This window comes from Acidimicrobiia bacterium (assembly GCA_040289475.1).
Classification (GTDB): domain Bacteria; phylum Actinomycetota; class Acidimicrobiia; order ATN3; family PSLF01; genus PSLF01.
This window is the reverse complement of sequence record PSLF01000008.1, coordinates 1-57671: the sequence shown is the minus strand read 5'-3', so window position 1 is coordinate 57671 and position 57671 is coordinate 1. Positions and strand designations below refer to the sequence as shown.

Below are 57671 nucleotides of genomic sequence, written 5' to 3'. Positions count from 1 at the left end.
CTAAGAAGTCCTTCCTTCCGCAACGAAGCGAGTCCCTTGCCTACCATCACCAAAGCGGCCAGACCCGCAAGGGGAACCCCGGTGGCTTTCGATACAAAAGGTACCGTTCGACTGGCCCGGGGATTGGCCTCCAAGACAAACACTTCGCCGTCTTTGACTGCGAATTGCACATTTATCAAGCCTTTCACGCCCAGCGCGAGCGCCAGCTCTGTGACATGCTCTTCTATAACGTCCAAAATGAGGGGTGAGAGTGTCTTAGGCGGAAGGACACAGGCCGAGTCTCCCGAATGGACACCTGCTTCCTCAATGTGCTCCATGACCCCCGCCACTAAGACCTCTTCTCCGTCACAGAGCGCATCGACGTCAACCTCTGTTGCGTCCTCAAGAAATCGGTCGATTAAAACCGGACGCTCTTCCGTTGCATCGGAGTTCTCGATTCGCCGGGAAGCCTTGACAGCCTCCCGAACGTAAGCAACCAGGTCGTCTTCGCGGTAGACGATTTCCATTGCACGCCCACCCAGTACGTAGCTGGGCCTTACTAGGACCGGATATCCGATGCTACGCGCTGCCTCCACTGCTTCTTCTACGGTCGTGACCGCAGCGTTAGGTGGTTGCAGAATTCCCAGCTTTGAACATAGCTCTCCAAAAAGCCGGCGATCCTCGGCAACGTCTATTGCATCTGGGGGAGTGCCCAAGACCGAGACTCCCGCATCTTGGAGTGCTTGAGCTAGTTTGAGCGGAGTCTGTCCTCCCAGCTGAAGTATTACCCCCAAAGGATCCTCTGCCTCTATGACGGAGAGAACATCCTCCAAAGTAAGCGGTTCGAAGTACAGCTTGTCGGCGGTGTCGTAGTCGGTCGAGACCGTCTCGGGATTGCAGTTGATCATCACCGTCTCATACCCGGCTTTCTGTAAGGCGAAGACCGCATGGACGCAGCAGTAGTCGAACTCAATTCCCTGCCCTATCCGATTGGGACCGGCTCCTAGAATCACTACGGTCTTTTTGTCGCTCTTGCAGACCTCGGTCTCATCCTCGTAAGTGCTGTAGTGATAGGGAGTCGAAGCCTCGAACTCAGCAGCACAGGTGTCGACGGTTTTATAGGTCGCTGAGATTCCGCTCTTAGCTCGCAAATCTCGCACATAGCTCTCGCTTCGGCCAAATATGCGTCCTATTTGGATGTCTGAGAAACCGCTCCTTTTTAGTCTTCTCAAAAGAGAAAGAGGCGGATCCGCGCCGGGGCTTGCCTCATTGGCGCACATTTCTGCTTCGCGCCGAAGCTCTATGACGTTTTTCATCTCGTACAAAAACCAGGGATCTATGCCGGTATGGGCGCTTACTTCGCCAACCTCGACTCCCCTGTAGAGAAGCTCCCCGATTCGGAATACCCTATCTGGAGTAGGTCGCACGACCGAGTCGAGAAGCGCCTGGCTATCGATGGAACGGAGCGAGTCTTCTATCGTGTCAAGACCTAGTCCCGCCGCACCGATCTCGAGCGAGCGCAGAGCCTTCTGTAGCGCTTGCGGAAAAGTTCTACCAATTGCCATCACCTCCCCCACCGACATCATCTGAGTACCCAAGGTGTCGTCCACCCCTGGAAATTTTTCAAAGGCCCACCTGGGGATTTTGACCACAACGTAGTCAATCGTAGGCTCAAAAGAGGCCGGGGTCTTTTGGGTGATGTCGTTGGCTATTTCGTCCAGGGTACACCCAACTGCTAGCTGAGCTGCCATCTTCGCGATCGGAAACCCAGTCGCCTTGGAAGCCAGCGCGGAAGAACGCGACACGCGGGGGTTCATTTCGATGACAACCATCCGTCCGCTTTTAGGGTCTACTGCGAACTGAATGTTCGAGCCGCCCGTCTCTACCCCGATACGGCGAATCACTGCCATTGCAGCATCGCGCATTCTCTGGTACTCGACATCGGAGAGCGTCTGAGCCGGAGCGACCGTGATGGAGTCGCCTGTGTGGATTCCCATCGGGTCGAAGTTCTCGATTGAACACACTATTACCACGTTGTCAGCGAGGTCTCTCATCACCTCGAGCTCGAACTCTTTCCATCCGAGTACCGACTCCTCGATCAATACCTGGCCTGCTGGGCTTTGATGGATTGCAGCCCTTGCTGCTCCTTCCAGTTCTTCTGGGGAGCGCACGATCGCCGATCCTCCCCCGCCCAAGATGAAAGAGGGGCGAAGAACAACCGGGTAACCCAAAGACTCGGCGACCGATACGGCATCCTCGGCTGTAGTGACCACTTCTGAACGAGGTACCTCCAGGCCTATCTCTAGCATCGCCGCTTTGAAGGCGTCGCGCGCTTCGGCGGTCTTTATCGCGGAGACTTTTGCTCCGATGAGTTCGACACCATAGCGGTCGAGAACTCCCTCGGAATCAAGCTCTACAGCGAGGTTCAGAGCAGTTTGGCCACCCAGCGTAGGAAGAAGTGCATCCGGTCTCTCGCGACGAATCACCTCAGTGACAGTCTCGAGATCAAGCGGCTCTAGATAGGTTCTGTCCGCAAACCCTGGATCTGTCATGATTGTGGCCGGATTGGAGTTGACCAAAACGACCCGGTACCCGAGACGCCTTAGCACCTTACAGGCTTGGGTACCCGAGTAATCGAACTCGCAAGCCTGCCCTATCACTATCGGCCCCGATCCAATGATCAGAATCGAGTGGATATCACGTCTAGCCGGCATGCAATGCTCTCCTGGTTTTCCGCGCTACCACGGGCGTTGCAGACCTTCGTCGACAAAAGCCTCGGTAGCGTTCCGCCTAATCTCCAGCACCAGCCGCCGCTAGAGCCACAAAGCGCTCGAACAGACCGACTGCATCGTGGGGCCCCGGCGCAGCTTCTGGGTGATACTGAACCGAAAACGCCGGAAGTTCCAGGCATTCGATTCCCTCGATCGTGCCATCGTTCAGATTGAGGTGAGTCACCTCAATCTCGCCAAATGCTTGGCTTCTGAGACGCAACGGTCCCTCCAGCGAGCCCTCTTTCCAGGGAAGCCCTTTCGGTAGACTGCCCCCGAGCGACTCGGAAGATACGGCGAAACCATGATTTTGAGAGGTGATCTCCACACGTCCGGTGGCAAGTACTCGCACCGGATGGTTTCCCCCGTGGTGTCCGAAGGGAAGCTTGAAGGTCTTTGCTCCCAAAGCCAGGCCCAGAAGCTGGTGACCCAAGCAGATCCCAAAAATAGGCACTCTGCCCAAAAGACCCTTTATAGCCTCGATCCCATACGAGACGACCGCCGGATCTCCAGGGCCATTCGAGAGAAACACGCCATGAGGAGAAAGCGAAAGTACCTCCTTGGCCGGCGTGACACCAGGCACCACGGTGACCTTGGCCCCTTGCTTGACAAAGTACTCGATAATTCGCCGTTTGATACCGAAGTCATAAGCCACGATGTGACAGCGGGCCGAGAGCCCGTCTGGCTCGAAACTCTGCGGCTCCTTGCCTATCACTCGCCTGACCAAATCCCGACCCTCGAGCCTTGGCGCTTTTCGCGCCATCTCGACTGCGTCCCCGGGATCGACATCTCCATGGACTATCACCCCCGTCATAGCTCCTTTGTCTCTTATATGCCTGGTCAGCCGGCGAGTATCGACCTCGGTGATCGCCGGGCAACCCGCCTCGATCAAAAACTCTTCGAACGAACGGTGGCTCCGCCAAGAGCTCGCATGCTCGCTGAGAGAGCGCAATACCATGCCCGAGGCGAAAATCGTCCTGCTTTGCGAGTCGCTGTCACAAACCCCGTAGTTGCCTATGTGGGGATAAGTCATAGCCACGATTTGGCCGGAGTAGGAAGGATCGGTGATCACCTCTTGGTAGCCGGTTAGCGAGGTATTGAAAATGACCTCCCCAAAGCAGTCACCTTGCGCCCCAGCATCGGCCCCAGCCGCCTCTCCTTCGAAGATCGCTCCGTCTTCGAGAGCGAGAAGTGCCTTCCGCCGCCTCAATCGCCGCTCCTTTCTTCTTCGAATACCACTTGTCCTCGGTAGATCGTCAAAACCACCCTACCGTTGAATTTCCGTCCCGCATAGGGGCTCGCCTTAGCCTTGGAATAGGAAACAGATGGGTCGTACTCCCAAGTCCTAGACGGATCGAACACAGCTACGTTTGCAGCTGATCCTTCTTGCAAGGGCCCGCCGTGGTCCTCGAGCCCCAAAATCTCAGCTGGTCTGGAGCTCATGAGCCTCACGAGATCTTGTATGGAAAGCACCCCGTTGCAAACTAGCTCGGTGTAAAGAAGGGAGAAAGCGATCTCTATACTGGCGATGCCGGCAGGCGCCTCCTCAAAGGCAAGTTCCTTGAGCTCGGGAGCGTGCGGAGCGTGGTCGGTAGCTACCACATCTACGACCCCTTCCACTAAAGCTTCTCGAGCAGCCTCAAGATCGAACCGCGTGCGCAAAGGGGGGTTGACTTTGTAGACGGGGTCGCATCCGCTCGCAGCCTCCTCGGTAAATACGAGATGGTGCGGGGCGACCTCGGCTGTAACAGAAAGTCCTGATTCCTTGGCACGCTTCAACAAATCAAAGCTGTCCGACGTCGATAAATGCTGAAGGTGAAGACGGCCTCCCACGGCCGCCAAAATGGCCAAGTCTCTAGAGACTATGACGGTCTCGGCCTCTCTCGGTCTGACCGGTAGGCCGAGTCTCGAGGAGATCTCACCTTCGTTGATGCAACCGACACCACGTCGTTCCCGCGCGCCGTAGCCAAATCTAGATTCCTCTTCAAGTGATTGCGAGACCAAATCCTCTCCAACGAGAGAGGGTTCTTCTGGGTGATCAGCGACTATGAATCCCATTCGGGCACTGTTGGTCAATGCGAGCTTGAGGGCAGCCGCAGATCTCACACAGGTTCCATCGTCTGTAAAAAGCCTCACTCCCAATCCAGCGAGGCGCCCCATCTCCGTAAGTCGGTAGCCGCTCCGATGTTTGGTTACGCAAGCAGCCACCTCGACATCGACCAACCTCACCGCGTTCGCTTTCGACCTTACCGAGACAACTATTTCGGGCGAGTCGACTGGCGGATTGGTATTGGGCATTGCGACAACTGCTGTGTACCCGCCCGCTACGGCGGCCCGACAGGCTGTCTCTATAGTCTCGGATCGCTCTTGGCCAGGTTCCCTCAGATGGGTATGCATATCGACGAGACCAGGAAACACCAACATTCCAGACGCATCGATCACTCGAGCTCGGGCATGCCTGATCCCCCTGCCCATCTTTAGTATCCGCCCGTCCTCTATGAGTAGGTCCGCCTGGGTCACGCCGTCCGGTCCAACAACTTCGCATCCCCGAATCAACAAGGTCTCGAAGATCATAGGTGGCTACCTCACGATCCTGCCGGCATCGGATAGCAGCAAAGTTGAGTCAGACCGATTCTCATATACGAGCATCCGCCGGCTCCTCTCTGCTTCCCACGGTTAGCAAATACAAAACCGCCATCCTCACGGCTAACCCAGACGCAACCTGCTCGTTGACGAGGCAATTGTCTAATGCCAGGACATCTGGGTCGACCTCTACCCCCCTATTCACGGGGCCCGGGTGCATGATTACAGCCCCTTCGGGAAGTGCTTTGGCTCGGGCTAGATCCACCCCGAAAAACTGCCTGTACTCTTCCTCCGATCCGATGGCACCACCTGCTCCCCGCTCAAGCTGAAGTCGTAGCAGCATAAGGACATCGGTATTTGGAATTACGTCGTCCAAGGAGTGACTGAACGCACACGGCCATCCCTCGGCGTAACGAGGCAGCAGCGCAGGAGGCCCTACACAAGTAACTTCGAATCCAAAGCGGGAAAACAGCCAGACTGCCGAGCGAGCCACTCTCGAATGCTGTATATCGCCGACTATGGTGACCCTGAGGCGCTCGTTCCCTCCCCAGCGTTTCCGAATCGTGTATAAATCGGTAAGAGCCTGGGTCGGATGCTGATGACAACCGTCTCCCGCATTTACGACTGGAACATCTAAAACCTCGGCTATTCGCTCGGGCGCCCCCGAGCACGGGTGGCGAATCACCAAGCAGTCGGCTCCGATTGCCGTCAGTGTAAGGGCTGTGTCGATCAAACTCTCTCCCTTGGATACAGCCGATCCAGCTGCCGCAAAGGAAATCACGTCGGCGGAGAGTCTCCTTGCCGCCAGCTCGAAGGAGATCCTCGTTCGGGTGGAAGGCTCGAAAAACGCTACGGCTACAGTTACGCCTCTTAGAACCGGCACTACAGGCACCGGTCGAGCTAAAACTTCTTCGAAACTGGCAGCCTCGCGAAGAATGCGCTCAACGAAGCTGGTTTCGATATCTTCTGTGGACAGCAGATCGGAAGGTACCACAGATTTATGAGAAACAGTCACCACACCCCCCTCGTCACCGGACTCGACGACTCTATGTCCTCCGCTCATGGCCTCGTTGTTGGGATTTGGGTAGAGGCACCCGTGGTCCGTACTTGTTGGTCTTGCACCTCGATGTAGACTGCATCCTCTCCGTCTACTTCTTCGAGGTGAACTTTGACGACCTCGCCCAGAGAGGTAGGTAGGTTTTTACCTACGAAATCGGCTCTAATCGGGAGCTCCCGATGGCCCCGATCGATGAGAACCGCAAGCTGGGCTCGTCTAGGCCGCCCGAAGTCCATTAGGGCATCTAGCGCCGCTCGAATTGTCCGACCAGTAAAGATCACGTCGTCAACTAGGACCACGTTTCTACCGGTTAGGTCGAAACCAAGATCGCTCTGCCTCGACGGACGAGGACGCCTCATAGGAAGGTCGTCTCGGTAGAACGTGACATCCAGCTCGCCACAGTCGACACGCGCCCCCTCGAATTCCTCTATCAGACGGGCCAGACGGCGAGCAAGCGGAACCCCGCGGGTAAATACTCCTACAAGAGCAAGAGAATCGGGGAAGTTGCCGGCTTCCACGATTTCATGGGCCATGCGAGCGATAGACCGCCGCATAGAAGCGGCATCTAGTACTTTCTTGCGCGAGCATTCTCGCAACTCACGTCCTTTCTCGCCTCACCGGACGAGCCATTAAAGGAGCAGTCCAAACTCGTAAAGAAGGCCCGAGGAGCCAGGACCACGATACCACCAGTCGAACTCACAATCGAGAATCATACGGATATCCCCAGGTAGCGCAGGTCTGAGACAACTAAAACGCCCCACTTTTTCGAGCACGGCAACTGAGAGCGTGCCGAAAATTGCGGAACACTGCTTCGGTGACAAACATCACATAAAAACCCGAAACCGTCCTTGTTTCCTATTCGTCCAACTGAGGGCCGCATGAGTTGTTCATATGTTTTTGCTCGAATTGTTGGGAGGGCGCGGTGTCCCAATCGATGCTAGATACCTACGAAGGCGACCTAAAGGCATTGGGCGACGACGCGGTTGTTGTAGCTCCGTGCTCCGGGAAGCTGAACCTCGACCCGGCGTTCATTCGTCCCGGAGCCGTCGTCTACCGCGGGGAGGTGGTAGGGCGAATAATCCAACGGCGTGGGTGCCAAACAGTAGTGAGTCGTTTTACCGGTATTGTCGAGAGAACACTTGTAGAGCCGGGTTCGAAAGTGCGCGCTTCCCAGCCGGTGATTTGGCTAAGAAAGATCTAGGTTTAGCTGCAGCTGGCGGGCAGTCGAGACCGGCACCCACTCGCAGATACTCAGGCTTTGCTCATCCCCCAACGGCAACTCTGAACGGAACGAACATCTCGCCTTCGGTGAGAGAACCGTGACTGCCAAGGGGAGGATCCTGCGGCCAATCGGGATCCACCAACACCGAATCACCCCGCATCGCGACAATCACATCTCCTATGCGACTCTGGACATCTGGAGAAGGCACATCTCCGAAAAGGCCCAAAGAGATTGCTCTATCCCGTTTGAACACCAAACCGCTGTCGCCAAAACGCTCCGAGGCTGCCTCGAATAGAGCCTCCTCTGATCCGGGTCGAGCATGCAGATACCGGACTCTGGGCTCCCCGACCACCGCGCGGCACAAATCCTTGACATCTCTGTCCGCTACAATGCGGGACTCCTCTGGGGTTGAAATCATTCCGTGATCCGAGGTAACCAGGATGCCATCACCAGGCTTCAGGGTCGCCAGTATCTTTTCGCACAGCGAGTTGGCCTTGGCAGCAGCGTCAGCCCACCTCTGACTCGTAGGACCCGCAGCGTGTCCTTCTTTGTCGAGCCCGTCCCAGTACACGTACACAAGCTTGCGCCGCCGGTCTTCCAGAAGGCTGCGAACCCGATTGGGAATTTCCGAGGACCGCGAATAGGACGCCCAACTTGCTCCGCGCAACAATAGCGAGGAAAACCCCGAGCCTTCGAACTCGTCCCTTGTGATCACGTAAGCACCTATCTTTGCTGTCCCTATAATTTCGAAAACCGTCCTACATGGCTGGTACTTCTTCGGAGATGGCAAAGCCGGTGCCTTCAAAGGCCTACCGATCCCCGAGAAAGCGAGTTTCGCATCGGCAGCGTCCTGATCATAAGCAAAGCGAATCACATTGAAACTTCGTCCCCTCTCGAGTAGGCGGTAGCCAACGATGCCGTGGATTGCGGGAACTGAGGCGGTGCAAATCGATGTAAGTCCCGTGGCGCTTGTAGAAGGGAAAGTCGAGGTTGCAAAAGTTCCGGCCAGCTCCCATATGTCCGATAGGACATCACGGTGCTCTCTCAACTGAATGGCCCCCAGCCCATCGATTACGAACACGACAAGGCGCCGCAGAGACGGCGGGATGGGAAGCTCGTATGTATCTTCGTCCCAATCTCCAACGCCCATAGCGGCAAGGATCCAGCTTCCGACCTCTGCCAAGGAGCGACTCCCGTAAGCAGGCGGACACAAATCCGCAGGGAAAGCCTCCTTGGTAGAGCCGTCGCCGAGTGCGGGGGGCAGTACAAACATTTCTGACACAGACAGCCGCTGTTCTCCTCGAAGAAGCCTCTGGCGCTCGGCAGCCACCGAGTCGAGAACACCGTTTACGAAACGGGCTGCATCTTCCGTGGAATACTCCTTGGCAAGTTCGACCGCCTCGTCTATGGCTACAGGCGAAGGAGAATCTGTAAAGACGAGCTCGAAGACGCCAATGCGCTGAATTATCAAATCAACGGTGGGCATGGTCTCGGGCTGCCATCCGGAAGCGAACTCCGAGATTATCTCGTCTATCCGCTGTAGACGCTGGGCAACCCCCCTGGCTAAAAAAAGCGCAAAAGGTTCCATCCCGCCTGAAGAGAGGCTCTCCGAAATCACATCCTCGATATCACGCCCCGTGATCTCGGTCTGATAGAGAAGTTGAAGAGCTTGCCGCCTGGCCTTGTGGCGCCTCACCGCGCCGCTAACCCTGTTCCCTAGTCAGGTACTCTCCCGTTCGTGTGTCGACTTTTATGCGGTCCCCCTCCTCTATGAAAAGCGGCACTTGGACGACGAGACCCGTGTGAAGCTTGGCAGGTTTTGTTCCTCCAGAGACCCGGTCGCCTTTTACTCCTGGCTCCGTCTCTACTACTTCCAGGACAACGCTGGGCGGAAGCTCTATTTTGATGAGACGCTCGCCATGAAAGTGGACTAGAACCGACTCTCCCTCTGACAAGAACTCCGAGGCCTTCTCAACCTCAGGCACTTCCAGAGAAAAATTGTGCTGGTCGTATGTGTCGTTGTCCATGAATACCAAGGCGTTCCCATCGCGGTACAAAAACTGCATCTCCTTTTTGTCGATGACGGCCAAGGGGACCTTTTCGTCCGCTCGGAAGGTCTTGTCCAAAACAGCCCCGGTCAGAAGGTTTTTTAGTTTCATCCTGACGAACGCGTGACCCTTTCCGGGCTTTACATGCTGGAATTCGACGATCTCAAATAACCCCTCCGGCAGATCCAGCGCCATTCCGGTTCTGATGTCGTTGGTCGATATCAACTCATTCTCCTCGTATCGCTCACGTGATCCGGTAGCAAGCGGCAGGTGCTCCGTTGCTGTTTGGCTCCCTCTACCGGCCCATAGACATCACAGCCAGATGAGTCCTTTAGGTGAACGTGTTAGCAACGAGTGCCCACCTCTGACCGCCAGGACCATGTCTTCGATCCGGAAACCGCCTAGGCCAGGCAGGTACACACCCGGTTCGACAGTAACGACACAGTTTAGCGGGATGCGATCCGTAGCACCTTTACCGATCCTGGGCCACTCATGGACTTCTAGCCCGAGGCCGTGCCCGGTGGAGTGAACGAACAAATCGCCCATGCCCCCTTTAGCAATTACTCCCCTGGCTGCCGCATCTACGGTTCTCGCAAGACGGTTTGCGGAAACCGCCGCCACTCCAACCTCGTTGGCACGGCGCACCAAAGTGTAAAGCTTGCGGATCTCGGAATCAGGCTTGCCGAGATATACCGTTCGCGTCATGTCGGAGCAGTAGCCGTCGATACGACACCCAAAATCGAGGACTACCAGCTCGTTGTTGCATATCTGCTTATCTTGTGGACGGGCATGAGGAAGGGCGGATCGCACACCAGAGGCGACGATGGGCTCAAAGGAAATGCCGTCGGCCCCTAAAGACTCGAAGTAATCCACAAGGCGCAGAGCAACTTCTCTCTCGGTGACGCCCGGAGTGATCCACCCGAGAAGCTCGGAGAAAGCCGAGTCTGTCAAACGCGCCGCTTGCTTGAGACGCGATATCTCCCACGGGTCCTTTGAAGCCCTCACTTGCTCGATTATCTGAGAAGACGGCTCCAGCTTGTAACCCCTTAACCATTTTCTAAGCTGTATAACAAATCCCCAGCTGGCTGCCTCTGCTTCCAAGAAAACTCTTTTTTCTTCGGCTATTGAGGCTGCCTCTTTTACCGTTTTGGCCAGACCCTCCGCTCCATAAACGAGAATGTGGCCGTCGAACCCAGCTCTCGACAACTCCTCTTCTGACTGAGAGTCGTAGCGTCCGTCGGTCACAAAGACTGCGTCCTTGTGGGTAACCAGCAGCATTGCTGAAGATCCTGTGAATCCTGTTAGATACCTGATGTTGGCTAGTTTGGTAACGAGCAGAGCGGGAATTGCATTGGCCGCCATTTGTCTTCGCACCTTTGCCCAGCGGAACTGGTACTGAGGCGAGGTCGCGCTTTTGTTACGTTGTCGCTTGGGCCTTTTGGAGGGCTTTTTAGGATCGGAGCGGGCCGACACCCTCACGCCGGTCCACCTCCAGAATCTTGCTCCATTTGGCGCTCCGCCTGCTTGTTTGAAGGCCTCGAGCTCCAGTCCGAGTGCTCGGAGGAGTCAGCGCCAGGGGTTTCTGCACCATCTATCGCCGCCAATGCCCGCAGAGCCAGCAAATAAGATGTCACGCCGAATCCAGATATGGTTCCCGTCACATAAGCAGACACAACCGACTTTTGGCGCCAAGCCTCCCTGGAGTATGGGTTGGTGATGTGAACCTCTACGACCCTGCCAGGGGCCTGGGCCAAGGCATCGGCAATGGCGTAGGAGTAGTGGGTGAGGGCTCCGGGATTTATGACGATCCCTGCACTCTCGTCGATTGCGGCGTGAATGGTTTTAATGATCTCCGACTCTGAGTCGGATTGAATACATACAGCCTCGTAGCCTAGAGAAGAAGCCAGCCGTGAAAACGACTCCTCGATCTCTCGTAGGCTCGTCGAGCCGTACACCTTTGGCTCTCTCTTGCCCAACCTTGAAAGGTTGGGGCCATTTATGAGATATACGCGTCGCGAGCCATTCACTGTATTCCTACCCGCGCCAAAGCAATATCGATCTTTGTCGAATCATCGATCATCCGAACAATTGGATTTCCAATCGACTCAAGAAGCACGAAGCGCATCCCCCCGAGATACTTTTTGTCCATAGCCATCGCTTCGAACACCGATTCTTTCGCCACTCTGTGCTCAACTCCTCCGACCGAAACAGGAAGCCCCATCTCTGCGATCCGCCCACGAACCTCAGTCACAACAGAAGGGTCAATACCCAATAAAAGTGCCGAGAGCTCGGCCTCGAAAGCCATCCCGATCGAGATTGCCTCCCCGTGGCTAACTTTGTGCAACGTAACCCTCTCGATTGCGTGTCCCAAGGTGTGACCGAAGTTCAAAATCTCGCGTATTCCAGATTCTCTTTCGTCAGAAGAGACCACGGATGCCTTTACCTCTACGCAAGAACGAACCACCTCAACGGCTTCCTCGTAGCGAAAAATCTCGCGATGGTCGTCAACAAGGCGTGAACGCAGGCTCGCTGCAAGCTCCAGTATCTCCGGCCTAGAAATGAACCCGTACTTGATGACCTCTGCCATTCCAGTCCTAAGCTCTTCGATTGGAAGGGTTTCCAAGGTAGATAGGTCACAGATGACGACGGCAGGCTGATAAAAACTTCCCACGAGGTTTTTCCACCCTTGCAAGTTCACGCCCGTTTTGCCACCTATAGCGGCGTCGACCATTCCCAAGAGTGTCGTGGGAACCTGGAACAATTCAACACCGCGCATGTAGATGGAGGCCAAAAATCCCGCTATGTCGGTCGTGACACCTCCTCCCACGCCCACTACAACATCGCGTCGGTGAAGGCCCGAGTCGGCCATAGCGCTCAAAAGCTCAGAGCACGTACCAATGGTCTTTGACGACTCTCCCTGTTCGAAGACGAAAATGGACACTTCAATGCCAGCGTCTTTGATGCCCCGGCACGCCTCCTCGACCCATCTTTGAGGAACGCCCGTGTCGGTGATGATTGCTGCCCGCTCTGCGTCCACAAGCTCAGAGGCAGCCTTAGCTAGTCGCTCCCGTAGGATTCCGCTTCCTATCAGTACTGGGTAGCTGCGACTAGGTGCTACTATCAAAACTTCAGCTACCGACACTTTTGCTCCCACCACTCCGCTATCGACTTCGCTACCTCTTGTGGACTTCGATTCTCTGTGTCGACTACAAAGTTCGCGAGATCTTCGTACAAATGTTCTCTCGCCGAAAGCAGCTCCGAAAGGCGGGCTTTAAGCTCTTCTTCAGATGAGACTCCCAAAAGTAGAGGACGGCTCTCCACAGCCTTGGTCTCAAAGTTATGCGAGAAAGACTTTTCTGTCTCGGCCCCACCTCCCCTCCAAATTCGGGCAGCGAGCTCTTCTGGAGAAGCTCGCAGATACACACAGTGCCCCCGGTTCGCCAATACTTCCTTGCTCCTCTCGTAAGTCACCACTCCCCCGCCGCATCCCACAACACAGGCCTCTCCTCCCAGCGATTCCAGTGCCTCGGCCTCCAGCCTCCTGAACAGAACCTCTCCGCTATATCTCCACAGCTCGCCAATGGATTGTCCCGTCTTTTCCTCTACGATCTGGTCAAGATCTATCCATTGAAGACCGAGCTGGTTGGCGAGGAGCGGCCCTACCGTCGACTTTCCGGCACCCATCATGCCGATGAGAAACAGATGGCGGTCCCATCGGCGTTGCTGGCTCGTACTACCCCTTCTCAAGGCAAGCTATCCAAGCGACGCTTCAGCCTAGCTTCGTAAGCCCGAATGCGCTCCTGAATCTCGCCTAGGGTGTCGCCCCCGAACTTCTCTAATATCGCGTCAGCCAATACAAAAGAGACCATGGCTTCGCCCACGACCGCTGCTGCCGGGACCGCACAAGTGTCCGTCCTCTGAGTTATGGCTTCGGCTGGCTTTCCAGTCGCAAGATCGATAGTCGCCAACGGACGGGCGAGGCTAGACAGAGGTTTCATGGCACCCCTCACCACAAGAGGCTCTCCCGTCGTCATTCCACCCTCGATTCCGCCCGCTCTGTTAGTTTTTCTTTCGATAAACAGCCCCTCGGAATCTCCCCACACGATCTCGTCGTGAGCTTGCGATCCTCTCGAACGCGCCTGTGCAATTCCCTCCCCGATCTCGACTGCTTTCACGGCGTTGATGCTCATCAACGCTCCTGCGAGCCTACAGTCCAGACGCCTGTCCCAATGCACGTACGATCCGAGCCCTACGGGCAACCCATAAGCGACGACCTCGAAAACGCCTCCGACCGTGTCTCCCTCTTCTCGGGCTGCCTCAATTGCAGCGGCCATGTCCTGGGAAGCCCGGGAGTCCAAGCACCTCAAGGGATCTTTGTCTATCGCTTCGAGATCATCGGGATGTGGAATGTCTACATCGGCCCTGACGCCCCCCACTTCTAAGACGTGGCTTAGTACTCGCACGCCCACTGCTTCTAGAAAAGCCTTGCATATGGCGCCCGCTGCGACTCGAGCTGCAGTCTCCCTTGCCGACGATCGTTCCAACACGTTCCTGGCATCTTCGAATCCGTACTTGATCATTCCGCCCAGATCGGCATGGCCAGGCCTCGGACGGGTCAAAGCCCCCGAAACTTCACCGGGATCGGGACTCATCGTTTCGGCCCACTTCTCGGCAAACTCTGAATTTTCGATTAGCACCGAGAACGGCGATCCAAGAGTCTTCCCGTGCCTGAGGCCCCCTACAATTCGGACTCTGTCCTCTTCAATCGCCATGCGAGGCCCTCTACCGAACCCCAGGCGCCTTCGTGCTAACTCATTAGCCAAATCCTTCGTGCTAAAGGAAATGCCAGCAGGAAGGCCCTCGAGGACCACTACAAGGCCGAAGCCATGGGATTCTCCGGAAGTCAAGAACCTAAGCATGTCAAGTGAAATGGTACCCGTAGGACTAACAACGAGTCGCAGGATACATTGGCGTCCTTCAGGCTCGGGCTCAACCGTTCGGGCTTCGTTCAGCCTGTACCCCGGGGCCGGGAAGTCCGCCAAGAGACCCGAGTGACGGCCGTCTACGAACTTCCCGGCCCCCCGCCCGCTCCGTCAAACTAACGTAGTACCCGCCTCCTGGAGCTGCTGGCGGCTCCGCGATCTCTCCTTAGAGCGAGGATGCCGTAAGCATTCCAGCTGACCGGATAAGAGGGGTGCTTGCTTACTTGAGCACCGACTGTCCGGTACACAAGGTGAATGGAGAGTCACCCTGCAGAAACGAGGCACAATTCCCAGCGATTCGCGTGAGCTTATAGTTACCAGCAAATGTCTCACCAACTCCCACAGTAAATGTCTGCCCGGAGACCTGAACAACTGCCTGAGTTCCACCCACTATCTCCTTGAGAGTCACCGACGATCCCGAGCCAGAAGGCTGCTGAGTACCAGAAGTGCTTCCGCCCTGTGGAGCGGGCGACGGCGTCGAGGACGTTCCCCCGGTAGTACCCGTAGTACCACTTGCTCCCGTAGTAGTAGTCGCAGGCACGGGACAAGCGAACGTACAGCGGAACGGATTCCTTGAACTGTACTGCTGAAAAGATTCGGCGATGTCTGCTTGAAGCCCTGGATCTAGTGAGGGATATGGACTTGGTGCCGGCCCAGCTGTTCCGGTAATTGTCCCTCCTCCGGGCGCGCCCTGTCCGCCGGGTTGCTGTGGCGTTCTCGGGGCTGCTGGAGGCGTGGTGGGAGTAGCAGTCCGCTTTTCCCCACCACCTCTCAGAAACACAAAGTACACAGCCGCCGCGATCAACAAAACCCCCAATACCATTAGGGCAATTATCATTGGCCTGCGACTTGTCGTGCGGGTCGGGGGCGCGCCCTCCGGCGCCGGGGCTCCTGGTTGCTCCGGAGGCACTCCCTCCGGGGCTAGGCTACCAGGTCCGCCTCCCACACCAAAACCCTCACCTAGAGGTGCGCCCGGTGGTGGCGGAGGCGGGCCATACTGCCCGGGACCACCTGTTGGCACCTGGCCTATAGGTCCAGTAGGTGGCTGTATCGGTCCGGTGGGGATATCTGTACTCATCGCTTACCTAATCCCAATCATCTTCAAGGCCGCCTTTATCTACGGGCCCATAGACTTTGCGCCGCCCGCCCCGCCACCTGTAGGCGATGGACTGGGACCTATTCCAGTTGGCTGAGGCGGAACAGGCTCGCCGGCTCTCGGAACGAAAAGCTGACCAGAGCAGTTCCCGAGCTCGTTCGGCTGCCTACCCTCGGAAAATCCGGGCTGGGGCGGTGTACAACCAGCCTCCGGCGCTCCAGGAATCTGGCCTCGCTGGCTCGGACCCTGCGGCGGGTAAATCAGATTCAGGTCGGCGTCAGATGGAGTCCAAGGAAGACCAGTCTGGGTGGTAAACATTCGGCCCCGAATGCTCACCTGCAACTGCGCGGTCTCAAGTTGAGCGAGAATCTGTAGATTGTCGACTACAAAGGTACGGCGCAGCTTTTCCAGTCGAATCAAGTAGTCGATCATCTGGAAGTAACCGCCCTCTAGATTTAGAGAGATGTTCATCTCTGCCGGCGCCGCTGTAGATGGTGCTTGGGACGGAGTGCTCGTCTTTTGTGGTTGCTCTGGTATCGAGGGGGCGATTGACATCCACTTCATTCCCGCTTGGCGAGCGATCTCATAATTTGCCCAGATGAACTCCGCCAGGTCAGGCGTGTCAGGCACGTTTTGACGGAATTCAACTAATCCAGCCCGCGTACGAGCCTCATTGCGCTGGAGCTCGACCCGTCTAGCAATCGTAGTCTCGAGATTACGCTGTTCTTGCTGTAACTTCGAGAGCTCCTTTTGCTTTTCGGCCCTGTTTGCCCCCAACGGGCTCCTTATCAGAAAGAACCAAGCAAGAATGAGCGTCACCGACACCACTGCAGCCACGATGAATGGAATCACCCTTCGCATTGAGACCTACCTGCTATCTTCTCGGTGTCGGCGGCGGGGCACCAGATGATTGCGCACCGTAGAACGAGTGTCCGCAGACTCCGTATGGTGCTTGAGCGAGGTTTTCGAATCCGCGCTCTGCACAGCGGCCCATCCATCCCATGGCGTATGGGCTGAGGAATGCTTCGAAACTGAACGAAGTTTTCGTAGTAGCGACCTCTCCTCCGCCGGGAAGCTGCTGTTTTTGCTCTGACAGCGTTGCGTCCCGAACCCAGGCATAAGTTAGAGAGGGCATTCCTCGATTGACCCTGTATAGCCAATTACCGACCTCCCTGTGGTTTTTGGCTACAGCCTGAATCGTGACCTTGCCAATAACCTTGCGGGTCGGTGAAGGACTCGATGGTGGCAGCACATTACCTGGTGGGGCTGCCCCGGGTGAGGTCTGCTGACCTCCTGGGCTGGGCTGTTGGCTCTGGCCCTGGGCGGGAACGTTCTGCTGAGTCCCTGCCTCTCCCGTGAAGCTGTTCAAATACACGCCGTCGGGCATTGCCGATGCAATCTCTTGAAGGACCTTCGCCCATGAAACTTCGTTCGTCCAGGCTGCCTGAACCAAGGAGCGCTGCGTCTCGAACTCGGTCTGAAGCCCCTCGAGGTACTCCAGCTCAGCTGCGCGAGCCTTTAGACGATTGTTTTCTGCCTGCTGTGCCTCCACTTTATTAGCCAGTCGCTTGCTCTGCGCAGCCTGCAAAATGGTGAGTACCACAAGGATTGCTACTACACCAGCGATGATCGCTAGGGCTATGTACCAATTCCGCCTGACGAGGCGTGATTCGGCTATCTCGGGAGGTACTAGGTTTATTCCACCCCTGAACCTGTACATCTCAGACCGCCTCGCTCAAGGCCAGACCTACAGGAACTGCCAGATAAGGCTCTATCGAGGCCAACTGCTCAGGGTGCATGCCAAGATCGGCAAGCTCAACGTACTGAAGAGGATGCCCCTGTTCGACAGGGATCCCTAAGGCGGAGCGTAACCGATCTGGAATCGTCCTAAGCTGCGAGCCTCCTCCAGAGAGGACAACTCGAGAGATCGGCTGGGCATCGGGCTGGGCCATATAAAAGTCGAGGGATCCGCGAATCTCGTCAACAAAAGAGGCCGTTTTTTCTTCGATCACGTCCATCGCGCGATCGTAGCCAGGAGGAGCAGACCCCGAAGCACCTATCTCTCTTTTGATCTGCTCTGCACTGATTGGATCTACGCCCAGCTGCTCGGAGATTGCTGCAGTAAAGTCGTCGCCCCCGCCGGCGATGATTCTCACGAAGCGGGGTTTGGTTTGCTCGTGTACTACAACGTTCGTAATGCCTGCGCCAATGTCGACGAGTGCCTCGGCGGGCGGTGGCTCTTCAAGTCCGTACATGCTCACCAGAGACCTCATTAGAGCCAGCGCGTTTAGGTCTATGACGGCAGGTTGAAGCTTTGCATACTGCAACGTCTCTATCAATGACTGGATCATCTCTTTTTGAGCAGCTACTACTAAAATCCGTAAGAGGCGCTGCCCCTCGCCTGGATACACCTCTTCTACCGGCATGTAGTCAATGATCGCTTCCTCTAACGGAATGGGAATGAACTCTTGGATTTGGAACGCCAAGGCGTTGCGCAACTCCTCTTCTGGCATCCACTGCAACTCGACTTGACGCACCACTACTTTCGCGTTGGCCACCCCGACTACGACAGCGTCCTTGCCTTTGAACTTTCCCGACTTCCACAACCTCGAGATTGCGTCTCCGACTGCAGGCGGATTGACAATTTCACCCTCACGAGTCGATCCGGGAGCCATCTCTTGCTGAGCTATGCGTACCAACACGGGGCGGTCTTTTCCGATGCGTATCTCGACACCCCTCACCGACGAGGTGCCGATATCAAGGCCGACAACAGTCTTTGGCACTACGACCTCTCCTCTGCGGTAGAAGAGCTAAGCAAATAGCGGATCAAATCTTGCCTCCGAATTCTGTAAGAGCGACCTACTCTCACCGCCGGAAGCTCTCCCCGTTTGATTAGCCGATACACCGTCATGGTCGAGACCCGGGTGAGCCCTGCGACCTCCCGCACGGTCAGTAACTCGACCTTTGGTGGTACTTCTGCTCTTGACAAAACCCACTCGCTTCGAGTCAATTGCTTGCATTGTACGACTCGCTTTTCCTAAATCGTCCAAAGGTTGCAAAATCTTGATACCTAGACAACTCCAGCAATCTTCAGTCACACATCTAACACTGTCCCCAGGCCCCCCATCGAGGCGAGCCCCTTACATGTCCTCTTAGATAGAGAACGGCGGAGATCGGTCGGGCCGGACCCGCCGGCGCCGCCAACTCCGCCACATCTTGTGTGCCCCAAAAATTGTGGTATAACAATACAAGCAAATTCCTGCTTTGTAAAGCACTATTGGCGCAAGCTCGGATGTCTATCGCAGAGCCAGACCCATGAGGTGTAGATACAAGCGGGCAAGCTCGCCGCGCTTAGGGTAACGTTCGGCATCCTGCAAGGGGAAGACCCATGAGGTGTAGATACAAGCCGGCAAGCTCGCAACCCCACAGAAGTACCGCATAGGCCCCAAGAGAAAGAAACGGGCCAAAGGGAATAGTTTTTCCCAATCGGCTCTTGCCTACTGCGACAAGCGTAAGCCCCACGACACTTCCAATTACCAATGCCAGCATAAAGCCAGCGAGCGGATACCACCACCCGAAGTATCCCAACACCCAACCTAGGAAAAAGGCATAGCGTACATCTCCAAAGCCCATCCACCGTGGATCGATGCTGTGGATCGCAAACAATGCGATCCCATAACCCATCGAGGAAGCCAGTGCAATAATCAACGCCGCAGGGCGTGCTTCATAGAGAGCTACGACTACGCTCAAGGGGATCACCATGACCAGTCCCCAGTACACGAGCTTCCGAGGAATGCGCTTTGTCTTGGCGTCTATGATCGCTACCGAGACAAAGACGACTGTAGCTGCCATAACGAGAATCGCAGCCGCAGGCCTGTTGGCTGTCACCCACAGCCTCCAGACCACGACGCCGAAGGCAACGGCTACCCCAGCTTCGGTAGCGGGGTACCTCCATCCGATCGGCTCTTTGCAGTGCCTACACCTACCACCTAAAAAAAAGTAAGAGATAATTGGGATGTTCTCCCAAAAACCTATGGGTGCCAGGCAGTGGGGACACCGAGACGGTGGATGAACGATCGACCGCCCTTCTGGGACCCTCGTTACGATCACGTTGACGAACGAACCAAAAATCAATCCCACAAGCGTCCAAAAAACGACGATCGTCCAGTCCTGGAAAGAATTCAACCCAGACCGACTCCTTTAGTCGCCACAGAATACGTCGGGACAATAAGAGAGCCAACAAGTTTGGATCGTCAAATAGCGAAAAGGGGCGCCATATGGCGCCCCTTTCGCTCACAGAGTCTGACCCCAACGCCTGGGAGTGGAATCGCTAAGAGCACATCCAACCTTGGTTTTGGTCTTGGCTTGCTCCGGCGACTGCTCCAGGTAAAGGACCGATGTTGAGGTCAGCTGAGCCGTCGTTGCAGGCATACCATGTTCCTGCTCCCGATCCACCACTTATCGCCTCGTCACCGAGGTTGTAGTTGTTCCCGGAAGCAGCCGCTGTTCCGCCGTTGTAGGCTGCGGCTACAGTCGTCAGTATGTTTTGGATTGCAACACATACCCGACGCTGAGCGGCTGCGCAGTTAGTGGAATTGACCGTAGCGTTGTTCACCCAGAGCAGCGAGTTCTCCACTTGCTGGAGCTGCGCCGGGACATCGGTGTAGCGCTGGGTGTCGACGTAGTAGGTCTTCTCCGTCGTTAGTGCGTTGCGCAGGTTCGACTGAGCCGCACGGTTCTGGGCACGACGCCGGGCTCCCAAAAACGTCGGGATGGCGATGGAGATAAGTATTGCAATGATCAGCACCACCACCATCAGCTCGATCAAGGTAAAGCCCTCGTCTTTACCCTTTAGGTCTTTTCTGAGCCACATCATCTTGTATCACCTCCTTTCTTTTTGGACTCACCTGGGCAAGATGCAACCTCTCGCCTCAGGCTGTTTAGGGTATCGGTCGCGAAGCAACCGGCCTTTAGGGGTCTTGCAATAATAGTTTCTGCCATCTACTTGATGAGGTTGACGATGTTGAACATCGGCATGTACAAGGCAATAACCATCCCCCCTACAGCGGCGCCCATCACTGCTATAAGGATTGGCTCGATGAGCGAAGTGAGTGCCTGTACCGTAGCCTCAATTTCTTGATCATAAAAGTCAGCTATTTTGGTGAGCATAGTGTCCAAGGCGCCTGTCTCCTCTCCAACGGCGATCATCTGCACTACCATCGGTGGGAAGACCGAGTGCTCTAGGAGAGGCCTCGCAATACTCTCGCCGCTCTTCACGCTCTCTTGGACAGCGAGGATTGCCTTGGAGACCACTGCGTTGTTCACCGTTCCCGACACAATGTCCAAGCTTTCCAAGATAGGCACACCCGATCGTATGAGATCCGAGAGGGTTCTTGAAAAGCGGGAAAGGGCCACCTTGTGAAAGAGCGGTCCGAACACTGGAACCTTGATCTTGAAAGAGTCGAAGATCATTCGACCCGACTCGGTTTTCTTCCACGCCCTCAGTCCGAAGAACGCCCCTACGCCAAGGAGAATCACCAGCCACCATAAGCTCTTTATGAGGTTGGAAACACCGATCAAAATCCTCGTCGGAGCTGGCAGCGTGCCTCCCAGCTCTTTGTAGAGGTTCTCGAACATGGGCACTATGAAGATCAGCATCGCCGTGACTATCAGTACGACCATCACGAACACCACGACCGGATAAGTCATGGCTGACTTGATCTCGCTTCTCAGTGCCACCTGCTTTTCGATCGTCTCAGCTAGCCGCAAGAGAACCAAATCGAGGTTTCCGCCGGTTTCTCCCGAGCGGACCATCGAGACGTACAGGTCGTTGAAGACCTTGGGATGCTTGGCAAGCGCTGACGACAGAGACCCCCCTCCCTCTATCTCGTCCCTCACTTGTCTTATGGTTTCGCGCAGCGGCTTCGACTCGGTCTGCTCGGCCAGGATGTTCAACGATCGCAGAAGCGACAGGCCCGAATTGATCATTGTGGCAAACTGGCGAGAAAAGACCGCCAGGTCCTTTAGTTTGACCTTGTTGCCGCCGATCGTGATCTCGCGCTTTAGGCCCTCTTGTTTCTTGGAGATCTCGATGGGTATGTATCCCATCTCACGTAGCTTGGCTGTGACAACGGTGGCATTGTCTGCAGCCAGTTCGCCCTCGATAAGTTGGCCCTGAGAATCGCGCACTTTATATACAAACGTGTCAGGCACCGTAAGCTCCTCTCCTAATTGAGCTACCTACAGATAATAAGCTCCGCCCGGTACCCATTAGATCCTTTAGATCCTTCCCAACAGCCTCATGAGATCTTCTTCGTTTGCACACCGCTCTCGCGCCATGTCTAGGCTTATACGACCAGCTTTTACTAGATCCGCCAGCGACTGGTCCATAGTCTGCATGCCAAAGCGCCCGCCGGCCTGCATGACGGAGTAGATCTGGTGAGTCTTGCCCTCTCTTATCAAGTTTCGCACCGCCGGCGTACAAATCAAGACCTCGCAAGCTACGACTCTCCCCTTTCCATCGGCTGTCTGAAGAAGCTGCTGGGTACAAACCGCCTGAAGCGAGGAGGCTAGCTGAACCCTGACTTGTTGCTGCTGATGGGGCGGGAACACGTCGATTATGCGGTCAATCGATTGAGGAGCATCTTGTGTATGCAAAGTTCCAAAGACCAAGTGGCCTGTCTCGGCCGCAGTTATGGCTGTGGCAATCGTTTCGAGATCGCGCATCTCGCCGACCAGAATCACGTCTGGATCCTGGCGTAGTACCCGCTTCAAAGCGCTAGCAAAGCTATGTGTGTCCTCACCGACCTCTCTTTGGTTTACGAGTGCCCTTTTGTGGGTGTGAAGAAACTCGATGGGATCTTCTACAGTCATGATGTGGACGGGACGCTCTCGGTTGACGATGTCGATGATTGAAGCGAGAGTGGTTGACTTTCCGGAGCCGGTGGGTCCGGTTACGAGTATGAGTCCTCTCGGTAGATACGCGAAGCTCGTCAACACTGGCGGAAGCCCGAGTTTCTCCAAGGGCAAAATGTTCATCGGTATGACTCGCATCACAGCGCCGATCGAGTCCCTTTGGAAAAAGACGTTGACACGAAAACGGGCTTTCCCCGGCAGGGGATGCGACATGTCCAGTTCCAGCTCAGACTCAAGCTTCTCGCGCTGTTTTTGCGTGAGTATAGCGTAGATCATCTTGCGCAGCGGGCCTGGCTTGAGAATCGGGAACTCGGTAAGCGGATGGAGGTCGCCGTGGATCCTCACGGTCGGATGAGCGCCAACCGTGAGGTGCAAGTCCGATGCGCCTCTCTCTAAAACGATCTCCAACAACTCGTTGACGTGAATGTCCTCTGCGCTTCGCTGCACCTGGACGGGTGGAGCTTCTTCTTTTACCGCCCGGGCGGCTTCCATCAGTCGATCATCTGCTCCACCGAGCTTGACGTCTCCGGTCATGAGGCGTCCGGAGGTTCCCCCAGCACCGGGCCGTCCATCTACACCGCCAGGCGGTATACCTCCATGAACCTGCTTTATGGCGGCATTGACCTCGTTTTTGTCAGCGAGACATGGGGTCACCATCCAGCCCGTCGCTTGTTGGACAGCCTGAATAGCATCGGAGTTCTTTGGATCCGCCATCGCCAGCACAAGGTTTTGGCCTTCTATGCCCACACCTATCACGTTGAAGCGGTGGCATATCTCCGGCGGGACCATTCCCACTGCCTCGGGGTGCATGGGCTCGGCAGCAAAGTCGAAAAAACGCATACCGTTTTGGGCAGCTACTGCCATTAGAAGCTGCTTTTCGGTGAGTCTTCCTTCATGCAAAAGAAGTCTAGGAAGGGGGGTGTTCGATGCCTGAGCTCTTGCCGTAGCATCGGCAAGCTCCTCGGGGCTTATAAATCCCTTCTCCACTAAGAAGTGACCGAGTCTATCCGCTGTAGTTGCCATCTCTCATCACCGCATCGACTCTAGACCACTACCCTCATGACCTCGTCAAGAGTGGTTATGCCCATCCGTACTTTGGCCAATCCGTCGAGTCGGAGGGGCTTCATCCCCTCCATCACTGCGACTTTCTTAATCTCCTCGGAAGTCCTGCGCTCGACAACCATTCTCTCAATTTCTTCGGTAACTAACATGATCTCATGGAGAGCAATTCGCCCTCTGTATCCAGTCTTCGAACAGTGTCCGCATCCGACCGCTTTATAGAGCACGGGCAATTCCCGCTCCTCCTCGAGGGGCCAACCTATGTTAACCAGCATCTCTTCGGTCGGCTGGTACGGCTCCTTACAGCGCTCGCACAAGCGCCGGGCAAGGCGCTGGGAGACCACGCAGTCCAGCGCCGACCCTACCAAGTAGGGCTCCACTCCCATCTCGACGAGCCGAGCAGGGGTAGAGGGCGCGTCGTTGGTGTGGATACTCGAAAGCACTAGGTGGCCGGTCAAAGCCGACTCTACGGCGATGTGAGCGGTCTCCAAGTCTCGGATCTCGCCCACCATGATGATGTCGGGGTCACCTCGTACGATTCCTCTCAGCGCATTGGCGAACGTAAGCCCGGCCTTCGCGTTCACTTGAACCTGGTTCAAGCCTGGAATCTTGTACTCGACAGGGTCCTCGACAGTGACCGTGTTTTTATCAGGAGAAGCGATCACCTTGAGGATCGAGTACAAAGTCGTCGTCTTTCCCGAGCCCGTAGGTCCCGAGCAAAAGATCGCCCCGTACGGTTTTGTATAAGCGGCCTGGAGCTTGCGTGCATTTTCTTCAAGCAGACCTAGCTTGTCGAGAGAAACAATGCCCGCTTGCTTGTCAAGAATTCGCATCACGAACTTTTCCCCCCACACTGTGGGCACACACGAACAGCGCATGTCTATCTCTCGGCCCATAATCTTCATAGAAATGCGTCCGTCCTGGGGGATTCGGTGCTCTGCGATATCCATGTCCGCCATTATTTTCAAGCGGCTGATGATGGCTGGATGGATTGACTTGCCGCTTCTCATGTGTTCTTTAAGGACGCCATCTATGCGATACCGGATGACCACGTCACGGTTTTGCGGTTCGACATGAATGTCGGATGCCCTGTCTTGGACAGCCTGGGAAATCACCATGTTGACGAAGCGGACGGCGGGGGCGTCCTCGCTTATCTCCTTCAGCTTCGAAAGATCTTCTTCAACTTCTTGCTCGCCAGCGAAGGCCTCAATGTCCGTGTCGAGTCTCGAGATCCGGTCCAAAGCCTCGAGAATTGCCCCGGGCGCGGCTACAACAATCTCGATGTCTCTGCCGGAAATAGACTTCACGTCATCGCGGGCAATGACGTTTTGAGGATCGGACATGGCGACAACCAGCTTGTCGCCGTTGAATCCGATAGCGATAAGGCCATAACGACGGCAAATTGAGTCAGGGATCAAGGCAGCTGCGGATGGATCTACAGGGTGTTCACTCAGGTCTACGAACTCAAATCCTGCTTGATCGGCGAGAACCGCCAGAAGGTCTTCCTCGGTAAGAAACCCCTTTTCGATCAGGATGCGGCCGATAGGTTTTCCTGTCTCCTCGTACTCAGCCAAAACTTCGTCGAGCTGAGACTCGTCTATTATTCCCTCTTCGACAAGAAGCATCCCGAAGCTAGTGACATCTTCTTCTGCCACGAATCGACTCCTCCGGCACCTTTCTACCCACCCAGATTAACCGCGCCCCAAATGAGCCAGCTCGTAATTGCATGCCTCCCAGAAAACAGGGCGACTCGTCCTGTCGCACCCGTCGAGTTAGCGAGCGTGGTCGCGAATAAGTATCGGATGTTCTAGCCATCAACTTCAGGTGTGGATTCCGATCCTTGAATAGAGTCCATGATTTCAAAGAAGCCCCCCACAGCGCCCGAGCACGGATGCAGAATCCTTCAACCACCCGCCTTTTTCTTCATAGATTTTTTGGGCTTTCCCCTCGGCGGCTTGCCCAGATAAATCTTGTGCTGAGCCTGCCTCCTTGCGTAGGCCTTGGGTGGCGTCTCGGGGCCGGCTACCAGCTCGCTCCATTGGAAGAACAACGAAAAGAGGGGATGCTCAGGCTCCAAGAAAACGGCCGTCCCATCCTTGAATCCAAGGACTACATGGCGTATATCTGGTTCCGCTGCAAACGCCGGAGGTCCGTGCAACTTTTGACCAATTCTTCCACCCGACGCAGCTCTGTCTTTGCCTGCGCTCGAGGCGCTCAGTGCTGAAGGTTGGGTGGGTTTTTTTTCATCGACTGCCTCGAATGAGCCTGTGGACTTCGCCACGGCTATAGGAGGCGGGGGCGGAGGCTCCGGGGGAGCAGGCTGTTCCACGGAGCCGAAGGCATCCTCCGTTCCCGGGAGCGGCTCGGGGGGAGCCGCGGGTAGGTAGACCGCCTCCAAAGTATCTCTGTCGGGTTGTTTCGAAAAGCGATACTCATCGGGGGCTGGAGGCGGCTGTTCGGCCACCGGCCGTCGTTGGCCCTGCTCTAAGCCCAGGTCGGCTAGGTAGCCTCCTATCGGCTCGGTGCTGTGCTCGACGATCGTAAAGCTTGCGTCCCCACCCTCTTTTGGAGAGGGCACGCCACCGGAAACCCCTTTATCATCTGGCTCGGTTTGGGGAGGTAGAACCTTAGGAGCCGACGGTATTGCTGCCTCGCTCTCGACGTATTCAGATATCACCCACTCGGGAAGGCCGGCCGACGACTCGGGCTCTTTGGAGACGAAGCGAGGCTGGGAAATCTCAGTTTCATCAATGACCGGTTGCGATAGACGATACGGCTCTTCGCTAGAGATCCCGCTCCGACTCGAGAGTCCTGCAGCCGTTACAAATCCCCTCTCTTCTGCTCTCCTCAAAGACTCCTCGGTCGGAGAGGGAAGGATCCATTGACTTGGAGAATGCAAATGGGTATCTGGCTCGGAGAGAATCTCGGCGGACGGTCCTTGCCAACTAGTTTGGTACTCGGGGGGAATGTACCATTCGTCCTCAACAGCATGTTGGGCACGCTCGCGGCGACCGAACAGCTTTCTCAGACTCGATCGGATTCGTCCAGCGCCCCTTTGGAGTCCTCGGCCAGGCTGGACGTGCCGGCGTTGTGGCACTCCTTCTGAGTGTTCGTCAGGAGTTTGACCATAGGTATTACTTTCCAACGTGCCCGCCGCCCTCCTCGTTCCTATCACATCGATACGGAAGCGACTGTATCTCCGAGCTTGAGAGCCATGGACGCCAGCGCTACAGTGACTAAACTGCTCGGTGCCCGAGTTTGTCCACTCTACCGAGGTGACGACGCCCCTATCGCCCGCTGTCGATCCAACAACTCGCTCACCCTATAAAGGAGCGCAAGAAGAACCTCTTTTGCGCTTTGGCGGCTAACCACCTCGCAGGGTACAACTGGAATGTCGTCACTTACGCCCAGCTTCTTCTTCAAACGCGATACTGCCTTGGCATTTCCCGTTGCTCGATTTGCACCTATTACATAGGGAACGTCGGAGAGCTCGGTGAAGTACTTGACAATCTTCTTCGCCTCCGGGTACGTGTTCTCGCGTGTCACATCGACGAGTACCACAAAGCCCAACATTCCGCGGGCCAGAACATCCCACATGAAATCGAAACGTTCTTGCCCTGGAGTCCCAAAGAGGTAGAGGACTATGTCGCCCTCGTCAAAGTCGAAAGTGATCTTGCCGAAGTCCATCGACACAGTGGTCATTGACTTCACCGACCGAGACTCGTCCGTCACAGGCTTCTCAGTCGAGAAAAGAGGAACCTCTGAGAGAGTACTGATAAAGGTAGTCTTGCCGGCCGCAAAGGGCCCGGTGACCACCACCTTGACGGAGGTGGCTCCACCGGTGCTCCGTGACATTTCCTACAACTCCCGCACCCCGTGGATAAGGCGCATAATCAAAGCTTTGTTTACCCCAGCAGATTTGATGCCTGGCTGAGCATTCTCGCTCTGATCCGACTCTAGCTCCTCGGGCACCTCGATAGCAGGCTCGGCACCGCCTCTAGCTCTCGAGCGCAGTCTGGGGGACTTGGGTGCTTCGTTTCGGGGACCACCACCAGAGGGGGCATCCTCTCCAGACCAAAGTTGACTGAACTCCTCCGCGATGGCCCCGGTATCGAGCCTCCTCCTCGGACCACTCCCAGAAGCAGACGCCTGCGGGGATGCACCTCGGCGCCCTTCGTCACCAAAGCCCAGAAGGTCATCTAAGAGGCTGCTCCCATCGTCGTTTGCAGTGTCGGCCTTCAGTGATTCGAAAGCCGACCCAGCCCCAACAAAGCTCTCCTCGGAGCTTTCTTCGACCGTGAGCGCCTCGGCCGCTTCCTTCAGCGAAATACCTTCGAGCGCAATCCCCTCTTCCTCTTCTTCTTCCTCCTCCTCCTCTTCTTCGTACTCCTCTTCTTCCTCGTACTCCTCGGCCTCTTCTGCTTCGAGTTCTTCTACTTCCTCTTCTCCGTACTCTTCTTCGCTAGCAGCGGATTCAATAACCTCGACCAATCCACCTGTCACCAAATTGTGGAGCACTTGACACACCTTGAACTCGCCCTCACCCAAGGCTTCGGCGACGTCCACCACCCGCCGTTGTCCATCTATGCAAGCGATGACGCGCCAGTCCTCCCGCGTGAGGTTGACCTCGAGTTGTTCCTCCGGGAGGTCGCGCACCAAACGGACGATGACCTCGACAGAAGGAATCGCTTCTTTGATAGTTTCCCACTCGTCAAGTTTGCGTTGCGCTTCTTGAATAAGGGGATCTACTTCGAGGGTCACTACAGGACCTATAGCGTGTGTCTCCCCCTTGCGAAAATCGAAGCGACCCTGCTCCCATCGGAACAAATCGAAGACTGCCTCTTCTATCCGCTCGCGAAGAAAGTCCTCGAGCCTAGTGCGATCTACGCCCTTGCTAATCAGGATTTCACCGATAGAACGCTTGGCGCCCGCCTGTGCTGTCGCAGCTTTCCAGTCGTTTGCCGTAACGAGACCAGACCTGACCAAAGCATTACCGAGATTGTCACTGCCCTTGGAGTAGGCGTAGTAAATCTCTCCCTTTTGAAAGTAGACCGCCCCACGACCCTTTTTACCGGCTCCTCTCAAGTGAAGAGCCCCGCTGTTCTGCGCTCTCGCTACTAGATCAAAAACGGCGTCTAGGGCAAAATCATCCAGGCTTCCCTGAAGTGCCATTCCTTCCCCGCCTTTCTTTAGCCAAGTTGCTCGGCAGTGCTTCTGATTCCTGGCATCTGAACGACAGATGGCTGCTCAAGTATGCTCGCGATCCTCGCTGCAGTGTGACGCATCTCATATAGGATAAGGCCTATTTTTCCCGAAGGCCTCGTGATGGCCGTAAGTACAGAGGTCTCACCCGCAGCCATCAGAAACACGAACCCGTATTCACCCTCTACAAAAATCTGTGCCAAGTCTCCCCTGCCGAGGCCCTCGGCAGCCTTCTCGCCCAATGACAGAAGGGCAGCGGCCATGGCGCCTAAACGGTCTTCTTCGATCTCTGGCGGCAATGCCGAAGCCATTGGAAGTCCGTCCATCGACACAATAGCAGCCGCCTCAACTTCCGGGCTTGACTGAACGAACTCGTCAAGGGCCATGGCAAGTTGCTCGGCCCTACTTATCATATGCCCTCCCAAAAGTTGGACTCGACTAACACATCATCCGGCGATTCATTCGCCGCTGGCGAGCGTGCTGGCGCCGGATTCTCCACCCACCATCAGGTTGGACGAAGTCCGATCGGTAGCTCTCAATCGCTATCTCGAGAAAAAGCTTACTCCAATCGATCTATCTCGGCAGTCGAAGTGCGAATCTGAAGGCTCGCTCGGAGCGACTCCTCTGCTGCTCTTTTCATTGCGCTGACGGGAGCAGGCCGCCCAGTCCAAATCTCGAATTGCCGAGCGCCTTGGAGAATTAGCATCTCCAGTCCGCCAGCCGCACCGGCACCTCGACGTATCCCAGCCTGTACGAGTGGGGTTTTAGAGGGGAAATATACCAAGTCAAAGACGTAAAGTCGGTCGTGAATTGCGCTTTCTGGCACCGGGAGGGAGGTGCCGTCCGATCCGAGAGGCGTTGCGTTCACCATCAAGTCAGCATTGCTCAATGCTTCCTCAATCAACGAGCCGTCCATAGAACAGATCTCGATTGGCGGCGGGGTCCGGGAAGGTAACATCGCGAACGCAGACTCGCAAATTCTGCGCACCATTCGCGAGGCCCGAGAAGGCGTTCGAGCAAGAACAGTGATGTGTCGGGCACCTCGGGTAACGGCCGCCCAAAGTACGGCCCGAGCGGAACCTCCGGCTCCAATTATTACCACGCTCCGTCCCTCAAGGTTGATTCCCAGGGCAGTCTTTAGACCTTTCTCGAATCCTTCTACATCGGTGTTGGCCCCCACCAGCTGGTCTCGATCCGGTGTCCAGAAAACTGTGTTGACTGCCCCGATCGCTTGCGCCTCGGGCTCGAGAACGTCCAATGCAGATAGCACCTCTTCCTTGTGAGGAATTGTTACGGACAGCCCACCGAGTCCTAAAACTCTCATTGCCTCCACTGCCGCTGAAGCAGAGCCGGGAGGAACCCTGAAAGCAGCGTAAACCCAGTCAAGACCCGAGACCGCAAATGCAGCGTTATGCATGGCAGGAGACAAGGTGTGTTCTAGTGGGTAACCAATGATGCCGAGCACCCTTTCAGGCGCCGACCGTTTGAATGTGTTTTGACGGTCAGAAAACGCCACGAGATATGGCGTCCGCCTTGAGGCGCTCGAACTCGGATGCGCTCGAGGTAAAAGCGTGCACCCCCGATGGATCGGTCAAGACGTAGTACAGGTAATCAGTGTTGGCAGGGTTGAGCGCTCCCTCGAGTGCCGCTCTGGAGGGGGTAGCGATCGGCGTAGGCGGAAGGCCCGGATTTTTGTAGGTGTTGTAGGGCGAATCGATCTCCAAATCCTTGTAAGTTAAACGCTCTTTGTGCTCACCCATTGCGTAAAGAACAGTTGCATCTATGTCTAGTTTCATCCCCCGGCGGAGCCGATTGTAGATGACACTAGCGATTAGTGGTCTCTCCGAATCTAATTTTGCCTCCCGCTCGATTAGCGAAGCCACGATGACGATTTGGTACTTCGTCACCCCCAGTGAGGAAAGTCTGGACTTATCCAATGCTGAGAAAACGTCGTCGAAGTGCCGAAGGCACCTGGAGGCAAGGTCTGGCTCTTTGGTATTGGCATCCACCCGATAGGTGTCGGGAAAGCAAAGCCCTTCGGCATTAGGAGCATCGGGAAAGCCGGCTAGATCAACGTTCGAGTTCAACGCGTAAGCAAACTTCTCTCCAGAAAGCCCGAGATCGGACTCTACCCTGGAAGCTTGTTGTCGTACCGTTAGACCAGGCACAAATGTGAGGTCTTTGTACCGAACCTGAGGGCCGGCTTCGAAGACGGCCAATACCGCCTCGGCTCCCATGCCGTAGCGCATCCGGTACTCACCTGCTCTTACCACAGGAGACTTTCGGCTCAGACGCAAATAAAGTAAAAACGAAGTCGACGATGAGATAATGCCCTCTTTCTCCAGACTCTCAGAAATCTCGGAGAGGCTTTGGCCATCGGCTACTGTGAAGACGACCTCTCCGTGCCCAGGGGACGAGCCTCCGGCTGCGAGTTTGACTAGATAGGTCCCGGCCAAGGCCGTACTACCAACTATCACGAACAAAGCAGCCAGGATTGCTATCAGGGCTTTGAGGCTTCTATGCCTAGGTAACTCGACGGACACACGGGGAGTTTGGAAATGGTCGCGGCTCGCTCGGGAAGGTATCGCCTCGGTGGTTTGTGCAGTTCTCTTATATTCCTTCGATGTAAAGCTTCCGTTAGCAACGGGCGAAGCAGTAGTCCCTGCTACTTCTTTGGCTACCACTTCCGTCCTGACAGGAAACGGCTCGACCGACATGTCCCCACTGTTCCTACCATAATTCAGCATTGCAGGTTTCGACGAAGAGCGCATACCTACCTCAGCCCCGTTGAGCAACTCTCTCCCACTCTCACGACTTGGGACTGAAAAAACCCGTCGAACGGCCGCTGGGACTTCTGCACCATGGCGGGCGAGCGGATGGCCGCCGTCGGTAACTGGGCTCTCCGAGGCAGAGTAAGGTAGGGGGCTGTACTTGGCTCCGGAAAAACTGGCGCAGCTCGGATCTGCTCGCCGATTCAGTTCTCGAATCGCTCGTTCCGAAGGTCGGCGCGCTCTGCTTTGCTCTTTGGGTTTTCTAGGTCGGTCTTCCAGATCTTCCGCCCTCTCGAGTTGCATCTAGATACGACTGCAGAATTATGGCTGCCGCAGCGACCTCTGCCAAGTACCGCGTGGTTCGGAATCCACGGCCAACCTCACTGAGCCTTCGCTCGGCCTCTTTTGTCGTGAACCTCTCGTCCCACAAAACGACCCGTAGCCCCAGTCGAGCCTCGATTTCTGCAGCGCGCTCGCGTACCCATTGGGTCTGGTCTGTGTCGCCACCTCCAGCTCCGATGGGAAGCCCCACTACTACCAACTCTGCCCCCATCGCTTGTGCTAGAGACCGTATGGCTTCAAGTAAATGGTCTGGGTCGTCTACGGTTGAATGCGGATGAGCCAACACCCCCAATTCATCGGAGACAGCAATCCCAGATCGGCGCTTTCCTAGATCTAAACCGATTACCCTCACCGAGCTGACTTAAGAGAATCGAGAATTTCTTTGCGAGCGGCATCCAATGCAGAACCGAGAGCAGATGTGTTAGGACCCCCGCCGACAGCGAGTTCTGGGTTTTTGCCCGTTCCGCCGCCCACCAGCCGCGCGGGCCCAGCAAGAATTTGCGCAGCCTGTAATCCAGCTTCTACCGCTCGTTTCGACGAGACAGCGACTAGGTGAACCCGCCCCCCATGCACTCCGCCCAAAACCGATATGTCGATGCCGTGGCTGTCCCGGAGCCTCAAGGCGGTGTCACGCAACCCCTCGGCTGTGTCATCTAGGTGGTAAACCACAAAACGAACACCTTTTACATCGCTTACTTGAGTCGAGGAAGCAATCGTCGCTGCTTGCTGGGAGGCCAGGCGCTCCCGCATACGCCGAGTCTCTGTCTGCGCAGCTTTTAGCTCTGCAAGCAGTTGGTCCACGCGCTCCATCAGCTTCTCCGGCGCGGCCTTGAGCGTAGCTGCTGACCCCGAAAGGAGCCTTCTATCGGAGAGCATCCTCTTTACGGCCGCTTCTCCGCTCACTGCCTCTATACGACGGAGATTGGATCCGATTGAACCCTCCGAGAGGACGAGAACCGGCCCGACCTCGCCCAAAGCGTGGACGTGCGTACCGCCGCATAGCTCGCGGCTAAAATCGCCTGCCTGGACAACCCTTACGATCTCTCCGTACTTATCTCCAAAAAACGCGAGCGCTCCCAATCGCTCGGCCTCGTCTTTAGTGGTTTCAAAGGTAATCACTGGTTGATCAGCTATGACTTTCGAGTTTGCAAGCTGTTCAACCTGAAAAAGTTCCTCTGGCCGCACTTGCTCAAAGTGGCTGAAGTCGAACCTGAGCCTGTCAGGTGCAACCAGTGAACCAGCCTGCTTTACATGGGTTCCAAGGACTTCCCTCAAAGCCCAATGTAGGACGTGGGTTGCTGTGTGGTGCCGTGTCGTTCGAAGGCGCTTGACTGCGTCCACAACCAGGTGCGCCCCCTGATCTCTGAAAAGGGCTCCTTTCTCGACTCGTACTCTGTGAGAGGTCAGCTCGAAAAGAGGGTGGGTAGTGTCGATAACCGACGCCTCTCCTGTCTCGGTAGCTATGCGGCCCACATCTCCCACTTGACCACCCGCCTCTCCATAAAAAGGAGTTTTATCTGTCAAAACCTCGACTACTTCTCCAACACCCGCCATCTCGAGAGACTCGCCATCCCGCACAATGGCCACAATCTTTGCTCTGTCCTCCAACCTCTCATATCCGGAAAAAGCGGTAGGGCCAAAGCGGTCCAGGTGCTCCTTGAAAACTCCGAGCGCCTCCTCGGATACCCCGCTTCCTTGAGCCCTTTTGGCCTGGCGAGCTCTCCGGCGTTGCTCAGCCATGTGGGCATTGAATCCTTCTTCGTCTATAGCGACTCCCCGCTCCTGTGCTACCTCCCGCGTAAGATCCACAGGAAAGCCGTAGGTGTCATGAAGTCTGAAGACAACCTCTCCTGAGAGGACATCCCCTGGGGATAGGCGTTCCAGGGCTTGCTCTAGGTGCTCGAGACCAGTTGCTAACGTGTCTTTGAAGCGAGACTCCTCGGTTCGACATACGCGCTCGATCAAAGCGGCCTGTTTTTTGAGCTCGGGATAGGCACCTCCGAGGACCTCCACGGTCGCCAAAGCCAAAGCCGTGAGCACATCACCCTCTGCACCCAAAAGGCGCGCATGACGCACAGCCCTCCGTATGATGCGTCGGAGAACATACCCTCGCTCTTCGTTCGAGGGAAAAACTCCATCAGCAATTAGAAAAGCCGACGCACGTGCGTGGTCGGTGAGCACTCGCAAGGAAACATCCGACGATTCCGAAGACCGGTAGCGCACTCCCGTGAGGCGTTGGGCTTCTTTGAGAATCGGAAGCGTGGTGTCGACCTCGAAAACAGAGTCTGCACCCTGAAGCACCATTGCCACACGCTCCAAACCCGCGCCGGTGTCGATGTTCTTTTGAGGGAGCTCACCTACCACGTTTGCGGCGTCGTCCCGAATGAATTCCATAAAGACCAAATTCCAAATCTCCACGTAGCGAGTTTCGTCGTCGGCAGGGCTAGCTCCACTTCCGAACTTATCGCCCCGGTCGTAGTAGATCTCTGAGCATGGGCCGCAAGGGCCCGCAGCTCCCATGTCCCAAAAGTTATCTGCCTTTCCTCTACGTATGATCCGTTCTTGTTTGAGTCCGACCAGTTCGTGCCAGATCTGCTCGGCCTCGTCGTCTTCTTCGAAGATCGTTACCCAAAGTCTGTCGGGGTGAAGTTGCCACACCTCAGTAACCAACTCCCATGCCCACTGGAGTGCTTCTCTTTTGAAGTAATCACCGAAGCTGAAATTGCCGAGCATTTCGAAGAATGTGAAATGGCGGTCAGTTATGCCGATGCGGTCGATGTCGGTAGTTCGGAAGCACTTCTGAACGGAGGTGGCCCTTCTGTATGGTGCTTTCTCCTCTCCCAGCATGAAGGGCTTGAACTGAACCATCCCAGCGGTGGTTAGAAGAAGGGATTTGTCGTGCGGAATCAGAGATGAAGACGCAACACGCTTGTGGCCCCTCTCCTCGAAAAAGGAAAGCCACGCCTCCCTGATTTCATCTGCGAACCGCGGTGATGGCGTCATCTTGGGTCATGCATCCATATCGTAGAAAACCATCTCTTTATATTCCGCACTTATGATCGAGCCGAGCCGCGCCGATAATGATCACGTGACAGCCGGTCCGGACCGGCACGCAGGCGCCTCCAATCCTGACACCCAGCGGCCCAAAGGCCCGGGTTAAAAGGAAAAAGAAAGGAAATTTGCGGGGCAGAGGGCGGCAGGCCAGCGGCAGGGAAAGCGATCATAGCCATAGCCGGTACCACCGCCGACCCTGAGCCATGCTTCGAAAGGATTTCGGTGGTTGGATCCTTTCGGGGCCGAGCAGCAATCACACGACCGCAGCCCTCCCTGCTCGAAGTGGCAAACGCCTCGGTCTGCCGCAGCCCCGCAACCACACAACAGTTGATCCCCGACCAGCGCGCTAGGCCGCAATTTCTTCTGGTATCGGCCGCCCCGATAAGACGATCTCTGCCATCGAGAAAAGCTCCGACCAAAAGAAACGCTCCTCAGTACTCCAACCCGAACCGCCGCCTAAGCTCGGCCTCTCGCATCCTAGCCCTGTGGCGTCCATGCGATATCGCGTTGGAGACGCGTTCAGAAAACGAGTCATAACCATTGGCGGCCTTCTTGACTACAGACGATGGCCTCACCGAACTCCTAGCCCGGTCCAGCAATGCTCTCAACGACAAAAACCCCCAGATCCACCCCAAAATGAACACCGCGAGCGTGACAAAGAGTTTCTTCAAGATCTTCAACGCCGTTTGCGCCTTCGGGAGTCTTTGGGGGCTGAGCCGCCCGACTCTAATGCCTCTAGGGTGCCCTGGACCCCAGCAGCTAGCGTTGCAGCTTTGATAACTGGGGTGGCAGCCGCCACCTTGGCTACGCCAGCAGCAGCTTCCATCTTCTCGGTAAGATTTTTCGACCGCGACACCGTCTCGTCGATCTTTTCTAGCTCGTAGTGGGCATCGATGGTAACAATGTGCATGTCCTCAATCAGAGGGACCAAACGCTCTTCTATGTTCTGTATGCTTTGTCGCAGTCGCTTGAAAGTCAGAACTGCGCTGCGGAGAAAGTAGAGCAACGCCACCGATATGATTCCCAGAAAAACTGTGGCTATAACGAGAGCTGCCGACTCTGCGCTCATTGCAACCCCCTTGGCCTAGTCCGACCCTCGCGAACTCCTCCAAACACATAGACAATCGGAGGATCGCAGTGAGAAACCATACAACAACCGAAGTCGAGTCGAAAGGCTAGCTGATGAGAGAAAGTACTCATCCTACCTACCTACTACGCATGTTCGCGGTGACTGCAGCGGCCTCCATAGCAGTAACAGCAATGGCATCTTGCAGCCGCGCCAGACCCGTTGACACGACAGAAGTGGTAGTAAAAGACCGATCCTTTGAACCTCGGTACATAAGAGCAACGCGAGGCGAGACGGTTTGGTGGACGAATGCCAGCGGAGAGGAGCATGTCATCTCCTTTAGGGGGTTCGATTCTGTAGAGATCTTTTTGTACCCAAACTCCAAAAAGGGATTTGCGTTTACGGAATCTCGGGAATACAAGGTCTACTGTAAAATCCACAATTTCGAAGGTAGAGCGGTCATCGTCGAGCCGGGGGCTTGATCGATATACCGAGTTCGTCCAGGCGCTCTTTTTCCACCGGAGCTGGTGTAGATAACATTAGCTCATGCCCTGTCTGAGTCTTGGGGAACGCGATGACTTCCCTGATCGACTCTTCGCCGGCAAAGACTGCGACAAGCCTGTCAAGGCCGATGGCAAACCCGGCGTGGGGCGGCGCTCCAAACTCGAAAGCTTCGAGCAAATAGCCGAACCGCTCCTCTGCTTCCTCCGGAGCAATCCCCAAAAGAGAGAGGACTTTCGACTGGAGTGTCCTGTCATGGATTCTCACACTTCCAGAACCAAGCTCCCACCCGTCTAAAACGAGATCAAAGGCGCGAGCTCTTAGTCTCTCAGGGCCTAGTTCCCTCACAAAATCGGATCCTTTGTCCAATAGGTGCACATCGTCGGCGTGCGGAGCGCAAAAAGGATGGTGAAGCGGATCCAGACGCCCCTCGTTCTCGTTCCACTCAACTAGGGGAAACTCGGTTATCCAGCACCACCCTCTCCCTCGGCCTGTTTCGGGCTCGAGAAGCTGAGTGCGCATCCTTCCCAGGACTGATCGGCTCTTCGTGGAATCGCCAGCGACCAAGAGAACGAGGTCTGCGTCACTGGCTCCCGTGAGCTCTAAGACAGCCGCCTTTTCTTTATCGGACCAGTACTTGGCCACCGGAGATCTAAGCGATCCCTCCGATGCGACGACCCAAACCAGACCTTTGGCGCCGAACGCTTTTGCGCGATCTACAAGACCGTCCAAGAAAGACCTTGAAGCCTCAGCTCCAGCCCCTGGAAGCCGAAGTGCCACGATCGACCCCCCGTCAGATAGTACAGAGGCAAAAGTAGAAAAGCTCGTTCCTTCGAAAGCTGAACTCAGGTCCACGAGCTCTTGTGAAATCCTCAGATCGGGCTTGTCCGTGCCGAAGCGGGCCATTGCTTCCTGCCAACTAAAACGCGGAAATGGCTGGCGCGGTCTTGGCCATCCCGCTGCCTCAGCTGCATCGCTCACGGCTTGCTCCACCACAGCGATCACGTCTTCCTCGGAGGCAAAGCTCATCTCCAGATCTACTTGCGTAAACTCGTGTTGGCGGTCCGCCCGTGGATCTTCGTCTCGGTAACAGCGAGCAATCTGGTAGTAGCGTCCGATTCCCGAGACCATCAGCAGTTGCTTGTAAAGCTGGGGAGACTGAGCTAGCGCGTAGAACTTTCCTCGATCTATCCGACTAGGAACTAAGAAGTCTCTAGCCCCCTCGGGCGTGGCCCGCGTTAGAGTCGGGGTCTCCACCTCGACAAATCCATGGGATTCCATTGCCCGTCGTATCGCAGACGCCACCTTGGAGCGCAGCTTTAGGTTCTCCTGCATCTTGGGGCGACGTAGGTCGATGTATCGGTATCGAAGCCGGGTTGCTTCATCGACTTCTACACGGTTTTCAGGTATGAACGGAGGAGTGCGAGCCTCGGAGAGGACTTCAATTTGGTCGGCTCTCACCTCGATACAGCCGGTAATCAGCTCGGGATTGTCGGTACCCTCGGGTCTTCTAGTGACCCTTCCTTGTACTCGCAGCACCCACTCGGGCCGAGCGCGATCAGCAGGACCATAAGCAGAACTTGTAGGCTCGACGACTATCTGTACAACTCCGCTCGAGTCCCTAAGGTCCAAGAAAATGAGGCCGCCATGGTCTCTTCGACGGGCCACCCATCCAACAAGCGTCACATCGGCGTCGATGTCATTGTCCCCTAGGGTGCCGCAAATATGGCCCGGATACCTACCCTTTTCCGAACAGCCTTCACCCCCTGGCATCACTTGGGCTCCCTTTGCGCACTTGTCGAGACAGTGCCGTCCCCCTCCGAGCTCTCGCTTCTCAAGATGGCCAGCACCTCGGATACAGCCCGATTCGAGGGAACTGTACGCTGTTTCGCAATTTTGGCCTCGGTCGATCCCATCAGCCTTATAGCTACCGTTTGGCTAGTGAGCTCCTCTGGACCTATGACAGCGGTGATATGAGCACCTGCGCGGTCAGCGTACTTCATCCTCGCCTTTAGTGACTTTCCCACCGGGGAGACTACGGTAGCGATTCCTTCTCTCCTTAGCCGCGAACCTAAAGCGAGAGCGGCCGTCCGGCAGCTGTCGTCCACGCCCACCACCACGACGTCGGGCGAGCTATCTCGGATCCGAAAACGAGGAGGTCCTTTTTGTTCTGAATAACCTGGCGTCAAAAGACCACTCGAAGCTGCCGATTCTGCCTTTGATCCAGACCTCGGTTGTCGGATTGACAAAATATTGGCCCACCGAGTCGCCTCCAGAGAGCGCTCTACTCCTATAGCGAAGCCGACTGCCCCAGTAGGTGGACCACCTAGGCTTTCGACGAGGCCGTCATATCGGCCACCCCCGGCAACCGCGTCCTGAGCAGCGTGCAAGCCTTCGGAAATGACTTCGAATGCAGTGCGAACGTAGTAGTCAAGACCGCGCACGAGACGCGACTCGAGTACAAATTCAATGCCCAAGGCTTGAAGACCTGCCTGCACCGCATCGAAGTGGACACGACACGGCCCGCACAGGTACTCGACGGACTTGGGGGCAAACTCGGTCACCCTGCGGCACTCAGCGCGTTTGCAGTCGAGAACCCTCAAAGGATTCCGTCCGATTCTGAGCCTGCATTCCTGGCACAGCTTCGAAGAGACATCATTGGAGCTCAAAAATCCATCGAGTGCCTCCAGATAGCGGGGACGACACGCTTTGTCTCCTATTGAATTCAGCAATAGCCGGGGGCTTACGACCCCGATTCCCTCGAGGAAAGTAAGGCACAGCTCGATTTGTTCTACGTCAGCCTCGGGCTCTTCGGCTCCGATAGCTTCAACCCCCACTTGCTTGAATTGCCTGTACCGACCAGCCTGAGGTCGTTCATAGCGAAACATCTCTCCCGCATAGAAAACGCGCCAAGGAAGTGGCTCTTTTTTGTATATCTCATGCTCTATGAACGCCCTAACTACTCCAGCCGTCCCTTCGGGACGAAGAGTAATCGAATCACCTGACTTGTCCTCAAAGGTGTACATCTGCTTCGTCACAATTTCGCTCGTGCCCCCCACCGAACGCTCGAAGACCTCGGTTTTCTCGAATAAAGGGGTCTCTATTGGCCAGTAGCCCCAGAGTGGCGCCAATTGGCCAAAATAATCGGTCGCTGCCCTCGACAACGCAGAACGGGGCGGAAGAAGATCTGCAACCCCCTTTGGGGCGGAAAATCTGCAATCTGCTTCGGACACCGGCCGCCCCAAAACGAGCGTCGCTCAGCCTTTAGCGGCTGCTTCGTGGACGAAGGGATTAGTAAGTCGCTCTCTCCCGATAGTGGTGAAGGGGCCATGGCCCGGCAAAACCAGGGTCTCTTCTGGGAGTCCCAAAATCTTTGTTCTCATCGACTCCATAAGAGTCTCCCAATCTCCGCCGGGGAGATCGGTTCGGCCGACAGATCCTGCAAATAGGTGGTCCCCGCTAAAGAGTATGTCGTCGGTCGGCTCGGGCTGGCGCACCCCGAGAAGGGGCGCCGAAACCTTGGACCACACACCTCTCAGCCTGAAACACACGTGTCCTTCTGTGTGCCCGGGCGTGAACACGACCTCGAGCGGAAAACCCGCAATGTCTACGACATCACCATCACGGAGCGATCTCAGTTCTTTTGGAGGCTCTAGATCCAGATCTCGAAGTACGGATGCCAGCCCTCCCAACTGAGAAAGTGGATGCTCGATTCGATGACGGTCGAATTCGTGGATATAAGCTGGGATGTTGCCCTGCGCCCTAGACAGAGGGCCCGATCCTCCTATGTGATCTATGTGACCATGGGTATGCAAGATCGCAACTGGCTCCAGCCCAAGCTGATTTAGCCTGCCTGCAATGAGTTCAGGCTCTCCGGGGGCATCGATGACCACAGCCTTCTTAGAATCAGGGTTTCCGACTATGTAGCAATTGGTCTCGAAGTACCACAGAGGAATGCCCTCGATTACTAGTTCCATATCTTCGAACCTCTCGCCCGAGCTTGCACCGTCGTTATGCTACATGCATCCGTACCATGACGACGTACATATACCTGATGGAACATGACTACATAAAGGACACCTAAGGAATGGTTCTGCGCTTGAAATGGTGATAGGTCTTGCACTTGCCGCTGCATCGGGAATCGTCGGCAACACCGGTATTTTCTTACAAAAGATGGCACTGGACTCCCGCCGCCCCAGTGAATCCGTAGTATCCGCCTTCAAAAAGCCATGGTGGGTGTTGGGATTCGTGCTGTTGCAGCTGGGATGGCTAGCTCAGATCGCTGCCTTGAGGTCGACCCCTTTGTATTTGGTTCAGCCGATCGCCAGTGGGGGCATCGTGGTCCTGGTGGTTTTGGCTAGGGCACGTTTGGGAGAACCCGTAGAATCGAGACTCGTTGTTGGCATTTCCCTCGTCGTAACCGGAGCTTCTTTTTTAGCTCTCTCTTCGCTCCAACCCACCCCAATCTCCAAGACAGAGTCGTCCCCTTTGGGGGCTATTGCTGTACTGACTCTTATAGCATTGGCGCTCGGTTTATGGGCGCGGGTATCAAAGTCGCTCACCGCGATAGGACAGGCCATCGCCGCCGGAATTCTCTACGGTGTTGCCGTTGCTCTATCTAAGCCACTAGCTGGGCAGCTATCTGTATTGGAACTAGCCTCACTGGTAAAGGTGTTGGCCCACAAAGAGCTGTACCTGGTAGGGATCGTCTCCACGATAGGACTTTGCTTCAACCAATTGGCCCTCGCTTCTGGGAGAGCATCCGTCGTCGCTCCGGTGGTGTTGGCCACAATGACAGTACTACCCGTATTCTTTGGAGTCGTCGTTTTCGGAGAAAGCCTTCCTCCTTTTCCTGCAAGAGCTGCGGTAATCGCGGGTGGTCTTGCATGCCTTTTAGGTGTGGTCTGTTTGGCTAGACTTGAAGAAGAACCTACCCGAGATCTGTCCTTGGTATCTAAACCTAAAAGGGCGACAATGGGCGCCCTTTTAGCATGCGACGAAAAGGCCTCGACAGAACTGTCTCCCACCACAGAGAGAAAAGTCCAAGCCCCGTCTTCCACAGCCTACGAAAATTGAAAAACTGACTCTTGCCGTAGGCGCGAAAGTAATGCCTTACGGGAACCTCGGCTACAGCACCCCCGGCATCTTGGAATTTTCTCATCATCTCCACGCAAATTACGCCCGAGTCGTGGACAAGCTCGATCTTGTCGAGGAGCGTTTTTCGAATCAGGCGAAAATCACAGTCTGTGTCACGGACCCGAAGGCCAAAGAGGAACGCCACGAGGTGGTGGTAGAGTCTCCCGATCATCCGCCGGTAAAGCGGATCGTGGCGAGCGACTTTGTACCCCTGAACCCAATCGATTCCTGGGGCGGCAGCTTCGACTAGTTTTTCTAGGTCGGCTACTTCATATTGGAAGTCACCGTCCGTATAGAACACCCACTCATATCTGGCTGCAGCGAAGCCTGAACGTAAAGCTGCGCCGTATCCCAGGTTGGTTTCATGAGATACCAACCTCACGTGGGGCATGACTTCGGATAGCCGCGAAACGATCTCAGCCGAAGAATCGCTCGAGCCATCGTCTACCACAATGACCTCGTAGAGGTCGAGGCCCAAGCGGCGGCAGACCAGATCACTTTTCACAACCATCGATGCTATGGTCCCTTGGTCGTTGAAGCAGGGAAAGAAGACCGAAAGTTCTCGCACCTCCGGAGATTTCAACTGACTTCTCCTTCATTAACTGCGGCTTTAGCCTCTAGAGTTGTCCTCTCGATTCTCCGAACGACTGCCAATGAAACGGTCCTGGCGATCCTCTCGACTTCCTCGTCAGTGAGATGTGGCGAGGTCGGCAAGCTGAACTCGGTACCCGCCCACTGCTCGGCCTCGGGATACTCCCCCATTGCGAACTTCATGTATGCGGTTTGGGCCCCTATGGGAAGGGGGTAGTGGACCATTGAGTCAAAGCCAGCCTCCACACACCGCGCCAGTATTTCGTCTCGAGAGCTATGGCGCGCTGCCAGTAAGTGGTACGCGTGACCTGGGGCGTCCGCCTGAAAACTCACCTCTCCCGCAGTGGCCTCTGTGATTGCACCCCTTAGACGATCCGCGACCTTTCGTCTCCTCGCCGCCCATGTCTCTAACTTGGGCAACTTCGCTCGCAAAAAAGCCGCCTGCAGCTCATCGAGCCTGGAATTACGGGCAGCGATCACGTGGCGGTAGTCGCCGGTGTGTCCATGAGAACGCAGCAATCGTAGCTTCGCTGCCAGTTGGGAGTCGTCCGTTGCGACTCCGCCTGCATCCCCGAGAGCAGCTAAAACTTTGGTGGGATAAAAGCTAAAACACCCCGCTTTGCCAATTGTCCCCACACGCTTGGAAGTGGCCGCAGATGGCCCCTGCACGAAAGCCCCGAAAGCTTGGGCACAATCCTCCAACAAAAAAATTCCCCGTTTCTCACAAAACTTCGCTAACCCGTCTGCATCCGCTGGATATCCGTACAAGTGCACCACGATTACGCCGACAGTAGATGGACCCAAAACAGCGGAGACGGATTCTTCTGTTATGCATCCCGTCTTCGAATCAACGTCTGCCAGAACAGGTCTAGCACCAACCGACACGACAGCAGCGGGGGTCGGAACAGCGCCAAAGGCAGGCACGACGACCTCGTCGCCAGGACGGACACCGAGCGCTTCCATAGTTAGGATGAGAGCGTCAGTACCAGATCCCACTCCTATAAAGTGGCGCGTGCTGAGAAGCTCGGCCGCCGACGACTCGAAAGCTTCGAGTTCAGGGCCGAGCAAGTACCTTCCCGAGCGCAGTACTCGTTCGAAAGCCGCATTGAGCTCACGCGCCACCTCCGCGTTTTCACGACTGGGCGTAAAGACCGATACGCGGCGAGGCGGCATTGAACCCTACGACCCGTCCTATCCGGCTGAGGGTCGCCCCTGGGAGGTTCCTTCGACCATCGCGCTAGCAGGTATGTAGTGTTCGAGATGATCTCTGTAATAAGCGATGGTCTTTTCGAGTCCCTCCGCCAAAGAGGTCTTTGGCTCCCATCCCAGCATCCTCTTGGCTTTCTCGAAAGAGCCGTAGTAGTCCCCGATGTCGATCTTTTTTACGTCCTCGGGCCAGGGCACATACTCAATCGTTCCCTGACCAGCGACCTCTACTAGCAGCTCAGCAAAGCTCCTCAATGACACTGGCTGTGGATGTCCCTGGTTGTAGACAGAGCCCATGGCCTCCTCGGTTAGTGCAAGCCTCAGAAAACCTTCCAAAGAGTCGTCTACATAGACGAAGTCGCGCTGCTGGCTCCCATCCCCGTATATCGTGATGGGCTGCCCAGTCAGAACTCGCCCCACAAAGATTGGGACGAACCCTTGTGTCGTGCCCCATAAGCGTTGGCGGGGTCCGTATGTGTTAGTGAGTCTAAAACTGCCGGCTCGCAGTCCATACACTTCGGCGTAAAGCAGATGGTACAACTCTCCTGCCAAATTCGAGATTCCATTGGCATCGACGGGATCGAGAGGATGGTCCTCGTCGACAGGCAAGTATCTCGGCCGGCCGTACACCTGGCGCGTCCCGGCATATATGACAGTTGCATCTGGATTGTGTTTTCTAACGGCCTCCAATAAGGACAACGGGGCTGAAGCATTTATCTCCAAATCGGTCTTAGGATCCGCCATTGAGTCGCGGTGTGACACCTGGCCAGCGAAGTTAAAGATGTAGTCATGGGTAGAGACTAGGTAAGCCATAGCGTATTCGTCTCTTATGTCGGTGTAGCTGATAGCTATCTTGTCCTCGTATCCCTCAAGATTGGCTGGATTCCCCCCATAATGGGGTAAAAGTGAGTCGGCCACCGTGACCCTGGCCCCCGCCCGGGCCAACACGATAGCCAAATTAGATCCCAAAAACCCCAGCCCGCCAGTGACGAGCACCCTCTCTTGAGCGAAACGGCTCGCCAATTCTTCTAGTTCAAGGTCTGATGAGGGTGTCGCCATACGCGATCAGTGTCCTCCCTTAGGTTCGAGTCTTGCCTCCCAATACGGCCGACAGAGGGTAGCGTTTAGAAAAGCTCATTGGCTCACGGCACAAGCCTGCTCATGAAAATCCCTGTGGTGACTAGAGTAGCCGAGACCGCTACTGCGTACGTCAGCGGGACGGCAACCCGGCGCCTGAGAGATGCCCAGCCCGCTGCAGCAAAAACAGGAAAGATGCTCCATGAGTACCTACCAGTTCCTGCAAGACCAAAAAAAAGTGCCGGAATGACATATGCGAACCACAGAGCCTTCCAGCTCAAAGGAAGATTGCGCCATGCATACGCAATAAGTACAAAAGCTGCAATGGCAAGCGCAACATGCGATAGCGTACCCAGAGATACCTCGGCCGATTGCCCCTCTACTATTATGGACTCTACAGTCACCTCGGCCCAAGCTCGCTTGGCCGACACAAAAGCGAAAGGATCCCCAGTCCACCTCCATAAAAGGAACATCCAGCTTCCCAATACCGCTGCTGGGAAGACAGCTACCGGTGTCCACCGTAGTATTTCCCTGGCCGGGCGAGCCGAGGAGACAGTCACAGCAATTGCGCACCCGGAGAGTACCGCAGCTGTCACCGCACCGTTGGGCCGGGCTAGCGAAGCAATTGCAGCACAGAGAGCAACAGCAAATGGTCGGCGTTTTTCGAAAAAATAAAAAGCAGCAGCTGTTGCAGCCAACATCAGAGACTCGGGGTAAATCATCGAGAACACGACCGAAAAAGGCCCTGCTCCTGTAATCCAACACGCTGCCGTAGCTTGCCGGACCCCTGCTTTCAATGCGAACAAACGGTGACAAAAAAACAACCCGACAATAAAAGCAAAATTAACAGCCGTGAGCCCTGCGACTCTTGGATTGAGTCCGACAAGGCTACCTGCCTTGATAAGAGCAGGAAGAAGGGGGAAGAAAGGTTGGGTCGATTCTCCCGTTTGGGGGTTGATTCCTTCCTGCCCGTATCCTTTTTCGGCTGCAGTGACGTACCAGTCGCCGTCCCATTCGGTAAGAGACTCATAAAAGATTTTGCTACGGCTGGAGGTGGCCGGCTGGATTCCTTTTGGATTGGCCAAGACGACCGCCGCATAACCGACGATCATTAAGACCAACCTTGTAACTACGAAGACCGTAATAGCTACCCATACAGAGCGACCAATAGGAGGGGCAGATCGTTGGTTATAGTACCGTTCCATTTTCCAATACAAAGGATCTAGTCGTGCCGTGATCGGTTCCGTCCGCAGGCGAAAAGCTTGTCTTCGCCGAAGAACCCGTCAAGCTTACGCGCCAGTTGCACCCTGGAGTTCGCAGCATTCAAGTTGGTTCTAGTACGAGAGTCATATGTCCTTGTCAGATGCAGTTTCATGACCAATAGTGAGCTCGCACCTTAGCAGAGTCAGGACCAATAGGACGGATTAGTAGTGAGAGCTCTGATCCAGAGAGCTAAGAGAGCATCGGTGAGCGTCGAAGGGGAGCTCATCGCACACATCGATCGCGGTCTTTTAGTGCTTTTGGGAGTGGCACGAACGGACACAAAAGAAGACGCGCGGCGATTGGCCAAGAAGTGCTGGGAATTACGAGTTTTTCCAGCCGAGGGAACCGCTTCGGAAAGAGCCAACATGGACAGGCCCGTGAGCGAGGTGGGTGGCTCCGTATTGGTAGTATCGCAGTTCACCCTGTACGCAGACACCTCTCGAGGTCGCAGGCCTTCATTTGCCGAAGCAGCCCCTACTCGCCAAGCAGAAGCCCTGTACTTGCTGTTCTGTAAGGCGCTGGAAGATTTGGGTGCAGCAGTGGCCACCGGCCGCTTCGGAGCAATGATGGACGTAGAGGTCGTCAACGAAGGACCCGTAACCATCCTGCTCGAGTCTTAGCTCATCTGAGTTTGCTTGGGCGAAACAGGACCTTCATTGGGAACCACCCCAGACAATTCTTTTGCTGAGAAGGGATCGGTCCTTTGTCACTCGGGCAGCACCCGGTAAACATCGAAGACACCGGCCACTTTTCGTACCCGCGCTACAACGTCGTCCAAGTGCTTCGACGTCTCCATTTCGAACTCGAAGCGCAACACAGCTATACGATCCGGCCCTGTCCGGGAGTTACATGCGACGATATCGACCTGAGAAGCAGTGAGTGCGTCGCTCACATCCCTAAGCAATCCTTTTCTGTCGAGCGCTTCGACCTGGAGCGCGACGGTAGCCATACCGGGATGCTCGATGTCCCACTCCACCTCGATGATTCTTCCTGGCTCGGAAGCTTCCTTTATTGCGGCAAGATTTTTGCAGTTTGCGCGATGCACCGACACACCCCGACCTCGAGTAACAAAACCCACTATCTCGTCACCGGGAATGGGGTTACAGTCCTTTGCTAGGCGTACCCAGATGTCGTCGAGTCCTTCCACTCGGACTCCAGATCCCTCGTGCCTTTGGGCGCGCCGCTTCTTGAAAACATCTCGCAGCTCGTCGCTCTCGATGGCAGGACTGATTTTTCGTAGTATTCTCTGGGCAACGGAGTGAGCCGAAACATGCCCCTGCCCCACTGCTGCGAGAAGCGTGTCCTCGTCGGCGTAGTTGAGCTCCTTTAGGACATCGTTGACCACATCCGAGGAGATGCTTTTCCATCCCTGTATGGAGTTCCTTTTTAAAAGTTCGACGATCCTGGCCCGCCCAGATTCGATAGCATCACCCCGTTCCTCCTTAGCAAAGTACTGCCGTATCTTGGAGCGAGCCCGCGATGTTCTTACGAAACGAAGCCAGTCCCGGGAGGGCCCGGCTGCAGCGTCCTTTGTGGTAAAAATCTCGACAGTGCTGCCTGATGCCAAGGGCGTAGACAGCGGTACTAGCTTTCCATCGACGCGCGCCCCCACGCATCGGTGTCCGACTTCGGTGTGGATTGCGTATGCAAAATCGACCGGTGTAGCGCCTTTCGGAAGCTCGATAACATCCCCTTTGGGCGTGAAGACGTACACCGCGTCTTGGTACAGATCGAGCTTGAGCGATTCCAAAAACTCAGATGGAGAGTTGGCTTCGTTCTGCCACTCGAGAATCGACCTGAGCCAAGCTCTGTCCACCTCTCTGGATCGCTTCTCTGACTTGTACTGCCAGTGAGCGGCAACTCCGTACTCCGCAATCCTATGCATCTCTGGGGTGCGGATCTGTATCTCGACACTTTTACCGCCCGGACCTACGACAGTGGTGTGCAACGACTGGTACAGGTTGAACTTGGGCATTGCGATGTAATCCTTGAACCGCCCCGGTACCGGCGCCCACAAAGAGTGCATCACACCTAGAGCTGCGTAACAGTCCCTCACGGTAGGAACTATGAGTCGAATCCCTACCAAGTCATATATCTCGTCGAATTCCCGTCCACCCAACACCATTTTTTCGTATATGGAATAAAGGTGCTTTGAGCGGCCGGCCACTTCTGCCGGGATCTTGGCCTTCTCTAGCCACGCTTTTGCCTCGAACACCACCGTTTCGGTGTATTGATCTCGTTCAGGCGCTCTCTCCGCGACGAGCTTGGCAATTTGTTCGTAGCGTTTAGGGTGAAGAACTTCAAAGGCTAGGTCTTCTAGCTCCGATTTGAACTCCTGCATCCCCAAGCGGTGGGCGAGGGGAGCGTATATGTCGAGTGTTTCCTGAGAAACACGACGCATTTTCTCTATCGGAAGCGCCTTTATCGTACGCATGTTGTGCAGCCGATCGGCGATCTTGATTACTAGTACCCGGATGTCGGTCGCCATGGCAATGATCATCTTTCGGAGAGTCGCCGCCTGCTGCGCTTCACGTGAGCGAAACTCGATTCGGTCTAGCTTTGTGACCCCATCAACAAGGGTCGCTATCTCCCCGCCGAACTCTCCTTTGATCTCTTCGATGGTGACAGGCGTGTCCTCCACTACATCGTGGAGTAGTGCTGCGGCTACAGTGTGTGGCTCGAAGCCGCTCTCGGCGAGGATTCTGGCGACGCCGAGGGGGTGGCTTATGTACGCCTCGCCCGAGGCTCGAAATTGGTCCTGATGTGCTTCTCTAGCAAACTCGTATGCCTTCTGGACTAATCGGACCTCGGCACGTCCGTGGTGCTTTCTCAGAGCCCTTATGACCGGGTCGAGCTCTGCCATGGCGGCGTCTGATGGACGCCTCCATGGCATCGGTGGTAGAACGCGAGGATGAGCCTTCGGATGTGTCATATCGCCGCCGCTACGTACTTTAAAGAGCTCTGGAATATCGAGAAACGCTCTACTCAATGCTAACGCAGGCGGGGCGTCATCAATGCCGACGACCCGCCTCAGAACGTAAAAAGAGCCCTACTCTTGTACTTTCGAAGGCGCCGTAGCCCGCCGAGGTTTGCAAGCTCTATGAGAAATGAGAGTCCGGCCACCTTGCCGCCAAGTTTTTCAACGTCCCGGGCTGTGGCCAATGCAGTGCCACCTGTGGCCACAACTGCTACAGGTGACGCGAGGATGAATCCCCGCGCTTCGACGCCGAGTACCTGTCAGGGACAGTTCTTATCAGCGATCTCAAGCTGTCCAAGTTTTCGACGTCGCGTGCAGCCCCGCTCATCTCCGCTTGCGCTTGGCTTTCGACTTCCCTTTCCCCTTTGAAGACACGCTTCTTTGAGAACCCTTCTTTTTGGGCTTGGAACCCGATTGTGCCCTCGCCGATACGACAGCGGCGTTTGACCCTTTGGGAAGATCTCCTTCATCGAAGCCCTCGCCCGAGGTGTCTTCGACATCTTTGGCAACCTCTGTCACCTCTCTAGCGCTCCCAGATCCAGCCACTCCCCCAAGAGCACCCCCACTACGATACTTCGTCTTTATAGAGGCGTCTTGCCCGGCCCGGGTAGCAACCTTTCTGGCTTTTGCCTCTGCCAAAGCTCGCTCTTTTGCTTGGCTCAGGCCAACTGCTCTGACACGCTGTCTTCCCAGAGTTACTAGAAGAGGGCTTGCCAAAAATATCGAGGAGTAAGTTCCAGCTAGTATTCCCACAAAGAGAGCGAGAGCGAAGTCCTTGAGACTGGGAACCCCGAGGGCTATCCCCGAGATAAGAAGCGCAGAGACAGGCAAGAGCGCGGTGAGGGAGGTGTTGAGTGAACGCATTAAAACTTGGTTGAGTGACCGATTCACGAGGTCGGAGTAGTTTTGTTTTGCTGCCTCCGGCGAGCCCGCCGCCTCTTTCACCCTGTCGAATACCACGACGTCGTCGTAGAGCGTGTACCCCAAAATCGTGAGAGTCGCTATCACTGTCGCAGGGGCGACTGTAAAGCGGGTCACAGCGTACGTTCCTATCGTGATGATGATGTCGTGGGCCAGCGCAACCAATGCAGCTAAGGCCATTCGCCACTGGAACCTTAACGAGATGTACACCGACACAGCGGCTAGGAAAACCACCAGAGCCCGGAGTGCTTTACGAGAAATCTGCGCGCCCCACGTCGGAGACAGCGAGGCTACACTAACAACTTTTTGGAAGGACGAGGGATCTTCCCCTACCAACGCGGCTAACTCTCTCGAGACATTGTCGGCGGTTTCGGAATCGACAGGAGCAGCCTGCACTTCTATCTGCGATCCCCCTAGGTAAAGAATTTTTTCAGCAGCGACTCCTCCCCTTGACACCGCCTCTCGTACCTGCGACTCGGATGGAGCCCCCGTCCGCCGAGCTTCAGCACTTGCAGTCTGTGATTCCTCCCCCTCAGAAAGCGATTGTGTGGAACGCATCGTACCTGTATAGGACAGTTTCCAGCTGGTACCGCCCTTGAAGTCGATCGACAATTCCAGTCCGAGAGTCAGCACAGCTACAATACTTCCGAGCACCAGTACGGTCGAGGCTAGGTAAAACAGGTGTCGTCTCTCGACTATTCGGTAATTTGTTCTGACGTAGTAGAGATCCCTTACAACCCTCAGCACCGTTCAGCCCCCCTCAGCCCCGACAACACCTGCATCTTCACGAGGCATAGAGATGCGGGGAATACTCATTGCTCCAGACGTCAACAAGTTCGTCCTAGATAGAAGCAGCACAACGTTTCGGGTGAACAGATAAGCCATGACGATGTCAGCCACGGTGGCGATCCCCAAGAAAAAAGCGAAGCCCCTTACCCCGCCCACTGCCAAGAACCACAAAAGCGCGGCGGCCAGAAGGCTCACGACGTCCGCTGCCAGAATAGTCCTAAAAGCTTTTCTGAAGGCCGCCTCTACCGCAGCTCTAACTGGGCGCCCCGCACGAACCTCGTCTTTTATACGCTCGAAATAAACGATGTAGGAGTCGGAGGTGATTCCCACAGAGACGATGAGTCCAGCTACACCAGCCAGCGTGAGAGCCAGGTGCGCAACGCCGCCTAGAAAGCTCACGATTGCAAAATTCACCGCAGAGAAAACAGCCAAGCCACAAACGATCACCGCGGCGAGTGCCCTATAGTAAACGAACGCATAGGCGATTACCAGGGCAAGTCCTATGGAGCCCGCAATCAGGCCCGCCACCAGCGAATCGTGACCGATAGTGGGCGAGACTTGTTCCTTGGACAGTTCTACGAGTTCCACAGGAAGAGCGCCGTACCTTAGAACGAGAGCAAGCTCCTTTGCTTCCTTCTCATCGCCGACGGTGATGCTAGCCCGGTTGGAAATCCCTTCGTTGCAGCGAACTTCGTCTCCCATCGTCGGAGCGGATTCGATCTCCTGGTCCAGCACTATCGCCACCTGACGTCGCGGGTCGTTCTTCGGAAAGCAGGCAAGGCGGCCAGTCAGTGTCTTGAACTTGCTTGCACCTTCGGAGTCGAACTCCAAGGAAACGATCCAAGAAAAGTTCTCGAAAACCGCATCAGCCCGCCGCACCGCCGTGCCATCTACTTCCACGGGCCCCAGTCTCAAGGCCACCTCGGGGCGCTTTTTCAAGGGGAAAACCACTTCTTTGTCTGGAAGATCTTGGTCGGCCGGCGTGATTGTCGCTTGACTAGAAATAGCTTCAGTGACAGATCCACTAAATGAAATCGCGGTCTCTGTCACGACACCCAGTACGGGCCTGAACGACAGCCTTGCCGTGCGGCCAATAACGCGTTCTGCAGCTCCAGGTTCTTCGACTCCAGGAATCTGGACTTGGATCAGATCAGCACCTTGCTTAGTAATCTCCGGCTCTGCCACCCCCAGCGCATCGATCCTGTTCCGAATGATCTCGACAGCTTTATCGACAGCATCGGGGGTGAGACCTCCCTTTGCCTGATAGGTGATGGACGAACCGCCCTGGAGATCTAGACCTAGTTTGGGCCTAGTACCAACGACTGTAACCGCTATTACAGCTACGATAACTAACCCGATAAAGACAAAAAGGGTCCGCGCCGCTCGCTCGTACTTTGTGGAACTACTCATTCGAGTGAGTCAAGATCCTCGGAGCCTTTACCGCCCTCAAGCGCTTTGCCCGACTTCTTCCCGTCGACTGCATTTTTTGACCCCATTGCCTCGTCGCTTATTCGGCGAACCACAGTCGACTTCAGAATCTCGAGCCTGGTACCCCCAGCAGTTTCCAACTCCAGCCGGTCGTCGTTCATTCTCTTGATCCTGCCGAAAATGCCTGCAGACGTAAGAACTTCATCGCCCACTTCCAAGGAGTTCACGAGGCGCGCCTGCTCGGCCATTCGCTGCTTTTGCGGCCTCACTAGCAGAAAGTACATGATCACTATGAACAAGCTCAGCGTAATGATCGGTGCCAGATTCTGCATGGTTCCGCCTTTCGACAGGTGAGATGACATACAAACGGCCTGTGGCCGCAGCCGCAATAGCCTATCTACCCTCGCCCCAATAAGTGAGAATTTTCTCCTTCATCGCCTCCAGGGTCCCTGACTCGATCGCTTTTCGTACTTTTTTGAAGAGGGATCGAGTGAAGTAAAGGTTGTGCAAGGACACCAACCGCCGACCAGTCTCTTCTCCCACTAGGAGTAAATGTCGTATGTAGCCCCGCGTATGAGACAAACACGTCGGGCACCCGCATCCTTGGCTTATCGGGATATCTTGTCGCGCAGAAGAAGACGCCCTCAGGTTTACCCGTCCCTCCCATGTCATTGCGGTTCCATGGCGACCTAGCCTCGTAGGCAGTACCGAGTCGAAGAGGTCGACGCCCATCCATATAGCTTCGAGAATGGTCGGCGGGTCTCCCACGCCCATAAGGTAGCGCGGCCTGTCCGAGGGGAGAAGGCGGGTGACGATGTCAAGCATAGATAACCGCTCTCCAAACTCTTCGCCCACCGAAAGCCCCCCTATCGCATAGACATCGAATCCCATGTCCACCATCGAAACAGCCGCCTCTCGCCGTAGCTTCTCGTCGACTCCGCCTTGAACAACTCCTGCGAGCAGTTGTCCGGTGCGAACCTGCGATGCCCAAAAAGCTTCGATCGAGCGGCGAGCCCAACCCAGTGATCGATACGTAGCAGCTCGCACCTGCTCGATAGGCGCAGGAAGTCTGGGGCACTCGTCAAGAGCGACTGCTATGTCCACGCCAAGAGCTGCCTGAACCCGCAAGGCCTCTTCGGGAGTTAGTAAGTGCCGGGTTCCGTCATACACCGAACGAAAGATTATCCCCTCGTCAGTGGCGATCCCACCAAGACTCATAGCTTGAAAGCCCCCCGAGTCAGTGAGAATTGGGCGGTTCCATCCCAGGAAGGAGTGCAAGCCTCCAGCTACTGCTATGTAGTCAACTCCGGGGCGAAGCATGAGGTGATACGCGTTGGCAAGGATAGCATCAAATCCCAACGAGTAGACGTCGCCCCAATCGAGAAGCCTAACTGCCCCTCTGGTTGCAACCGGCAAAAACCCCGGCACCTCTATATTTCCGTGGGGCGTACGAAGATAGCCCGCGCGAGCCCTAGAGCCCGGTTCTGGGTCGGGAGAGGTCACGAACTCGAACGACTTATCGCGAAAGTTGACCCCTTTCCATTTCCACGTCTGTATAGTCGAGACGCGAATCTCGGACGTGCAGCACTTTCAAGCCGGAAGATCACCCAGCCAGGTAACGTCGTACCACCGAAAGTAATTCGGTGTCCCCCGCTGGCCTAGAGATTACGCCGCCGCTCTCTTCACTAAAGGCCTGTCCCACCGTCGAGTCGGTCATGAAAACTATTGGGACAGTCAAGCCTTGAGCGGTTTTCCTAATGCGCTGGGCTAACTCGACCCCATCAAATCCGGGAGCTTCCGACTCGGCGATCAAGATAAGCGAGGGCCGGTGACCCACCGTTAGGCGCAATGCCTGCTCGGCTCCAGCAGCGCCAAGAACGTAATACCCCGAGCGCGCCAAAATATCCTCTATGCGGTGTCGCAGCTTGTCATCTGGCTCGACAACCAGAACAGGAGAAACGGTAGATCGGACCCCCGAGATCGGGCCCGACTCGTATATCGAGGACACCTCCCCCATACGTCCTTTGAAGCTGGTCCGCTCCCTGGCGACAAGGTTGACGTCGGCAGCCTCACGTTTCGCTCCACAATAGGGACATGCAACCCACTCCGGCTTCATCTCTTCACCGCATCTAGCGCATGCCCCCGCGCTCAGAGAATGGGAGCAGAAAGGGCACACCACGTACTCGGACTTGACCTCTGCTCCGCAACCCGGGCACGCGATCAGTTTTTCTTCTACAACCTCAAGGACGCGGGCGATCTCTTCGAGCGTTGTCTCTCCTCGCTTTGCAACTTCGAGTCCGGCCTCGCGCAAGCTCGGTATACCCAGCGACGCTGCGGCATGCATCAAAGTAGTCGTTGTAACTTGGACCTTTATTTGTTCTTTCATCAAATCCGTAACCGGCATTATCTGGAAGAAAGCAGTCGTACCCTCGTACCCGCTGTATGCGCAGCGCTCACAGCCAGTTCCTTTTTTCCACTGCCCGTCAGAGAGGTCGGCTCCGACAGCTCGCAAGACTTTCGGCGCCGGTTCATATCGCGTCCCACAAGAGCTACAAACTCGCTTCACGACTCTCTGAGAGATGACCAGCGCTATTGCAGATCCTGCCTTGGCCGGATCCGCCCCCATCTCGACGAGCTTGGTGATTGCCGACGGAGCATCGTCCGCCACAATACCTGCTACCACCAGGCGTCCAGACATGGCCGCTATAAACGCCTGCTCCGCCAGGTCCGCATCCGGAAGATCATCAATGAAGACGACCTTGGGGTTCTCTCGCATTGCGGTTCTGAGGGCCTCGCCGTATGTCATACCAGCGGACGGGTCGATCTCCGTTATCTCGACTCCTGCCAGGCGGATTTCCGGCGCCGATCCAACATACTGAATGTTGCGGTGCTTTTGAGCGAGGTACTCAAGCAGAGCCATCATCGTCGTCGTCTTGCCACTGCCCGATGGACAACCACACAAAATGGTTCCGCGCGGTAAGCCAAGCGCCGCTTTAAGGAGTCTGAGGTCGTCGACGGAAAGTCCCAGATCGTCGACGGAGCGGTGCTCTCTAAGAGTCGCCCCGGCTTTTATAACGAACTTTTCCCCGTTTAGAGAGGGTGAAAACTTTATGGTCCCTCCGAAGGAAAACTCATCTCGAATGACTTCGAAAGCTCCCTCTTGCTCTATCTTGTGCTGAGCTGTGTCCAATCCAGCCATCTCCTTTAGGACGGCCGTCGCGGCTGCTTGAAGGCGCTTCGGGATTCCCATTACCTCGCGATAAGTTCCACCGCTTTTGAATTGAATAGAGTAACCCTCCAGACCTGGCTCTCCTCTGATCTCTGTGGCCTTTTGCTTGACCGCATCGGCGAGCATCGCTCCTACCGCACGGCGAGCCTCTTCTCGAAACACCTCGGAGGTAGGCATTACTTGAGGAAGCGGGGGAAGTGCCGAAATACTGCTCGGCTCCTCGGGGACATCCTCTACCTCATCCTCTCGGACGCGCCTTTTCGTGTACTCGAGCACCTCTGGGGAGGCGGGTTTGAGAAGCTCTCGCGCTACATCAATCACATCTTGAGATTCCTGGAATCCAGCCTGGTGCGTTCTGGCAGCATGCTGGATACGGCGAGTCGTAGGGTCTAGTCTGGGAATGTCTGTCGCAGAAGAAGGGCCGCCTACTCTCGGACCGCCACGGCGCAGATCGCTGATCCGGGCTGGCGGGTGGCCGGTAGCGACCTGGGCCCAATATGCCGCGTCCTGTATGGCGTAGTAACTCGCTATCGCTCTGGATATAAGCGAGGGCTGAGCCACGACCCGTTTGATCTTCTTTTTCGTCGCTACTCGCAAGTCGTCAACTGCAAGTAGATTTGTTGGATCGGCCATGGCTACGAGCAGCTCGTCTCCTCGCATCCCCACCGCGACGCACTGGTACTTGGTTGCAAGCTCGCCGGGGATCGTCGCGACAACAGAGGGATCCAGTGTCGTACTTCTCAGATCCACGAACGGAAGACGGAGCTGGCCCGAAAGAGCCCGACAAATCTCACCCTCGGTAGCCCACCCTTTCTCAATCAAAAGCTGACCGAGCCTGGGTTTTCTAGGATCGGCCTTTTGCAGCTCCAGGGCCTCTAGTAACTCCAGCTGGGAGATGACCCCTGCCGCTACGAGTACTTCGCCTAGTTTCGGTTGGTCTGGGTCCAACTACATGTACCTCGCCGTTCGGAGCTCCATTAAGCAGGGCGCACAACCCTCGTACCGGTCTTGCATACAAGAATAACGCCACCCTAATTCACGCTTGGTTTGTTCAAGAGAGCTGGATTCGCTACGAGCCGGTACCGAACTTAGGGCGCGCTACTTGTTCGCGTTTATAATCGGCGCATTTTTAGCTTCTTCAAACCCCTATTTAGGGTAGATGAGCATGGCGTCCCCAAAGGAAAGAAACTTGAATCCCTCCCTCAGAGCTGTCAGATACGCATCTCTCCAACCTGGATACATAGCCGCGACCATATAAAGCATTGAAGTGTTAGGTGCGTGAAAGTTGGTCATGAGAGCGTCCACAACCTGAAAACGAAACCCGGGAGCTACAAAAAGGTTGGTTAGCTTTCTGCCCGCCTCGACTTTCCCTTGGGAAGCAGCAAAAGACTCGAGTGTCCTAACTACCGTCGTTCCGACTGCTACAACCTTTCGCCCTAGCTTCTTAGTCTCATTGACGGCGTGTGCCGTCATGTCGTCGACCTCACATGCCTCAGAGTGAACTGTATTGGCGGCAACATTAGGATGCCGAATAGGCCTCAAGGTGTCCGCGCCGATCTCTAGGTACACGAAGGCTGTGCGAATCTTTCGATTTTCGAGTCTCGCCAGAAGTTCTTTGGTGAAATGTAGGCCAGCAGTGGGAGAGGCTGCCGACCCTTCTCTGTCTCCGAAAACGGTCTGATAGCGTTCCTCGGACTCAAGTGTTCCCACGAAGTATGGGGGGAGCGGAAGCTGTCCGTGGCGCTTGAAGAACTGGCCGCAGGGGTGTTCGCCACAGATCAATGTGACTTCCCAGTGCCCCTCTCCTTTGCTTTCTTCCACCCTTATATAACAGCACCCGCCGCCTGCTTTTTCTGGAGTAAGCTCCATTCCCACTTCTAGCTTGCGAGAAGGTTTGGCCAGAACCTCCCATCTCTGCAGTTCGGCTCCGCCCGAGTTTTCGTCGCGTGTACCGGAGACTCCTTGTGAAATTTGGGACAATCCTCTATTAGCCTCTTCCCCGGGTTTGCCGCTTACCTCGGGAAAGCAGGCCGTGATAAGTGGTGGATCCCATTTGCTCCTCTGCCCCGGAACCAAGCGCCGCAAAAACAAAAGCTCGGTCCGCCCCCCAGTAGGGCGCCTTACAAAAACACGTGCTCTTCTCGTACGGGTGGCATTGAAGACGAGTAGGTCCCCCGGGGACAAAATCTCTGGGAGATCTCGGACCCTCCAACCAGTCGAGATCTGCTCGCCTCGGCACAGTAACAGGCGTGCACCGTCCCGCGGCTCCGATGGCTGTTGAGCAATGGCCTGTTTAGGTAGGAGATAGTCATACTCCCCCGAGCTGTATTCGCCCAACGCCATCCCTCTGTCGGCCGCTGCTCTACACCTCCTGGTCGAAGATGGAGAGCAGCTCCGCTTCTAGCGGAT

51 protein-coding genes (1 of these 51 running past the window's edge) are annotated in these 57671 nt (G+C 55.7%); 3 read left to right on the top strand and 48 right to left on the bottom strand.

The annotated features are described in order from the left end of the window. The 5 genes from carB to C4318_05690 form a co-directional block, all read right to left on the bottom strand. Window positions 1-2693, bottom strand: partial view of a carbamoyl phosphate synthase large subunit gene (gene carB, locus C4318_05710; protein ID MER3454641.1) — the 5' portion only. Its footprint begins 586 nt before the window's first position; 2693 of the gene's 3279 nt are visible here — the first part of the coding sequence; its start codon is at window positions 2691-2693; its stop codon lies off the left edge, out of view. A 76-nt stretch (window positions 2694-2769) separates the two neighbouring features. Continuing rightward, window positions 2770-3957, bottom strand: coding sequence for a carbamoyl phosphate synthase small subunit (locus C4318_05705; GenBank protein ID MER3454640.1), 1188 nt, complete (start codon window positions 3955-3957; stop codon window positions 2770-2772). Further along, on the bottom strand, window positions 3954-5321 hold the full coding sequence (locus C4318_05700) for a dihydroorotase (protein ID MER3454639.1): 1368 nt from the start codon (window positions 5319-5321) through the stop codon (window positions 3954-3956). Before C4318_05700 ends, C4318_05705 begins: the two co-directional genes overlap by 4 nt. A 61-nt stretch (window positions 5322-5382) precedes the next feature. Then, window positions 5383-6393 carry an aspartate carbamoyltransferase gene (locus C4318_05695; protein ID MER3454638.1) on the bottom strand — a complete coding sequence of 337 codons (1011 nt, stop codon included), beginning with the start codon at window positions 6391-6393 and terminating at the stop codon, window positions 5383-5385. Further along, window positions 6390-6941 (bottom strand): bifunctional pyr operon transcriptional regulator/uracil phosphoribosyltransferase PyrR, encoded by a 552-nt coding sequence (locus C4318_05690; GenBank protein ID MER3454637.1) that lies wholly within the window; start codon window positions 6939-6941, stop codon window positions 6390-6392. The genes C4318_05695 and C4318_05690 overlap by 4 nt, the downstream gene beginning before the upstream one ends. 368 nt (window positions 6942-7309) lie before the next feature. Here C4318_05690 and C4318_05685 point away from each other — a divergent pair, with 368 nt between their 5' ends. Then, window positions 7310-7588 (top strand): hypothetical protein, encoded by a 279-nt coding sequence (locus tag C4318_05685; GenBank protein MER3454636.1) that lies wholly within the window; start codon window positions 7310-7312, stop codon window positions 7586-7588. 61 nt (window positions 7589-7649) lie between these two features. On the opposite strand, the gene nusB is transcribed toward C4318_05685, so the two are convergent. The 28 genes from nusB to C4318_05545 all read right to left on the bottom strand — a co-directional run bounded on the left by nusB (window position 7650) and on the right by C4318_05545 (window position 36147). Continuing rightward, window positions 7650-9305 (bottom strand): transcription antitermination factor NusB, encoded by a 1656-nt coding sequence (nusB, locus tag C4318_05680; protein MER3454635.1) that lies wholly within the window; start codon window positions 9303-9305, stop codon window positions 7650-7652. A gap of 7 nt (window positions 9306-9312) precedes the next feature. Then, a complete protein-coding gene (gene efp, locus C4318_05675; GenBank protein MER3454634.1) occupies window positions 9313-9882 on the bottom strand; it encodes an elongation factor P in 570 nt (189 codons plus the stop codon). A gap of 87 nt (window positions 9883-9969) precedes the next feature. Next, window positions 9970-11136, bottom strand: coding sequence for a hypothetical protein (locus C4318_05670; protein ID MER3454633.1), 1167 nt, complete (start codon window positions 11134-11136; stop codon window positions 9970-9972). Beyond that, window positions 11133-11684: a 3-dehydroquinate dehydratase gene (locus tag C4318_05665; GenBank protein MER3454632.1), complete on the bottom strand. Its 552-nt coding sequence runs from the start codon at window positions 11682-11684 to the stop codon at window positions 11133-11135. Before C4318_05665 ends, C4318_05670 begins: the two co-directional genes overlap by 4 nt. Then, complete coding sequence (aroB, locus tag C4318_05660) at window positions 11681-12814, bottom strand: 3-dehydroquinate synthase (protein MER3454631.1); 1134 nt, start codon at window positions 12812-12814, stop codon at window positions 11681-11683. The genes C4318_05665 and aroB overlap by 4 nt, the downstream gene beginning before the upstream one ends. Next, window positions 12790-13344 carry a hypothetical protein gene (locus tag C4318_05655; GenBank protein MER3454630.1) on the bottom strand — a complete coding sequence of 185 codons (555 nt, stop codon included), beginning with the start codon at window positions 13342-13344 and terminating at the stop codon, window positions 12790-12792. The genes aroB and C4318_05655 overlap by 25 nt, the downstream gene beginning before the upstream one ends. A gap of 56 nt (window positions 13345-13400) precedes the next feature. Continuing rightward, window positions 13401-14576 (bottom strand): chorismate synthase, encoded by a 1176-nt coding sequence (locus C4318_05650; GenBank protein ID MER3454629.1) that lies wholly within the window; start codon window positions 14574-14576, stop codon window positions 13401-13403. 283 nt (window positions 14577-14859) lie between these two features. After that, complete coding sequence (locus tag C4318_05645; GenBank protein MER3454628.1) at window positions 14860-15477, bottom strand: hypothetical protein; 618 nt, start codon at window positions 15475-15477, stop codon at window positions 14860-14862. A 279-nt stretch (window positions 15478-15756) separates the two neighbouring features. Beyond that, window positions 15757-16596 (bottom strand): hypothetical protein, encoded by an 840-nt coding sequence (locus C4318_05640; protein ID MER3454627.1) that lies wholly within the window; start codon window positions 16594-16596, stop codon window positions 15757-15759. Window positions 16597-16609: 13 nt separating this feature from the next. Next, the gene (locus C4318_05635; GenBank protein ID MER3454626.1) at window positions 16610-17455 is read right to left on the bottom strand and encodes a hypothetical protein; all 846 of its coding nucleotides are present in this window, start codon (window positions 17453-17455) and stop codon (window positions 16610-16612) included. Window position 17456: 1 nt separating this feature from the next. Beyond that, the gene (locus tag C4318_05630; protein ID MER3454625.1) at window positions 17457-18518 is read right to left on the bottom strand and encodes a pilus assembly protein PilM; all 1062 of its coding nucleotides are present in this window, start codon (window positions 18516-18518) and stop codon (window positions 17457-17459) included. Beyond that, a complete protein-coding gene (locus C4318_05625; protein MER3454624.1) occupies window positions 18518-18724 on the bottom strand; it encodes a hypothetical protein in 207 nt (68 codons plus the stop codon). Before C4318_05625 ends, C4318_05630 begins: the two co-directional genes overlap by 1 nt. Before the next feature lie 362 nt (window positions 18725-19086). After that, the gene (locus tag C4318_05620) at window positions 19087-19920 is read right to left on the bottom strand and encodes a prepilin peptidase (protein ID MER3454623.1); all 834 of its coding nucleotides are present in this window, start codon (window positions 19918-19920) and stop codon (window positions 19087-19089) included. A gap of 145 nt (window positions 19921-20065) precedes the next feature. After that, window positions 20066-20611 (bottom strand): hypothetical protein, encoded by a 546-nt coding sequence (locus tag C4318_05615; protein MER3454622.1) that lies wholly within the window; start codon window positions 20609-20611, stop codon window positions 20066-20068. A gap of 125 nt (window positions 20612-20736) precedes the next feature. Next, window positions 20737-21948: a type II secretion system F family protein gene (locus C4318_05610; GenBank protein ID MER3454621.1), complete on the bottom strand. Its 1212-nt coding sequence runs from the start codon at window positions 21946-21948 to the stop codon at window positions 20737-20739. A gap of 66 nt (window positions 21949-22014) precedes the next feature. Continuing rightward, window positions 22015-23673 (bottom strand): type IV pili twitching motility protein PilT, encoded by a 1659-nt coding sequence (locus C4318_05605; protein MER3454620.1) that lies wholly within the window; start codon window positions 23671-23673, stop codon window positions 22015-22017. Between the two features lie 20 nt (window positions 23674-23693). Next, a complete protein-coding gene (locus C4318_05600) occupies window positions 23694-25334 on the bottom strand; it encodes a type II secretion system protein GspE (GenBank protein MER3454619.1) in 1641 nt (546 codons plus the stop codon). A 278-nt stretch (window positions 25335-25612) separates the two neighbouring features. Next, window positions 25613-26560 carry a hypothetical protein gene (locus C4318_05595; GenBank protein MER3454618.1) on the bottom strand — a complete coding sequence of 316 codons (948 nt, stop codon included), beginning with the start codon at window positions 26558-26560 and terminating at the stop codon, window positions 25613-25615. A 416-nt stretch (window positions 26561-26976) separates the two neighbouring features. Then, a complete protein-coding gene (locus tag C4318_05590) occupies window positions 26977-27564 on the bottom strand; it encodes a GTP-binding protein (protein MER3454617.1) in 588 nt (195 codons plus the stop codon). A gap of 3 nt (window positions 27565-27567) precedes the next feature. Further along, the gene (locus tag C4318_05585; GenBank protein ID MER3454616.1) at window positions 27568-28881 is read right to left on the bottom strand and encodes a hypothetical protein; all 1314 of its coding nucleotides are present in this window, start codon (window positions 28879-28881) and stop codon (window positions 27568-27570) included. A 17-nt stretch (window positions 28882-28898) separates the two neighbouring features. Beyond that, window positions 28899-29324 (bottom strand): hypothetical protein, encoded by a 426-nt coding sequence (locus tag C4318_05580; GenBank protein ID MER3454615.1) that lies wholly within the window; start codon window positions 29322-29324, stop codon window positions 28899-28901. A 146-nt stretch (window positions 29325-29470) separates the two neighbouring features. Continuing rightward, on the bottom strand, window positions 29471-30499 hold the full coding sequence (aroE, locus tag C4318_05575; GenBank protein ID MER3454614.1) for a shikimate dehydrogenase: 1029 nt from the start codon (window positions 30497-30499) through the stop codon (window positions 29471-29473). Next, window positions 30414-31985, bottom strand: a complete 1572-nt coding sequence (gene mltG, locus C4318_05570; GenBank protein ID MER3454613.1) for an endolytic transglycosylase MltG — start codon at window positions 31983-31985, stop codon at window positions 30414-30416. Before mltG ends, aroE begins: the two co-directional genes overlap by 86 nt. Then, on the bottom strand, window positions 31945-32376 hold the full coding sequence (locus tag C4318_05565) for a Holliday junction resolvase RuvX (GenBank protein ID MER3454612.1): 432 nt from the start codon (window positions 32374-32376) through the stop codon (window positions 31945-31947). Before C4318_05565 ends, mltG begins: the two co-directional genes overlap by 41 nt. Next, a complete protein-coding gene (locus C4318_05560; protein ID MER3454611.1) occupies window positions 32373-35027 on the bottom strand; it encodes an alanine--tRNA ligase in 2655 nt (884 codons plus the stop codon). Before C4318_05560 ends, C4318_05565 begins: the two co-directional genes overlap by 4 nt. Before the next feature lie 50 nt (window positions 35028-35077). After that, a complete protein-coding gene (locus C4318_05555) occupies window positions 35078-35497 on the bottom strand; it encodes a hypothetical protein (GenBank protein ID MER3454610.1) in 420 nt (139 codons plus the stop codon). Window positions 35498-35509: 12 nt separating this feature from the next. Further along, entirely contained in the window at window positions 35510-35758 is a 249-nt protein-coding gene (locus C4318_05550) for a hypothetical protein (protein MER3454609.1), read from the bottom strand. Further along, window positions 35755-36147, bottom strand: a complete 393-nt coding sequence (locus tag C4318_05545) for a hypothetical protein (GenBank protein ID MER3454608.1) — start codon at window positions 36145-36147, stop codon at window positions 35755-35757. The genes C4318_05550 and C4318_05545 overlap by 4 nt, the downstream gene beginning before the upstream one ends. Window positions 36148-36296: 149 nt before the next feature. On the opposite strand from C4318_05545, the gene C4318_05540 reads away from it, so the two are divergent. Then, window positions 36297-36626, top strand: coding sequence for a hypothetical protein (locus tag C4318_05540; protein ID MER3454607.1), 330 nt, complete (start codon window positions 36297-36299; stop codon window positions 36624-36626). On the opposite strand, the gene C4318_05535 is transcribed toward C4318_05540, so the two are convergent. From C4318_05535 to C4318_05500, 8 genes are all read right to left on the bottom strand, one after another. Continuing rightward, window positions 36604-38418 (bottom strand): aspartate--tRNA ligase, encoded by a 1815-nt coding sequence (locus C4318_05535; protein MER3454606.1) that lies wholly within the window; start codon window positions 38416-38418, stop codon window positions 36604-36606. The genes C4318_05540 and C4318_05535 overlap by 23 nt on opposite strands. Continuing rightward, a complete protein-coding gene (locus tag C4318_05530; GenBank protein ID MER3454605.1) occupies window positions 38418-39890 on the bottom strand; it encodes a histidine--tRNA ligase in 1473 nt (490 codons plus the stop codon). The genes C4318_05535 and C4318_05530 overlap by 1 nt, the downstream gene beginning before the upstream one ends. Window positions 39891-39902: 12 nt before the next feature. Continuing rightward, window positions 39903-40622 carry an MBL fold metallo-hydrolase gene (locus C4318_05525; GenBank protein MER3454604.1) on the bottom strand — a complete coding sequence of 240 codons (720 nt, stop codon included), beginning with the start codon at window positions 40620-40622 and terminating at the stop codon, window positions 39903-39905. Between the two features lie 336 nt (window positions 40623-40958). Continuing rightward, window positions 40959-41225 carry a hypothetical protein gene (locus C4318_05520; GenBank protein MER3454603.1) on the bottom strand — a complete coding sequence of 89 codons (267 nt, stop codon included), beginning with the start codon at window positions 41223-41225 and terminating at the stop codon, window positions 40959-40961. 380 nt (window positions 41226-41605) lie between these two features. Next, a complete protein-coding gene (locus C4318_05515; GenBank protein MER3454602.1) occupies window positions 41606-42349 on the bottom strand; it encodes a glycosyltransferase family 2 protein in 744 nt (247 codons plus the stop codon). 11 nt (window positions 42350-42360) lie between these two features. Continuing rightward, window positions 42361-43545, bottom strand: a complete 1185-nt coding sequence (locus C4318_05510; protein MER3454601.1) for a hypothetical protein — start codon at window positions 43543-43545, stop codon at window positions 42361-42363. An 18-nt stretch (window positions 43546-43563) separates the two neighbouring features. Beyond that, window positions 43564-44637 (bottom strand): NAD-dependent epimerase, encoded by a 1074-nt coding sequence (locus C4318_05505; protein ID MER3454600.1) that lies wholly within the window; start codon window positions 44635-44637, stop codon window positions 43564-43566. Between the two features lie 83 nt (window positions 44638-44720). After that, entirely contained in the window at window positions 44721-45767 is a 1047-nt protein-coding gene (locus C4318_05500) for a hypothetical protein (GenBank protein ID MER3454599.1), read from the bottom strand. A 318-nt stretch (window positions 45768-46085) separates the two neighbouring features. On the opposite strand from C4318_05500, the gene C4318_05495 reads away from it, so the two are divergent. Then, window positions 46086-46538, top strand: coding sequence for a D-tyrosyl-tRNA(Tyr) deacylase (locus C4318_05495; protein ID MER3454598.1), 453 nt, complete (start codon window positions 46086-46088; stop codon window positions 46536-46538). 86 nt (window positions 46539-46624) lie between these two features. On the opposite strand, the gene C4318_05490 is transcribed toward C4318_05495, so the two are convergent. The 7 genes from C4318_05490 to C4318_05460 all read right to left on the bottom strand — a co-directional run bounded on the left by C4318_05490 (window position 46625) and on the right by C4318_05460 (window position 57605). Next, window positions 46625-48811, bottom strand: coding sequence for a GTP pyrophosphokinase (locus C4318_05490; protein ID MER3454597.1), 2187 nt, complete (start codon window positions 48809-48811; stop codon window positions 46625-46627). Window positions 48812-49219: 408 nt separating this feature from the next. Next, entirely contained in the window at window positions 49220-50563 is a 1344-nt protein-coding gene (gene secF / locus C4318_05485) for a protein translocase subunit SecF (GenBank protein ID MER3454596.1), read from the bottom strand. Between the two features lie 3 nt (window positions 50564-50566). Then, on the bottom strand, window positions 50567-52015 hold the full coding sequence (gene secD, locus C4318_05480) for a protein translocase subunit SecD (protein MER3454595.1): 1449 nt from the start codon (window positions 52013-52015) through the stop codon (window positions 50567-50569). Beyond that, the gene (gene yajC, locus C4318_05475) at window positions 52012-52395 is read right to left on the bottom strand and encodes a preprotein translocase subunit YajC (GenBank protein MER3454594.1); all 384 of its coding nucleotides are present in this window, start codon (window positions 52393-52395) and stop codon (window positions 52012-52014) included. The genes secD and yajC overlap by 4 nt, the downstream gene beginning before the upstream one ends. Window positions 52396-52426: 31 nt before the next feature. Further along, window positions 52427-53536 (bottom strand): tRNA guanosine(34) transglycosylase Tgt, encoded by a 1110-nt coding sequence (locus C4318_05470; protein ID MER3454593.1) that lies wholly within the window; start codon window positions 53534-53536, stop codon window positions 52427-52429. Window positions 53537-53636: 100 nt separating this feature from the next. Continuing rightward, window positions 53637-56210, bottom strand: coding sequence for a hypothetical protein (locus C4318_05465; protein MER3454592.1), 2574 nt, complete (start codon window positions 56208-56210; stop codon window positions 53637-53639). Between the two features lie 198 nt (window positions 56211-56408). Further along, window positions 56409-57605: a hypothetical protein gene (locus tag C4318_05460; GenBank protein ID MER3454591.1), complete on the bottom strand. Its 1197-nt coding sequence runs from the start codon at window positions 57603-57605 to the stop codon at window positions 56409-56411. Between the last annotated feature and the right edge of the window lie 66 nt (window positions 57606-57671).

Coding starts and splice junctions, on each gene's coding strand:
- C4318_05700 (MER3454639.1), bottom strand. CDS start 5,321: ATGATCTTCGAGACCTTGTTGATTCGGGGATGCGAAGTTGTTGGACCG.
- C4318_05695 (MER3454638.1), bottom strand. CDS start 6,393: ATGAGCGGAGGACATAGAGTCGTCGAGTCCGGTGACGAGGGGGGTGTG.
- C4318_05690 (MER3454637.1), bottom strand. CDS start 6,941: ATGCGGCGGTCTATCGCTCGCATGGCCCATGAAATCGTGGAAGCCGGC.
- C4318_05655 (MER3454630.1), bottom strand. CDS start 13,344: ATGATGGGTGCCGGAAAGTCGACGGTAGGGCCGCTCCTCGCCAACCAG.
- C4318_05650 (MER3454629.1), bottom strand. CDS start 14,576: ATGCTTAGGTTCTTGACTTCCGGAGAATCCCATGGCTTCGGCCTTGTA.
- C4318_05645 (MER3454628.1), bottom strand. CDS start 15,477: ATGATAATTGCCCTAATGGTATTGGGGGTTTTGTTGATCGCGGCGGCT.
- C4318_05640 (MER3454627.1), bottom strand. CDS start 16,596: ATGCGAAGGGTGATTCCATTCATCGTGGCTGCAGTGGTGTCGGTGACG.
- C4318_05635 (MER3454626.1), bottom strand. CDS start 17,455: ATGTACAGGTTCAGGGGTGGAATAAACCTAGTACCTCCCGAGATAGCC.
- C4318_05615 (MER3454622.1), bottom strand. CDS start 20,611: ATGATGTGGCTCAGAAAAGACCTAAAGGGTAAAGACGAGGGCTTTACC.
- C4318_05605 (MER3454620.1), bottom strand. CDS start 23,673: ATGGCAACTACAGCGGATAGACTCGGTCACTTCTTAGTGGAGAAGGGA.
- C4318_05600 (MER3454619.1), bottom strand. CDS start 25,334: ATGCTTCTTGTCGAAGAGGGAATAATAGACGAGTCTCAGCTCGACGAA.
- C4318_05590 (MER3454617.1), bottom strand. CDS start 27,564: ATGTCACGGAGCACCGGTGGAGCCACCTCCGTCAAGGTGGTGGTCACC.
- C4318_05585 (MER3454616.1), bottom strand. CDS start 28,881: ATGGCACTTCAGGGAAGCCTGGATGATTTTGCCCTAGACGCCGTTTTT.
- C4318_05580 (MER3454615.1), bottom strand. CDS start 29,324: ATGATAAGTAGGGCCGAGCAACTTGCCATGGCCCTTGACGAGTTCGTT.
- mltG (MER3454613.1), bottom strand. CDS start 31,985: ATGCAACTCGAGAGGGCGGAAGATCTGGAAGACCGACCTAGAAAACCC.
- C4318_05560 (MER3454611.1), bottom strand. CDS start 35,027: ATGACGCCATCACCGCGGTTCGCAGATGAAATCAGGGAGGCGTGGCTT.
- C4318_05545 (MER3454608.1), bottom strand. CDS start 36,147: ATGAGCGCAGAGTCGGCAGCTCTCGTTATAGCCACAGTTTTTCTGGGA.
- C4318_05540 (MER3454607.1), top strand. CDS start 36,297: ATGTTCGCGGTGACTGCAGCGGCCTCCATAGCAGTAACAGCAATGGCA.
- C4318_05535 (MER3454606.1), bottom strand. CDS start 38,418: ATGCCAGGGGGTGAAGGCTGTTCGGAAAAGGGTAGGTATCCGGGCCAT.
- C4318_05525 (MER3454604.1), bottom strand. CDS start 40,622: ATGGAACTAGTAATCGAGGGCATTCCTCTGTGGTACTTCGAGACCAAT.
- C4318_05520 (MER3454603.1), bottom strand. CDS start 41,225: ATGGCCTGTCCTATCGCGGTGAGCGACTTTGATACCCGCGCCCATAAA.
- C4318_05510 (MER3454601.1), bottom strand. CDS start 43,545: ATGCCGCCTCGCCGCGTATCGGTCTTTACGCCCAGTCGTGAAAACGCG.
- C4318_05505 (MER3454600.1), bottom strand. CDS start 44,637: ATGGCGACACCCTCATCAGACCTTGAACTAGAAGAATTGGCGAGCCGT.
- C4318_05500 (MER3454599.1), bottom strand. CDS start 45,767: ATGATCGTCGGTTATGCGGCGGTCGTCTTGGCCAATCCAAAAGGAATC.
- C4318_05490 (MER3454597.1), bottom strand. CDS start 48,811: ATGCCATGGAGGCGTCCATCAGACGCCGCCATGGCAGAGCTCGACCCG.
- secD (MER3454595.1), bottom strand. CDS start 52,015: ATGAGTAGTTCCACAAAGTACGAGCGAGCGGCGCGGACCCTTTTTGTC.
- yajC (MER3454594.1), bottom strand. CDS start 52,395: ATGTCATCTCACCTGTCGAAAGGCGGAACCATGCAGAATCTGGCACCG.
- C4318_05460 (MER3454591.1), bottom strand. CDS start 57,605: ATGGCGTTGGGCGAATACAGCTCGGGGGAGTATGACTATCTCCTACCT.